Annotated in this window: 45 protein-coding genes and 1 pseudogene (1 of these 46 only partly in view); 18 read left to right on the top strand and 28 right to left on the bottom strand. The window is 72.5% G+C overall.

What is annotated here, in order from left to right; genetic code table 11:
* Window positions 1–185 precede the first annotated feature (185 nt).
* Window positions 186–1,010 (top strand): hypothetical protein, encoded by an 825-nt coding sequence (locus OG776_RS06360; protein ID WP_329319442.1) that lies wholly within the window; start codon window positions 186–188, stop codon window positions 1,008–1,010.
* Window positions 1,011–1,252: 242 nt separating this feature from the next.
* Window positions 1,253–3,094 carry an APC family permease gene (locus tag OG776_RS06355; RefSeq protein WP_148011632.1) on the top strand — a complete coding sequence of 614 codons (1,842 nt, stop codon included), beginning with the start codon at window positions 1,253–1,255 and terminating at the stop codon, window positions 3,092–3,094.
* 142 nt (window positions 3,095–3,236) lie between these two features.
* Here the strand turns inward: OG776_RS06355 and OG776_RS06350 are convergent, their stop codons facing one another.
* On the bottom strand, window positions 3,237–4,232 hold the full coding sequence (locus tag OG776_RS06350; protein WP_148011633.1) for a hypothetical protein: 996 nt from the start codon (window positions 4,230–4,232) through the stop codon (window positions 3,237–3,239).
* Between the two features lie 20 nt (window positions 4,233–4,252).
* Between OG776_RS06350 and OG776_RS06345 the strand changes: the two genes are divergently transcribed.
* The 5 genes from OG776_RS06345 (at window position 4,253) to OG776_RS06325 (ending at window position 11,381) form a co-directional block, all read left to right on the top strand.
* Window positions 4,253–5,470, top strand: coding sequence for a CapA family protein (locus tag OG776_RS06345; protein ID WP_261994756.1), 1,218 nt, complete (start codon window positions 4,253–4,255; stop codon window positions 5,468–5,470).
* Window positions 5,471–5,924: 454 nt separating this feature from the next.
* Complete coding sequence (locus OG776_RS06340; RefSeq protein ID WP_148011634.1) at window positions 5,925–8,183, top strand: HAMP domain-containing protein; 2,259 nt, start codon at window positions 5,925–5,927, stop codon at window positions 8,181–8,183.
* Window positions 8,184–8,189: 6 nt separating this feature from the next.
* Window positions 8,190–9,809 carry a poly-gamma-glutamate synthase PgsB gene (gene pgsB / locus OG776_RS06335; protein WP_148011635.1) on the top strand — a complete coding sequence of 540 codons (1,620 nt, stop codon included), beginning with the start codon at window positions 8,190–8,192 and terminating at the stop codon, window positions 9,807–9,809.
* Window positions 9,806–10,288, top strand: coding sequence for a poly-gamma-glutamate biosynthesis protein PgsC/CapC (locus OG776_RS06330; protein WP_148011636.1), 483 nt, complete (start codon window positions 9,806–9,808; stop codon window positions 10,286–10,288). Before pgsB ends, OG776_RS06330 begins: the two co-directional genes overlap by 4 nt.
* A 37-nt stretch (window positions 10,289–10,325) precedes the next feature.
* Window positions 10,326–11,381 carry an NlpC/P60 family protein gene (locus OG776_RS06325; RefSeq protein WP_148011637.1) on the top strand — a complete coding sequence of 352 codons (1,056 nt, stop codon included), beginning with the start codon at window positions 10,326–10,328 and terminating at the stop codon, window positions 11,379–11,381.
* A 97-nt stretch (window positions 11,382–11,478) separates the two neighbouring features.
* On the opposite strand, the gene OG776_RS06320 is transcribed toward OG776_RS06325, so the two are convergent.
* The 5 genes from OG776_RS06320 to OG776_RS06300 form a co-directional block, all read right to left on the bottom strand.
* Window positions 11,479–12,009, bottom strand: a complete 531-nt coding sequence (locus OG776_RS06320) for an HAD domain-containing protein (protein WP_148011690.1) — start codon at window positions 12,007–12,009, stop codon at window positions 11,479–11,481.
* A 107-nt stretch (window positions 12,010–12,116) separates the two neighbouring features.
* Window positions 12,117–12,536 carry an SRPBCC family protein gene (locus OG776_RS06315; RefSeq protein ID WP_329319434.1) on the bottom strand — a complete coding sequence of 140 codons (420 nt, stop codon included), beginning with the start codon at window positions 12,534–12,536 and terminating at the stop codon, window positions 12,117–12,119.
* A gap of 48 nt (window positions 12,537–12,584) precedes the next feature.
* The gene (locus OG776_RS06310; protein ID WP_148011691.1) at window positions 12,585–13,598 is read right to left on the bottom strand and encodes an aldo/keto reductase; all 1,014 of its coding nucleotides are present in this window, start codon (window positions 13,596–13,598) and stop codon (window positions 12,585–12,587) included.
* 570 nt (window positions 13,599–14,168) lie between these two features.
* The gene (locus OG776_RS06305) at window positions 14,169–15,551 is read right to left on the bottom strand and encodes an APC family permease (RefSeq protein WP_329319432.1); all 1,383 of its coding nucleotides are present in this window, start codon (window positions 15,549–15,551) and stop codon (window positions 14,169–14,171) included.
* On the bottom strand, window positions 15,548–16,486 hold the full coding sequence (locus tag OG776_RS06300; protein WP_148011640.1) for a carbon-nitrogen hydrolase family protein: 939 nt from the start codon (window positions 16,484–16,486) through the stop codon (window positions 15,548–15,550). Before OG776_RS06300 ends, OG776_RS06305 begins: the two co-directional genes overlap by 4 nt.
* 110 nt (window positions 16,487–16,596) lie before the next feature.
* Here OG776_RS06300 and OG776_RS06295 point away from each other — a divergent pair, with 110 nt between their 5' ends.
* Entirely contained in the window at window positions 16,597–17,220 is a 624-nt protein-coding gene (locus OG776_RS06295) for a TetR/AcrR family transcriptional regulator (protein WP_261994757.1), read from the top strand.
* On the opposite strand, the gene OG776_RS06290 is transcribed toward OG776_RS06295, so the two are convergent.
* From OG776_RS06290 to OG776_RS06280, 3 genes are all read right to left on the bottom strand, one after another.
* Window positions 17,205–17,705, bottom strand: coding sequence for a hypothetical protein (locus OG776_RS06290; RefSeq protein WP_148011641.1), 501 nt, complete (start codon window positions 17,703–17,705; stop codon window positions 17,205–17,207). The two genes, OG776_RS06295 and OG776_RS06290, sit on opposite strands and share 16 nt — an antisense overlap.
* A 103-nt stretch (window positions 17,706–17,808) precedes the next feature.
* A complete protein-coding gene (locus OG776_RS06285; protein WP_329319429.1) occupies window positions 17,809–18,579 on the bottom strand; it encodes an SDR family NAD(P)-dependent oxidoreductase in 771 nt (256 codons plus the stop codon).
* 449 nt (window positions 18,580–19,028) lie between these two features.
* Window positions 19,029–19,577, bottom strand: a complete 549-nt coding sequence (locus OG776_RS06280; RefSeq protein WP_148011643.1) for a hypothetical protein — start codon at window positions 19,575–19,577, stop codon at window positions 19,029–19,031.
* 475 nt (window positions 19,578–20,052) lie between these two features.
* On the opposite strand from OG776_RS06280, the gene OG776_RS06275 reads away from it, so the two are divergent.
* Window positions 20,053–20,697, top strand: coding sequence for a DUF4360 domain-containing protein (locus tag OG776_RS06275; protein ID WP_148011644.1), 645 nt, complete (start codon window positions 20,053–20,055; stop codon window positions 20,695–20,697).
* Between the two features lie 126 nt (window positions 20,698–20,823).
* Here the strand turns inward: OG776_RS06275 and OG776_RS06270 are convergent, their stop codons facing one another.
* The gene (locus OG776_RS06270) at window positions 20,824–21,030 is read right to left on the bottom strand and encodes a hypothetical protein (RefSeq protein WP_148011645.1); all 207 of its coding nucleotides are present in this window, start codon (window positions 21,028–21,030) and stop codon (window positions 20,824–20,826) included.
* A gap of 245 nt (window positions 21,031–21,275) precedes the next feature.
* Here OG776_RS06270 and OG776_RS06265 point away from each other — a divergent pair, with 245 nt between their 5' ends.
* The 4 genes from OG776_RS06265 (at window position 21,276) to OG776_RS06250 (ending at window position 25,127) form a co-directional block, all read left to right on the top strand.
* Window positions 21,276–21,512 carry a chaplin gene (locus OG776_RS06265; protein WP_148011646.1) on the top strand — a complete coding sequence of 79 codons (237 nt, stop codon included), beginning with the start codon at window positions 21,276–21,278 and terminating at the stop codon, window positions 21,510–21,512.
* A gap of 1,170 nt (window positions 21,513–22,682) precedes the next feature.
* The gene (locus OG776_RS06260) at window positions 22,683–23,561 is read left to right on the top strand and encodes a hypothetical protein (protein WP_329319424.1); all 879 of its coding nucleotides are present in this window, start codon (window positions 22,683–22,685) and stop codon (window positions 23,559–23,561) included.
* A 103-nt stretch (window positions 23,562–23,664) separates the two neighbouring features.
* A complete protein-coding gene (locus OG776_RS06255; RefSeq protein ID WP_148014402.1) occupies window positions 23,665–23,916 on the top strand; it encodes a hypothetical protein in 252 nt (83 codons plus the stop codon).
* Between the two features lie 11 nt (window positions 23,917–23,927).
* A complete protein-coding gene (locus OG776_RS06250; RefSeq protein WP_329319422.1) occupies window positions 23,928–25,127 on the top strand; it encodes an SPFH domain-containing protein in 1,200 nt (399 codons plus the stop codon).
* A gap of 245 nt (window positions 25,128–25,372) precedes the next feature.
* Here the strand turns inward: OG776_RS06250 and OG776_RS06245 are convergent, their stop codons facing one another.
* Complete coding sequence (locus OG776_RS06245; RefSeq protein ID WP_329319420.1) at window positions 25,373–25,612, bottom strand: hypothetical protein; 240 nt, start codon at window positions 25,610–25,612, stop codon at window positions 25,373–25,375.
* A gap of 378 nt (window positions 25,613–25,990) precedes the next feature.
* On the opposite strand from OG776_RS06245, the gene OG776_RS06240 reads away from it, so the two are divergent.
* Window positions 25,991–26,557, top strand: coding sequence for a histidine phosphatase family protein (locus OG776_RS06240; protein ID WP_329319418.1), 567 nt, complete (start codon window positions 25,991–25,993; stop codon window positions 26,555–26,557).
* On the opposite strand, the pseudogene OG776_RS06235 reads toward OG776_RS06240, so the two are convergent.
* The 13 genes and pseudogenes from OG776_RS06235 to OG776_RS06175 all read right to left on the bottom strand — a co-directional run.
* A pseudogene (locus OG776_RS06235) lies at window positions 26,554–27,030 on the bottom strand (GNAT family N-acetyltransferase); the annotation flags it as partial. The gene OG776_RS06240 and the pseudogene OG776_RS06235 sit on opposite strands and share 4 nt — an antisense overlap.
* Before the next feature lie 147 nt (window positions 27,031–27,177).
* On the bottom strand, window positions 27,178–28,800 hold the full coding sequence (locus tag OG776_RS06230; RefSeq protein WP_329319416.1) for an NADase-type glycan-binding domain-containing protein: 1,623 nt from the start codon (window positions 28,798–28,800) through the stop codon (window positions 27,178–27,180).
* Window positions 28,797–29,354, bottom strand: coding sequence for a phage tail protein (locus OG776_RS06225; RefSeq protein ID WP_148014398.1), 558 nt, complete (start codon window positions 29,352–29,354; stop codon window positions 28,797–28,799). The genes OG776_RS06230 and OG776_RS06225 overlap by 4 nt, the downstream gene beginning before the upstream one ends.
* A complete protein-coding gene (locus OG776_RS06220) occupies window positions 29,351–31,309 on the bottom strand; it encodes a putative baseplate assembly protein (protein ID WP_329319413.1) in 1,959 nt (652 codons plus the stop codon). Before OG776_RS06220 ends, OG776_RS06225 begins: the two co-directional genes overlap by 4 nt.
* Window positions 31,309–31,749: a GPW/gp25 family protein gene (locus OG776_RS06215; protein WP_148014396.1), complete on the bottom strand. Its 441-nt coding sequence runs from the start codon at window positions 31,747–31,749 to the stop codon at window positions 31,309–31,311. Before OG776_RS06215 ends, OG776_RS06220 begins: the two co-directional genes overlap by 1 nt.
* A gap of 40 nt (window positions 31,750–31,789) precedes the next feature.
* On the bottom strand, window positions 31,790–33,697 hold the full coding sequence (locus OG776_RS06210; RefSeq protein ID WP_148014395.1) for a VgrG-related protein: 1,908 nt from the start codon (window positions 33,695–33,697) through the stop codon (window positions 31,790–31,792).
* Entirely contained in the window at window positions 33,697–34,434 is a 738-nt protein-coding gene (locus OG776_RS06205; protein WP_148014394.1) for a CIS tube protein, read from the bottom strand. The genes OG776_RS06210 and OG776_RS06205 overlap by 1 nt, the downstream gene beginning before the upstream one ends.
* Window positions 34,435–34,493: 59 nt before the next feature.
* On the bottom strand, window positions 34,494–34,919 hold the full coding sequence (locus tag OG776_RS06200) for a phage tail protein (protein WP_148014393.1): 426 nt from the start codon (window positions 34,917–34,919) through the stop codon (window positions 34,494–34,496).
* 44 nt (window positions 34,920–34,963) lie between these two features.
* On the bottom strand, window positions 34,964–35,086 hold the full coding sequence (locus tag OG776_RS06195; protein ID WP_329319409.1) for a hypothetical protein: 123 nt from the start codon (window positions 35,084–35,086) through the stop codon (window positions 34,964–34,966).
* 3,549 nt (window positions 35,087–38,635) lie between these two features.
* Window positions 38,636–38,794 carry a DUF6760 family protein gene (locus OG776_RS06190; RefSeq protein WP_187286066.1) on the bottom strand — a complete coding sequence of 53 codons (159 nt, stop codon included), beginning with the start codon at window positions 38,792–38,794 and terminating at the stop codon, window positions 38,636–38,638.
* Window positions 38,791–39,288, bottom strand: coding sequence for a hypothetical protein (locus OG776_RS06185; RefSeq protein ID WP_329326374.1), 498 nt, complete (start codon window positions 39,286–39,288; stop codon window positions 38,791–38,793). The genes OG776_RS06190 and OG776_RS06185 overlap by 4 nt, the downstream gene beginning before the upstream one ends.
* Window positions 39,288–39,731, bottom strand: coding sequence for a phage tail protein (locus tag OG776_RS06180; RefSeq protein ID WP_148014391.1), 444 nt, complete (start codon window positions 39,729–39,731; stop codon window positions 39,288–39,290). The genes OG776_RS06185 and OG776_RS06180 overlap by 1 nt, the downstream gene beginning before the upstream one ends.
* Before the next feature lie 93 nt (window positions 39,732–39,824).
* Window positions 39,825–41,405, bottom strand: a complete 1,581-nt coding sequence (locus OG776_RS06175) for a phage tail sheath family protein (protein WP_329319406.1) — start codon at window positions 41,403–41,405, stop codon at window positions 39,825–39,827.
* A gap of 244 nt (window positions 41,406–41,649) precedes the next feature.
* On the opposite strand from OG776_RS06175, the gene OG776_RS06170 reads away from it, so the two are divergent.
* Together OG776_RS06170 and OG776_RS06165 are read left to right on the top strand one after the other, a co-directional pair.
* Window positions 41,650–43,293, top strand: coding sequence for an eCIS core domain-containing protein (locus OG776_RS06170; protein ID WP_443077213.1), 1,644 nt, complete (start codon window positions 41,650–41,652; stop codon window positions 43,291–43,293).
* Between the two features lie 139 nt (window positions 43,294–43,432).
* The gene (locus OG776_RS06165; protein ID WP_329319404.1) at window positions 43,433–44,836 is read left to right on the top strand and encodes a hydrolase; all 1,404 of its coding nucleotides are present in this window, start codon (window positions 43,433–43,435) and stop codon (window positions 44,834–44,836) included.
* 136 nt (window positions 44,837–44,972) lie between these two features.
* Here OG776_RS06165 and OG776_RS06160 read toward each other — a convergent pair whose 3' ends face one another.
* The 3 genes from OG776_RS06160 to OG776_RS06150 form a co-directional block, all read right to left on the bottom strand.
* Window positions 44,973–47,015 (bottom strand): ATP-binding protein, encoded by a 2,043-nt coding sequence (locus tag OG776_RS06160; RefSeq protein WP_148014388.1) that lies wholly within the window; start codon window positions 47,013–47,015, stop codon window positions 44,973–44,975.
* Entirely contained in the window at window positions 47,012–47,791 is a 780-nt protein-coding gene (locus tag OG776_RS06155) for a DUF4255 domain-containing protein (RefSeq protein WP_222723878.1), read from the bottom strand. The genes OG776_RS06160 and OG776_RS06155 overlap by 4 nt, the downstream gene beginning before the upstream one ends.
* A gap of 110 nt (window positions 47,792–47,901) precedes the next feature.
* On the bottom strand, window positions 47,902–48,564 hold the full coding sequence (locus tag OG776_RS06150; protein ID WP_148014387.1) for a helix-turn-helix transcriptional regulator: 663 nt from the start codon (window positions 48,562–48,564) through the stop codon (window positions 47,902–47,904).
* A gap of 191 nt (window positions 48,565–48,755) precedes the next feature.
* Between OG776_RS06150 and OG776_RS06145 the strand changes: the two genes are divergently transcribed.
* Window positions 48,756–51,584, top strand: coding sequence for an AAA family ATPase (locus OG776_RS06145; RefSeq protein ID WP_329319400.1), 2,829 nt, complete (start codon window positions 48,756–48,758; stop codon window positions 51,582–51,584).
* 86 nt (window positions 51,585–51,670) lie between these two features.
* Here the strand turns inward: OG776_RS06145 and OG776_RS06140 are convergent, their stop codons facing one another.
* Window positions 51,671–57,163, bottom strand: a complete 5,493-nt coding sequence (locus OG776_RS06140; RefSeq protein WP_329319398.1) for a hypothetical protein — start codon at window positions 57,161–57,163, stop codon at window positions 51,671–51,673.
* A gap of 417 nt (window positions 57,164–57,580) precedes the next feature.
* On the opposite strand from OG776_RS06140, the gene OG776_RS06135 reads away from it, so the two are divergent.
* A protein-coding gene (locus OG776_RS06135; protein WP_148014384.1) for an SH3 domain-containing protein crosses the window boundary here: on the top strand, window positions 57,581–57,671 show its 5' end (the start). The gene runs 254 nt beyond the window's last position; only the first 91 of its 345 coding nucleotides appear in the window; the start codon lies at window positions 57,581–57,583; its stop codon lies beyond the right edge, outside the window.

Genomic DNA, 57,671 nt, shown 5'->3' with positions numbered 1-57,671 from the left:
CCTCGATCCGCTCCGCGCCCGTCGTTAGGCTCGCGCCACCAGGCAGGTTCCGACCTTCACGGAGGGGCAGGACGGCGAGGATCAACCGCGAACGCCTCACCAGAACACTGACGTTCTGGCTGCGTCCCGTATTCGCCCTGCGCGTCGTCAGCCGCTTTCAGAAGATCGCCGGGTTCGACCGCTCGATGGCGCTGGCGTCCAGCGCCTTGACGACGCTGGTCCCGCTGTCCGTGCTCGTCGGCGCCGTACTGGGCCACTTCGTGCACTACGACGCCGCGGAACGGATCATCAAGCGCTACGGCCTCACCGGGGCCGGCGCCACGGCGGTACGGTCCCTCTTCTCCCCGGCCGAGGGCGCGACCGTCAGTGTCGGCGTCTTCGGGGTCGTGTTTCTGACGATCTCCGTGCTGAGCTTCGCGCGCGCCGCGCAGCGGCTCTTCGAACAGGCGTGGGAACTCAAGCCCCTCGGCGTGCGCAATACGCGTAACGGCCTGTGGTGGATCCTCAGCCTCGGCGGCTACGCGGCCGTCACCGGGTTGCTCTCCGCGGTCGACGTCGGGGGCCTGCTGGACCTGGCGGCCGCGGGGTGCGGGCTCCTGGTGACCGCCGCATTCCTGGTGTGGAGCGGGTGGATCCTGTCGGCGAAGCGGATCAGCCGGCCCGACCTGCTCCCTTTCGGTGTCACCGGGGCGGTCACGAGTGCCGCCTGTTCGGTGGGCGCGAGCGTCTACCTGCCGCGCCTGTTCAACTCGTACACCTCGCGCTACGGAGTGGTCGGCGCCGTCTTCGCGATGATCTCGGCCGTCTTCGCGGTCATGCTCGTCATCGTCGCGTCCTCGGCACTGGGACGCGAGGTGCGCGACGAACTCGAACGGATCCGTCAGGGTCACCGCCCCTCGGACCACGCGGTCCGCCAGGAATGGGACGGCGTCGTCGAACAGACCCGGTCCCGTTGGCGTGCCGTGCGGGAACAGGTCTCCCGTCGGCGGACCAAGGACGCGGACCACTGACGGAGTGATCACGGCCTACGAGCGAGCGTCCGGTCGGGGCCGGCCGCCCGCGAGCGTGGCCTTCCACCGCCGGGCACCGCCCTACCCGGGCGCCGCGCGCCGCGCATGGAACGCGTCAAGGCGGGCCGGTACGGCGCGAGGAACGCGCCAAGAGGGTGCGGGCACGGCCGCAGCAGGGCCCAACCTTGGTGGACCCGCGCGGCTCGCGTGGGGCTCACGCAGTACGAAGGAGCCGGCCACCCATGTCCGTTCTGACCACCGAGCCGGGTGCCACCCCGACGGGGGAGGAGCCGCCCGACGGCGGCGAGCGCCACCGGCTGACCGCCATCACCGGTCTGTCCGCCCTGTCACTGGACGCGATGGCCTCCGTGGCCTACGGCCCCGAGGCCATCGTCCTGGTGCTGGCCGCCGCGGGCGCGCACGGGCTCGGCTTCACCGTTCCGGTGACCCTCGCCATCGCCGCCCTGCTCGCCGTCCTGGTCGCTTCCTACCGGCAGGTCATCGCCGCGTTTCCGGACGGCGGCGGCTCCTACGCCGTCGCCAGGGTTCATCTGGGCGCGCGTACCAGCCTGGTGGCGGCCGCCTCGCTGGTGCTGGACTACGTACTGAACGTCGCGGTCGCCGTGACCGCCGGCGTCGCCGCCCTCACCTCGGCCTTCCCCGGGCTGTACGGCCAGCGGCTCTGGTGGTGCCTGCTGGTGCTCCTACTCATCACCGGGGTCAATCTGCGGGGCATCGTCGAGTCGGCCCGCGCCTTCATCGTGCCGACGGCCGTGTTCGTCGTCTCGATCCTCGTGCTGATCGGAGTCGGTCTGTTCCGGTCCGTGCCGGTGAGCACCGCCGCCGCGCAGGGGCATGCGTCGGTCCTCGCGGACAACGCGACGACGGTCGGGGCGCTGCTGCTGCTGAGGGCCTTCGCCTCCGGTTGTGCGGCGCTCACCGGGGTCGAGGCCATCGCCAACGCCGTCCCCTCCTTCCGCGCTCCGCGTGCCCGGCGGGCCCAGCGGGCCGAGGTCGCGCTGGGCGCCGTGCTCGGTGTGATGCTGATCGGCCTGTCCGTGCTGATCTCCCGTTTCCATCTTCAGCCGGTCGAGGGCGTCACCGTCCTCGCGCAGCTCGCGGACGCCTCCCTGGGCCACAACTGGGCTTTCTACGTGGTGCAGTTCGCCACCATGATCCTGCTGGCGCTCTCCGCGAACACCTCCTTCGGCGGGCTGCCCGTCCTGCTCAAACTGCTCGCCCGCGACAACTACCTGCCGCATGTCTTCGCGTTGAAGGCCGACCGGCAGGTCCATCGCCATGGAGTCCTCGCTCTCGCGGCGGTCTCCGCCGCGCTGCTGGTCTTCTCCGGTGGCGACACCAACACCCTCGTCCCGTTGTTCGCCATCGGTGTCTTCGTCGGCTTCACCATCGCCCAGGTCGGCATGGTCATCCACTGGTACGGCGAGCGGAGCAGGGGATGGCAGGGCAAGGCCGTCCTCAACGGCTTCGGCGGGCTCCTCACCGGGGTGGCGGCGATCGTCGTGACCGCGACGAAGTTCGCGGAGGGCGCCTGGCTGATCGTGATCGCGCTGCCGCTGCTGGTCGTGGCGTTCGAGGCGGTGCACCGCGCGTACGGGCGGATCGGCGAGCGGCTGGGCCTCGGCCGCATCCCCGAGCCGCCGCACCGCGAGCGTTCGGTCGTGATCGTCCCGGTCTCGTCCCTGTCCCGCCTCACTTCCGAGGCCCTCACCGCCGCCGCGTCACTCGGTGACGAGGTCCGGGCGGTGACCGTCTGCTACCCCGACCCCGAGGACCGCGCCCACCTGCACACGCTGGAACGCGACTGGGCCCGGTGGAGCCCCGGGGTGCCGCTGGTCCGGCTCGCCTCGGAGCGGCGCACCCTCGGCCGGCCGATCGCCGCGTACGTACGCGAGGTCACCGCGGCGGAGCCGGCCACCCGCGTCACCGTCCTGATCGCGGAGACCGAGCCGGAGCGGTTGTGGCAACGGCTGCTGCAGAACCAGCGCGGTGCCGTCGTCGCGCACGCGGTGCGGCGTGAGACCGACGCGGTCATCTGCCGGCTGCGGTTCCGGCTGCTCTGACGCAACGGCCTACCGACCGTGAACGACGGTTCATGAGTCATCCGCCCAGGCAGGGGAGCCGGGGGAAGCAGCGCCTTCCCCGGGCGCCCTCCTCCCCCTCCGACCGTTGTCGCCCGTCGTCCACGTCGGGATCCGGGCGGTGTCAGCCGGTGTGGACGGGATGCGTCGGGGCGGCGGCGCTCGCCCAGCGGTGGGTGATCTCGCTCATGGCGGTGGCCGCGCGCTCCGCGGCCGATGACTTCAAACGGACCTCGGGGGCCAACTCGACGTGCAGGAACGGTACGTCCGCGGTGTCGGCGGCCCGCCCCTCCATGTTCGTGCTGCCCTCCACCGGGCACTTCCGCGCCCACGCGCGGCACACATGGAAGCCGTGTGTGCCGAGGGCGTCGGCCAGCCTGCGGGCGTCCGAGCGTGCGGCCGATCCGGCGCCGGTGGAGGCGACCGCGTCGTAGCCGGGGGCGGTGGAGGAGGCGAAGCCGTGCAGTTGGAGTCCGGGCATGCCACGGCGGACCAGTTCGGCGCAGATGGCGTAGAAGACGGTGTCCCGGCGATGGGCCACGTCCGCGGAGTTCCCGGCTCCGGCTTTGCGGTGTGCTCCCGCGATCACCAGGACGCCGCCGGGGGAGTCCCGCAGGACCCGCACGCCCAACTGCTCGGTGCTCTCGTCGAAGACCGGGTGTGGGATCTGCACCGAGAAGCGCGGCGCGTGGTCCAGATCGATGTAGACCCGGCCCCAGCCCCGCGGCGTCACGGCTTCGTCGGTGCGGTCGGCCACTTCGGCGTAGCGGTGTCCGGAGACCCGGTCGAGGACCGTGCGTACGGTGAAGTCCCGTTCGGAGAGCAACCGTTCCGCTTGGGCGCGGTGGCCGTCGACGAGCAGGCCGACCCCTTGGGCGACGGCCGTACGGTCCGCCCGGCCGGGCCGTCGGTAGCCGCCGTCCGGAGCGAAGCGGCCGGTGTAGTCCGCGACCTCCTGGGCGAGGTTCACCGGCGGGGCGTCCTGGCCGGGACGGGCGTCGGAGGACCCTGATCCGCCCCCTCGGGTGGCGTGGATCACGGCGGTCAGTCCACCGGCGAGACCAGCGACGACCAGGAGAATTGTCGTGATCGTTATGATGCGCGAGCGATTGGCACTCATGGTCGTATCAAGATATCCCGGTGAACATACGCCGTAGCCGCACCCCGCTCAGCCTGCTGGCCCCGCTCTCCCTCGTCGCAGCCGTCACCGGCTGCGGGCTCGTCTCGGACGACGGAGGCGGCGGGCCCGCCGGCCGTTCCTTCACCGTGGCGGCGGCCGGCGACATCCTGATGCACCCCGCGCTGGTGGATCAGGCACGCAAGGACGCCAAGAGCACCGGCGAGGGCGTCGCCGGGCTGGACTTCGGGCCGATGATGGCCGGCATCAAGCCGCTGATCAGCAAGGCGGACCTGGGCATCTGCCACTTCGAGCCGGTGGTGGGCACCGTGAACGGCCCGTTCGAGGGCTTTCCGGACTTCCAGGTTCCCCCGCAGACCGCCAAGACGATCAAGGATCTCGGCTACGACACCTGTTCCACGGCCTCGAACCACACGCTCGACCACGGCTACGAGGGTGTCCGGCGCACCCTGGACGCGCTGGACGACGCCGGTCTGAAGCACACCGGCTCCTTCCGCACGCAGAAGGAGGCGCTCACCCCGCTGGTCATGGACGTGAGGGGGGTCAAGGTCGCGCAGATTTCGTTCGCGTACGGCTTCAACGAGCCGCACAAGTACCCCAAGGGCAAGCCCTGGGTCGCCAACGAGATGAGCCTGAAAGCGATCAAGGCAGCCGAGCGGCAGGCCCGCAAGGCCGGCGCCGAGGTGGTGATCCTCTCCATCCACTGGGGCCTGGAACACCACCCGGAGCCCTCGGGCCAGCAGCTCTCCTTCGCCCGGGAGATCGCCCGCCAGACCGGGATCAACCTGGTCATCGGGTGTCACGCGCACGTCGTGCAGCCCATGGAGAAGGTCGACGGCACCTGGGTCGCGTACGGCATGGGCAATCAGATCGCCCGGCACGAGGTGCCGACCGGACTCACCGAGGAGGGCGTGATCGCCTGGTTCACGTTCACCGAGCACGGCAAGGGCCACTGGGACGTCCAGCCGCGGTTCGAGCCGACGCTGCTGGAGATCCCGCCGGACGCCGAGAACGCCACGGACGGGGGCAAGACCGAGTACACCGAGGACGACGCTCGGGACTACCGCCTGCTGGACGTGCCGGCCGCGCTCCGCGACGACAAGGACCTCACCGACCGGCAGCGGGCCCGGCTGCGGCTCGCCTTCGAGCGGACCGAAGGCACCCTGTACAACCGCGGCGCGGCCGAGGACGGCCTGAAGCCGCTGAACGAGATGCCCTGACGGGGGCCTGAGGGTCGGGACGCGGATGCCCTGACCGGGCTCCGCGGCCCTGGGCGCGGATACCCCGACAGGACCCCGAGACCGTGGGCGTGGACGCATGGACGGGGGCCCCGAAGCCGTCTGTCCGGACGCCCTGCGAGTATGGCGCCGCGGGGCGTCCCAGGATGCCCCGAGGGCCGCCGTCACCAGGCAGGCAACCCAGTCGAGTGCCCGAATCTGACCGCCTAAACGCCGATGTTGCGCAGATCACAACGGTACGTGTGCAACTTCATGAGTTTCCAGGTGGTCAGAGTGCTGCGGACACACTCGCGTAACAGGTGTGTCCGTAGCGCACACACAACCGAAACGCCGTCCCCGCTCCCCGCGGGGACTGATCACCTGTACACCCTGAGAGGACCCTCCCTTGGCGTCACCGCCCCCGGCACGGCAGCACCGAGCCCGCCGCCGAGCCGACATGTCGCTGATCGGAGGCATCCGCCCGCCGATCGCGGTGCTGTCGGTGCTCCTGCTGTCACTCGCCGGTATCACCGCGCTCGTGCTGGGACGCGTCGACAACGCCGGGGTACCCAAAGCGGTGCTGACGTCGCAGCAGCACTTCGCGGAGGACGGCGCCATCGCGCTGCGTGCCTCCATCGACGAGTCCGTCACCGACCTCACCCGGTCCGCCGCGCTGTTCAGCGCCGGCGAGCCGGTCTCCGGTGACGCCGCCCTCGACAAACTCGGCAGCACTTACCAGAAGTGGACCGGCACCGCCATCGTCGAGATCCGCTCCGGCAAGCTGGTCGCCGCCCGGGGCGAGACCGTACCGCTGACCTCGGTGAACACCGCCGGTCTCGGCGACGAGGGCGGCCTCGCGCCCCGCATGGTCCGGCTGAAGAACGGCGAGACGCGCCTGCTGTCCCTCGCCCTGCTGTCCTGGCCGGGCAAACCGCAGTTGCTCCTGGTGGCCTCCAGCAACCTGACGTTCCCGGGCATCAGCCTCGGCCAGTTCCGGTCCATCGCCGTGGCCGACCAGAACGGCGCGATCCTCAGCAGCGACGGCATCGCCGAGCCGGAGCAGGTGCGCAACGGCACCGACCGCGCGGACATCAAGGCGTCCAACAAGCAGCTGAAGTCCTTCGCCCAGCTCGCCGCCCGCAAGGCCCGACAGGACCCGCGCAGCAGCAAGGAACCCGGCACGGGCGGCTACCAGGGCGTCAGCGGCAGCGTGGTCGGCGGACACGTCCTCAGTAACCGGTCCGTCGCCGGATACGCCACCCTGGCCGCGCCCGCGCCCGGGGAGACCACCACCGCCTCCGGCCTCGGCCTGTCCGTCGTCGCCATGGCCAAGGTCAGCGAGGACCCCACCCGCACCCAGTCCGTGGTGTTCGGCCTGCTGGCGGGCGGCGCGCTCCTGGTCGTCGGCGCCGTGGCCGTGGCCGTTCTGCTGGGTACCGTGCAGCGCCCGCTGATCCGGCTGTTCCTGGAATCCCGCCGGCTCACCCGCGGGGATCTGACCCGGCCCGTCAGCGTCCCCGGCTACGGCGAGGCGCGCCGCATCGGCAGCGCCCTGGAACGCCTGCGTCGCCAATTGCTCGGCGAGAGCGCCGACACGACCGGCGCCGCGGCACGCCCGCGCGGGCTGCGCCGGGTCGGCACCCGGGCCCTGCTGAGTGTCTGCGCCGTCCTGCTGCTGGCCTGGTCGGTACCGCTGATGCTGCTCGTCAACCGCGCCGACGGCAAGGCCGTCGTGCCCCAGCAGCTCGTGAGCGACCAGCGGGAACGCACCGACACCCTCAGCGACCGGGTACGCCGCGCGCTCAACGAGGGCAGCGCCGACCTGGACTCGGTCGCCTCCCTCATCGGCAACCGCACCGATCCCGAGACCATGGGCACGGTACTGGAACGCACCCTCGACGAGAACCGGCGCTACCGCTCCCTGTACGTCGTCGACTCCTCCGGCCAGATCCTGGCCCGCAAGGGCAACAGCCCCAAGGTGATCCGCTCCCACCGGGTCTCGGACACCTCGATCAGGCTGCTGGGCCAGGGCGGCAAGGAGCCCGTCGTGGTCGCCGACGCCGAGATCCCCGGACGGAACGGTGCCCGGCTCGTCGGTGAGTTCCGCGTCGAGTTCATCAACGCGCTGCTGACCCGGCCGGGACTGGGCGTGGTCCGTCTCGTCGACGACCACGGCAGGATCATCGCCGGCAACACCGGTTTCCTCGCCTTCCAGGCACTGCCCGACGACCACCTCAAGGACCTGGCGGCGGCCAGCGCCCAGCGGCTCGGCAAGAAGGCCCGCGCGAACGGCGTGCTCTACCGCGAGCACGGCGTGCAGATCGCCGCGGCCGCCCCGTTCGCCGGCAGCGGTCCCGCCGAGTCCCTCGGCTGGAGCGTGGTCAGCTGGCAGGCCGCCAACCGCCTCGCCATCCCCGAGTACGACAGCCAGAACCGGACCGTGCTCGCCGGACTGCTCGGCGCCGCCGCGGCCGCCGCCTGCCTGGGCTGGATGCACATCGTGGTGGTCCGGCCGCTGCGCTCACTGGCCCAGCGGGCCGAGGCGCTGGCCGACGGCGACCGCAAGACCGTGCTGTTCCCGCAGCACCACGACGAGGTCGGCGCGGTCACCCGTTCCTTCGAACTCATCCGGCAGAAGCTGCAGGACCTGAGCCGGCAGCAACCCCGCCGCACCCCGCCCCAGGCGTCCGCGCCGCAGCAGTACACAAGGAACTGATCGCCCGTGCTCTTCCTCTACTCCGTACTGCTGGTGTGCTGCACGATCATGCTCGTCGCGGGCATCGTGGAGCAGCGTCGGCACTACACCAACCTGGACCACATACCCACCCGGGTGTTGATCAACGGCATCCGCGGCAAGTCGTCCATCACCCGGCTCTGCGCCGGCGCGCTGCGCGGCGGCGGTCTGACCACCGTCGCCAAGACGACCGGCACCGCGGCCCGGTTCATCCACCCCGACGCCACCGAGGAGCCGGTCTACCGCAAGTTCGGCATCGCCAACGTCGTCGAGCAGATCGGCATCGTGCGGCGCGCCGCCGCCTACGAGCCGGACGCGCTCGTCATCGAGTGCATGGCCGTCATGCCGGCCCTGCAGGAGATCAACCAGTCCAAGCTGATCCGCTCCACGATCGGCGTGCTGTGCAACGTCCGTGAGGACCACCTCGCCGAGATGGGCCCCACCCTGGACGACGTGGCGCGTTCCCTGTGCCGGTCGATGCCGGAGGACGGCATCTGCGTCACGGCCGAGAAGGACCGCTTCCACATCCTCCAGGAGGAGGCCGACGCCCGGAACTGCGAACTCATCTACGCCGATCCGGAGATCGTCAGCGACGAGGAGCTGCGCGGCTTCAGCTGGTTCACCTTCAAGGAGAACGTGGCCATCGCGCTGAAGGTGGCCGAACTCCTCGGTGTCGAACGGGAGACGGCCCTGCAGGGCATGTACGAGGCGCCGCCGGACCCGGGTGTCCTCTCCGTCGAGCGCTACGTCACGCCCGAGGGGAAGAAGCTGCGCTTCGCCAACGTCTTCGCGGCCAACGACCCCGAGTCGACGCTGATGAACATCAACCAGCTGCTCGACCTCGGCGCCATCCACCGCCCGGTCAACGTGGTCATCAACTGCCGCCCCGACCGCGTCGAACGCAACGGGCAGATGGGCGAGATCATCCCCGACCTCGACCCCGAGCGCGTCTTCGTCATCGGCCACCCGGCCAAGTCCGCCATCGACGCCATCCCCGCGGAGTTCCGCTCACGCGCCGTCGACCTCGGCGGCGACAAGCGCGACGCGCAGGAGTTCATGGCCCGGATGCTGGAGCAGCTCGGCCCGGACTCCTCACTGGTCGCGATCGGCAACATCCACGGCCAGGGCGAGATCCTGCTGGAGCACCTCGCCGAACTCCCGCCGGACGACAGCCCCGACGAGGTCGTGGACGCCGCCCCGGCCGGCAAGGCCGAGACGGCGCCCGCCGTGGTCGAACACGTCGAGACCATGCAGCTGTACGTGCCCCGTATCGACCCCTACCAGCGGTACTCGGAGGCGTACGAGTCGCGCTACGGACAGCAGCCGCACGTCGCCCCGCAGGTTCCCGTGCAGCGCGACGCCGCACATCCGTACCCGGACCAGGAACAGCGGGCGAACCGCGCCGGACACGGCCGGCCCTACCCGGACGACGCCCGGACCCAGCAGCACCACGGTGCCCAGTCCGCTCCGCACGCGCCGCAGGCGCGCCCGGAAAGCGGTACCGCACCCGGACAGGCCGCGCCCCGCGGGCTGTTCGAACCCCGTATCCCCCCTCAGCCTTCCGCCGACGAGAGCCAGCAGTGGCACAGCCCAGGAGAGCAGCGTTGATCCCCTCCGTCCTCACCCCCGAGATCGCCGCGATCGGCATCGGCCTGGGCCTGATGTTCTCGTTGATGTGCTACCTGGCGACCAACCTGTCGCCGGGCGGCATGATCACTCCCGGCTGGCTCGCCCTCACCCTCATCGAGGACCTGCAGCGGGCCGCCCTGGTGGTCGGCGTGACCGTACTGACGTACCTCGCCACGCTGTTGATGCAGCGCTTCGTGATCCTCTACGGCAAGCGGCTCTTCGCGGCCGTGGTGCTCAGCGGCGTGCTCATCCAGGCGACCGTGATCATCGTGCTGCAGATGGAGTTCCCGCTGCTGTACGCCAACCAGACACTCGGGTTCATCGTTCCCGGCCTGGTCGGCTACCAGCTGGTCCGCCAGCCCAAGGGCGCGACGCTGTTGTCCGTCGGCTCGGTCACCCTCGCCACCTATGTGGTGCTGACCGCCGGCATCCTGCTCGGCGCCATGCCCTCCACCTGAGTCCGCTGTCCCCGACGCAATCCTGGAGCCCCTCACCATGCCGAAGCGCAAAGGCCGCCCCGTCGTCCACACGGCGACGGTGCTGGCGCTGCTCGCGGGCAGCGCGTACTTCACCTACGAACTACGCAAGGACGAACAGGCGAAGGTCCCGGCCGCCCAGACGGTCACCGACAACGCCCTGCAGAACTCGGGCAAGGCCACCGGCAAGCAGACCTGGGAGCGCCTGAACGACCCGGCGCGATCGGTGCTGCGCGACGGCAAGGGCGCGATCATCGCCACCTTCACCGACGGCGCCCGAACCGCCACCCTCAAGGGCCCGTCCCGCACGTTCACCGAACCGGCGAACACCAGCACCAAGGTGATCACCGACGACTGGGTCCGGCTCATGTCGGAGCCCTGGACCAAGGGCGCCGAGAACCAGCAGTGGTTCAAGGACTGGTTCAAGCAGAACTACGGAAGCCAGGAAGACGACATCTTCGCGATCGCCTTCCAATACGTGCAGGGCGTGCCGGTCAAGAAGGACTCCGCGGGCGTACCGTACGCGGGCGACGCGGTGTTCGGCCCGTACAAGGCGGACGGCGTGGACCGCCTGGAACAGAACGACTTCTACGACTACCTCGGCATCCCGTACACCTTCCGCAGCGGGACCACGATGAGCCCGCGCCAGGAGCGTTACCGCGCGCTGGACTGCTCGGGGTTCATGCGGATGGTGTGGGGCTACCGGTCCCGCTACCCGCTGATGGCCAGCGACACCCTCGGCGACGGACTGCCGCGTTCGGCCAACGGCATGGCCCGGTCCAAGACCGGCGTCGACATCATCAAGCTCCAGGGCCCGTCCCCCTGGTACACCCGCCCGAAGAACACCGACATGCTGCAGCCCGGGGACCTGCTGTTCTTCAAGATGGACCACCGCACCGCCGACCACATCGACCACGTCGCCCTCTACCTGGGGCTGGACACCGAGGGCCACAAGGTCTTCATCTCCAGCCGCAAGGAGCAGAACGGCCCCACGATCGGCGACGCGGGTGGTGTCTCCCGCATCGACGGCAACGGCTTCTACGCCAAGCTGTTCCGCAGCGCGAAGAGGCTGTGATTCCCGGCGTCCCCTTTCGACGGCTTGCCACCACCACGGTGGCAAGCCGTTCCGGTTTTCCGGGCGCCGCGGGCCCGGCCCCACGGCTGCTTCAGGTTCACCGGCCGGGGTGCTCCGTCTGCCGCAGCCACGAGTCGAGCGCCGCGTAGTCGCTGTCCACCAGTCCCTGGCGGGGATCGACACGGTGCAGGAGGGCGCGCCCCGGGTGATGGTCGGCGACCCAGGACCGATCGGTGTCGGTGACCTCGTCGTCGACCCAGGCGAACGGGCGTCCGGCGGCCCATGCGACCAGGGCGCGCGTCTTCCAGTGCAGTCCGGCGCGTTCGTCCTGGTCGTCGATGCCGGACGGCTCCGGCCAGACCACCACCGACAGCCGTGGCAGACCGATGCGAGGGGCGATGCACTCGTTGGCGTCCGCCATCCAGGTCGTCGCCCAGACCAGCTCGCACGGGAGCGCGGCCAGCCGGATCCCGTGCCCGGGATCGATCCGGTCGAGGAGTGGATTCGCGTCGGCATCGGGTGGTTCCTGAGCCGTCGTCCAGGTTGGATACGGCCCGGACACCGCCCCGAACGGGATGAGCGGCCCGTCGACATCGAGAAAGAGCAGCGGACGACCCACGGAACCCATCACGGGAGCACGATAACGGCGGATCCCGACGCCGGGGGTTCAGAGTCCGGAGTGGTGCCAGGACACGGCTTTCCGGCGTAACACGGTTCGGGCGGGGGCTGCTGGCCTCAGGCGCCGAGCGTCTTGGCCAGAGCGTCCAGGCCGTCGCGGTAGATGCCGGTGAAGAGGTCGACCACTTCCTCGTCCGTGGCCCCCACGGGGACGAAGCGGCCGGACCACTGGACCTCCGCGGCGTTCTCGTCGCCGCTGATCCCGTGGACCCGCACCGTCGCCAGGTAGTCGACGACGGGGAAGGGCGCCTGCAGGATGTGGTAGCTGTAGTAGCGCTGTTCCTCGTCGAACGACATCAGCCGCTCGACGATGACCTCCCCGTCGGGATTCTTCAGGTGCCGTACGCGACCGCCCTCCGTGAAGGTGCTATCGGGGATGTACGGCAGCCAGTCGGGCAGTGACCCGAACCCGCCGATGACTTCCCACACGCGTGCGGGAGAGGCCGGGACGACCCGGCTCACCGATGTGGACGCCATGTCGCTCCTCCAGAACTCGTTCGGACGCCGGTGGACGGGCGACCGGGCTCATGCCCCGTCCGGCAGGGGCGCCAGGGGGCTGACCAGGCCGGAGTCGCGCAGATCGGCCCAGAATCCGGCGGGCACCTTCTCGTTGAACGCGGCATGGTCCTCGATGGTGTGGGCGGGCCGGGTCGCGCCCGGGATCACCGCCTCGGCGACGGGGTGCGCGAGGGAGAAGTGGAGGGCGGCGGCCTTGACGCTCACGCCGTGGCTGTCGGTGAGTTCCTTCAGCCGTGCGACCTTCGCCACGATCGCGGGCGGAGCGGTGACGTACTCGAAGTGGGTGCCGCCGGCGAGGATGCCGGAGCTGTAGGGCCCTCCGACGACCATGCCGACGCCCTGCTCCTCCGCCATGGGCAACAGCCGTTGCAGGGCGTGCGCGTGGTCGAGCAGGGAGTACCGGCCGGCCAGCAGGAACCCGTCGGGCTGCGGCTCGTCCAGCGCCAGGGTGATTTCGATGGGTTCGGTGCGGTTGACGCCGAGTCCCCAGGCCTTGATGACACCCTGGTCCCGCAACGCGGTGAGCACGCGGAACGCACCCGTGCGAGCCTCCTCGAATTTCTCCAGCCACAGGTCGCCGTGGAAGTCCTGGGCGATGTCGTGCACCCACACGATGTCCAGGCGGTCGGTCCGCAGGCGCTTCAAGCTGTCTTCGATGGAGCGTTTCGTCGCGTCGGCCGTCCACACGTGAACCATCTTGTTCGGGCGACCGTGAGCGAAGAGGTTGCCCTTCTCGCCGAGATCACGTGCGGCCGGGTCCTCCTCCTCGTCCAGGATGACCCGGCCGACCTTGGTGCTGAGGACGTACTCGTCGCGCGGACGGCCGGAGAGCGCGTTCCCGAGACGGATCTCCGCCAGTCCGGAGCCGTAGAAGGGCGCGGTGTCGAAATAGCGCGTGCCCTGTTCCCAGGCGGCGTCGACCGTGGCCGCGGCCTCTTCCTCGGGAACCGAGCGGAACATGTTTCCGAGCGGTGCGCTGCCGAACCCTATGTGTGCCGGGAGGATCTGATCGAGTTTCACCACATGCCCTTCCTGACTGAACCACCGCCCCATGCCCAAGTGCCGTGCGGTCCGCGGCCGAAGCCCGATCGGACGCGACCTGGGTGGGACGCCTCGCCATCGCCTCGGGCGCGTCATGTGTGCGCTCGGGCGTGGCAGGTGTGCGAGCGGGGAGCCCGGGACTCGCCGTCCTCCGGGCACGGGCCGTCGCTCGCCCTCGTCGATGCACGGACCCGTGGCGAGCGGTGCGGCGCCGACCGCGCGCCCGTGACGGGCCGGTCGTGGAGGTGCGCTGACGAGACCGGCGCCGCTGCCGCGATCTCCCGGAAGAGTCCTCCCCCGGACAGCACCGCACGGCGTCCCCGCGGCGGCCAGGAGAATCGGCATCGAACCTGGTCGGAGACCCTCACATGCCTCCTGTCAGCCTAGGCGCGGACACACCTCACGCGCATCTCGAAGGCAGGGCGCGAACGCCGCGGTGAAGCATCCGCCGCGTGCCGCGCAGCAGTTGCCCGACCGCCGCACGCGGCTGTCGCTCGCGCGGGCGGGGGCTCCGTGACCGGAAACCCCCGCCCCGGCGTCATGCCGGTGTCACGCCGTTCGCACGCGGGAGCCCGTGGCCTCGGGCGGCGCGGACGTGTCGTCGGTGGACTGGAGCCGCAGTTCGGGGGCCGGCCGGCGGAAGCCCCGGGTGATCACCGCCAGCCAGACGATGCCGAGGATCAGCCAGCCGAGGCCGAGTCGCACGGCGGTTCCGCCGAGTTGGGTGATCAGGTAGACGTCCACCGCGGCACCGGCGGCGGGCAGGAGGACGTAGCGGACGCGTGAGTGCCGGGTTCCGGAACGCCACTGCCGCACGGCGTAGGCGATCACGCAGAGGTTGACGACGGCGAAGCCGAGGAACGCGCCGAAGTTGATGAAGGAGGTGGCGTCGGCGAGGGACAGGTTCAGCGCGAGCAGGCCGATCCCGCCGATGACCAGCACGTTGGTGACGGGGGTGAGCAGTTTCCGGTGCAGGCGCCCGAAGATCCGCCGCGGCAGGGCGCCGTCCCGGCCCATGACGAACATCAGGCGGCTGGTGCTGGCCTGGATGGCGACGCAGGAGGCGAACCCGCCGAGCATGCCGACGATGTTGGCGACGTCCGCGAAGGTGTGTCCGCCGACGGTGGTGGACACCAGGTAGCCGGCGGAGTTCTCGTCGGTGAAGGAGCCGCCGGGGTGCGCCCACTGCATGAGGAAGGAGATGGCGATGAAGATGCCGCCGCCGGTCAGCACGGTCAGGATGATGCTGCGCGGGATGGTGCGGCGCGGGTCACGCACCTCCTCGCTGAGCGTGCTCACCGCGTCGAAGCCGAGGAAGGCGTAGGCGGCCACCGCGGCGGCGGCCGTCACGGACGACAGGCTGGTCGCGTGGTTCCAGAAGGCGTGGCCCGCGGCGGGGGCGCCCCCGTGACCGAGGCCGTGGCGGGCGCACAGCACCGCGAGGACGACGAGGACGGTGGTCACGCCGACCAGCAGGATCCGGTTGACACGGTCGGCGGCCTTCAGGCCGACGACGTTGACGACGGTGGCCAGGACCACGTTGATGACGAGCCAGGCCCACTCAGGGACGGCCGGGAACTGGGCGTGGAGGTAGATGGCCTGGAGCAGCCAGGCGACCATCGGCAGGAACAGGTAGTCGAGCAGCAGCGCCCACCCGGCGAGAAAACCGATGCGCGCGTCGAGTTCCTTGCGGGCGTAGGTGTAGACGGACCCGGAGCTCGGGTGGACCTTGGCCATCTTCGCGTAGCTGAGTCCCGTGAGCAGCATCGCGCCCGTGGCGATCATGTACGCGGTGGGCGCGGCGCCCTTGCTGGTGGCGGCGATCACTCCGAAGATCGAGGTGACGACGGCGGGGGCCATGTAGGCCACGCCGAAGGCGACCACGGAGAGGAGCCCGAGGTCTCCACGCATACGGGCCGGCTGTTCTGTCACGGCATTCTCTCTTCCGTCCGGGGACCACCGGTCTCGGTGGGGTGGCTGGGCAGAGGGGCCGGGGCGGTGGCGCCGGTCCACGTCGCGGGGTCGATCCGCCCCTGGTAGAGCGGCAGTTCGAGCGGGCGGTCGTCGGCCCGGAACTGCTGCCAGGGCCGGTTGAGGGCGGCGGTTCCCAGACGCCGGACGTTGGTGACCTCGTCCAGGTCGATCACGTCGGTGAGGGTGGTGTCGCTGTCGCCCGCGGCTTCGGACCGGACGGTGCCCTGCGGGTCGACGAGCAGGGTCCGGCCGGTGCCCACGGGCGCCGCGCAGTTGACGCTGGCGACGAAGAGCTGGTTGACGATGGCGTTGGCGCGGGCCAGGACGAGTTCCTGGGACCGGTCGCTGCCGGAGGTCTGCACGAAGTTCAGCACCAGCTCGGCGCCCATCCAGGCGAGGTGGCGGGTGGTCTCGGGGAACCACGCGTCGTAGCAGATCGACAGCCCTACGCGACCGATGCCGTCCAGCTCGAAGACGGTGAACTCGGCGCCGGGGGAGACCGTCTCGTAGGGCCGCCAGGGGAAGATCTTCCGGTAGGCCGCGACCCGCTCGCCGCGCGGGGAGTACACGGGAGCGGTGTTGTGGATCCGTCCGTCCGGCGCACGCTCGTAGACGCTGCCCGGGGCGAGCCAGACGCCGAGGTCACCGGCGATCTCCGCGAGAGCGCGGTCCCGCGGGCCGCCCATGGGCTCGGCGAGGAGTTCCGGCAGCTCGGAGGGGGTGGGGTGCGCGGCTCCGGCGGCCGGCCCGCCCAGGTGGAGCTCGGGGTAGACGACCAGCGGCGTGGCGGGCAGCCCTGCCGTGCGCCTGCGTACGTCGGTGGCCAGGCCGTCCAGGTCGTCGGCGCCGCGCTGGGCGGCCTGGGCCAGGACGAGGGGGAGAGCGCGGGACATAGTTCACCAGGTCCGACTCGGGAATTCGTTAAATGAAATTTAATTAACGAACGGAGTCAGGTCAATGGCCGGCACCGGTCGTCTTCCGGGGGTGTGCGAGCATGTCAGCCATGGCCCGACCAAGAAACCAGGTGGAGCGCCGCGCCCAGCTGATCGACGCGACCGCCAGGACCGTGGTGGACCTCGGGGCCACAGCCACCAAGCTGCGGGATGTCGCGAAGGCCGCGGGCGTCACTCCCGCCTCGGTGCTCTACTACTACACCGACATCCATGAACTGTTCGCGGCCGTGTTCGAGCGCAGTGCGGCCACGTACTTCGTCAGTCGCGAGGACGCCATCGCGCGGGCTGAGGGCCCGGTGGAGCGGCTGCGGGCCTGCATCCGCACGGGCGTGCCGTGGCCCGGAGAGGCCGAGGAGAGCACCCGGCTGCTCTTCGAACTCTTTCCGGTGGCGTTGCGCAACGAGAGTGCCGCCCAACGGCAGCGCGCCTTCGTCGATCAGCAGAGCGAGCTCTACCGGCAGGTACTGGAACTGGGCCGGGAGAGCGGCGAGTTCACACTCTCCGGGGATGCGCGGATCCTCGGGCGCTCCTTCGTGGCGCTGGAGGACGGCTACGCGATGGACCTGCTGGTCGGCAGCGCGACCGCGCAGGAGATCGAGGGTCGCCTGCTCGACCACGCGGCGGCCGTCACGGGTCATCCGGCCTTCGGTCGAAGCGCTCAGTCGCGGCCTTGAGGGGCAGGCCGGGGGTGCGCCTTCGCGGTGGCGCGTGTCCGTAGTCCGTCCCGGAGGCGTACCCCGAGCACCAGCGACCCCGCCCCCAGGGCGAACGCGGCGGCCAGGCCGTTCAGCCAGGGGTAGTCGCCCTTGCCCGCGACCACGCTCCCGTCGTCCAGGACGCAGGTGAAGCCCAGCGGGAAATACGACGGTTCGTGCCCGGCGAGATGGTCGAGCTCGTCGGCGCTCAGGGACCGGCAGGGTTCGGCCGGGGACGAACTCGCCCCGGACTCCGCCGCGTTGGCGTACCAGTCGACGGAGCCGAGCCCGATCGAGTAGACGATCACGGCGGCCGCGGCCGCCATGGCCGCGCACCAGAGCGCCAAGTCCCTGGCCCAGTCCGGCCGGCGTCCCGGAAGGGCGACGGAGATCCCCTTCACCAGGACCGCGACGGTCCAGAGTGGCACGGCGAGGAGAGCGCCGTACATCAGCACGATGAACAAACTCCAGCCGCCTCCCGGACACCGCACGACCCGACGGCGACCTCGCCGTCCAGTGCGAGACGCGCGGCGGGACCGGTCGGTTCCCCGCCGTACGACCGGGGGGTCACACGCTGTAGCCGCCGTCCACCCCGAGGGCCTGCCCGGTGATGAAACCGGCGCGGTCCGAGGCCAGGAACGCCACCGCCTCGGCGATGTCCGTCGCCTCGCCGAAGCGGCGGAGCGGGATGTTGTGGCGGGTGATCCGCAGGGCCGTCTCGTCGAGCTCGCCGGAGGCGATCAGCCGGGCGGCGATGCCGTCGGTCAGCATGCCCGGGGCGACGCAGTTCACCCGGACTCCGTACCGGCCCTCCTCGGCCGCCAGCGCCCGCGCGACGGCCTCGACCGCCCCCTTCGTGCCCGAGGAGAGCCCGTCGCGGACCGGGAAACGGCGGGTGGCCACGGTGGTCACGGCGACGATGTTGCCCCGGCTCTCCCGCAGTCGTGGCAGCGCGGGATGGACGAGATGGAAGAAGGCCAGAGCGTCCGCCTCGAGCTGGGCACGGAACTGACGTGGTGTCACCTGGCTGAGGTGGACCATCGGCACGTGCGGGCCGGCCGCGTACACCACCGTGTGGAGGCCGCCGAAGGTGTCCGCGGCCTCGGAGACCGCCTCCGCGGTGGCCGTCTCGTCGGTCAGGTCGAGGGCCAGCGCGAGGACTTGGCGTCCGTGTTCGCGCACCTGGGTGACGAGCGCGTCGGCCCCGGCCCGGCCGGTGCGGTAGGTGAAGGCCACGTCGCTGCCGCGCTCGGCCAGCGTACGGACGACGGCCGCGCCGATCCCGCCGGTGCCGCCCGCGACGAACGCGGCGCCGGGCCTGCTGGAGAAGTCCGCCATGGTCCTCGCGATCCCTGGGAGTCGTGGACGCCGACCTGCCGCACCGCGTCGACTCGCAGGTCCCGGGGCGGGGTTCGCCGCGCGTCGCGTCGCCGGGTCGTCCGATGGCGCGCCGTGGGGCGGGAGTTGCCGGAGCGTGCGGTGCCCGCGCCCACCGTACCGGCCGCGAGGTCCCTGTTTCGGGCGGATGGTCCGACCCGGTTCAGGTCGTGGCCGCGAAGTCGCGTCGTGCGCCCGGAGGCCGGGCCGGGCGTCGCCGGGCGGACGAGACCTTGCGGACCCGGCCTAAGGGCTGTCCCGTCATCCCCGGCGGGCGCACGACGACAGCTACGGCACCTCGCCTCGTTGTCGGATCGCCCGAATACGCCCGGTATGAGGACGACCCTCCGCCTTGCGATGCACCGCATCTGACGCCGCGCGCTGATCCACCGGGGATGACGGGACAGCCCTTAGCGGTCAGCGGCCGGGTTTCCCTCGACCCACTGGATCAGCAGGTTGCGTACGTAGGGATTGCCCTCCTGCGCCGCGTGCGCCAGCCGCTCGGCGCTCGCGCGTGCCGCTCGCCAGGCCACCGGGGTGTCCTCGGTGTGTGCCGCGTCGGCGGCGGCGAGCGCGTCGGCCGCGAGGCCCCGGAGTTCCTCGCTGAGGTCGTCGTGCGCCGCGGCCCGGTAGGCCTCCAGGCGCAGTGCCGCCAGGTCGGGGACTCCAGCGGAGGGGGATGTGTGCGCGGGGGGCTGGGCGTAGCCGCTGACCGCTATCACCACGCAGAACGTCGCCACGTCCCGGCGGCTCTCCTGCTGCCCTCGTGCCACGGCGGGCCCGAGCCACGAGGAGGCCTTCCAGTGCGAGACCGAGGTGGCCGCGACGAGCGCCACGAACAGGGCGGCCACGGGGATCCAGCCGCCGAGGACGTAGCCGACCGGGCCGAGCACGACGAAGCAGGCTCCGCTGAGCATCCATATGCGCCGGCGGCCGATTCGCAGGTGTCGGGACTCCATGACGTTCAGTGTCGCAGGAGCGATGGCGCAGCCGTGCGGCGGCGGGGGGATTCGGGGAGAGTCCCAGGACATGTCCGCCGGAACCGTGGCCCGCGAGCGGCCGTGCGGCGCCGTACGCACCGCTCCGGTTGGACTTGCCGCGGTGTCTCGGGGATCCGGCGTCCTAGGACGGCGGTCACGGACGTGAACGGACATGCGTCGTGAACGGCGCGCGGTGTGAATGGCCGGAGATCGCCCTGACCCTCGGGCATCGGGCTACATACGATGCGGTCGATCCCGGACTTCACGGCTCCTTCACATTTCCGGGTCGCCCATGCACATGGTTTTGTCATGTCCATGGTTCAACTGTTCACGCTTGATCCAACGCACTGGTCTGCGACGGTGCCTCCCGTACGCGGAAGGCACCGCACCCCCCAATTCGCGGCGGCACACGATCCGTGCCGCCGGAAACGCCAACGCAACGGATGGGAGCACCATGGCTGGTGGGCTGCTTCTGGGTGGCGCGATAGCCGCCCTGTTCGCCACCGCACTGCCCGGACCCGACCCCTCCTCCGGGATCGTCGACCCGCCTCCGGACAAGATCGTCATCAAGGTGGCCACCGTGAACGGCTCCGGCTGCCCGCAGGGCACCGCCGCCGTCGCGGTGTCCCCCGACAACACTGCCTTCACCGTCACGTACAGTGACTACCTCGCGCAGGTGGGGGGCTCCTCCGAACCCACCGCGTTCCGCAAGAACTGCCAGCTCAATCTGATCGTCCACGTGCCGCAGGGCTTCACGTACGCCATCGCCAGCGCCGACTACCGCGGCTTCGCCTCGCTCCAGCGCGGCGCCAGCAGCACCGAGAAGGCCTCGTACTACTTCCAGGGCTCCTCGAACACGGCGTCCATCACCCACCCCTTCGGCGGCCCGTACAACGACAACTGGCAGGCCACCGACGTCACGGACTGGGCCCAACTGGTCTGGGCGCCCTGTGGTGTCCAGCGCAACTTCAACATCAACACCGAGCTGCGCGTCAACGCGGGCACGTCTGCGCCGGGCAGTACCAGCTTCATGACCATGGACTCCACGGACGGCGACATCAGCACCGTCTACCACCTGGCCTGGAGGGAGTGCCCCTGACCGTGTCCCGGGGCCGCCGATCCGGCGACCCCGGGTCTCCGCGGGTTCTTGACCGGCTCTGCCGCATCGGAGCCGGTCAAGTCGATGGCTGTCGTCGTGCGCCCGCCGGGGATACCGGGACAGCCCTCAGGGCAGCAGCTTGTCGAGGGCGGCGGGCCCCTCCTGCGCCAGCTTGCGTTCGGCCCAGGCGAGGCTCTCCGGGGTGATGTCCCGGCCCGCGGCGAGCACCAGGTCCTCCGCGCTCACCTCGCCGTCGGCGCCGGTGTGCAGCAGTGCGTCGGGGGTCGTCCTCTCGTCGGACGGCACGGGCGAATCCGATTGGCTCGTAGACATGATCTCTCCCTGTTCCACCTGACCTGTTCTCACGCTACGGGCAAACCGGACGCCCCGCGCGACGCGTCCGGTACGGGTGCCGCGCGTGCGCGGTGCCCGTCCTGGGCGGTCCGCCGGCGCCCGGTCGCGGGTCGGGAGACGGTTCACGGGGGCCGCCGACCCGTTCGGACGTACAACGATGTCGGTCGGCTGAAGCGCAGGTGATGGTGGAGGCACCGCACTCCTGCGACTGAACGGAGCTTGTAATGCGTATTCGTCTGATGGCTGCCGCCGGGCTGGCGAGCGTGGCCCTCGCCGCCACCGCCGGGACCGCCTCCGCCGCCGACCCGACCCCGGTCGGTGCCGCCGTGGGCAGCCCCGGTGTCCTGTCCGGCAACGTCATTCAGATCCCCGTCGACCTGGGCCTCAACCTGTGTGGCAACTCGCTCGACGTGGTGGGCCTGCTGAACCCGGCGTTCGGAAACGCCTGCGCGAACAACTGACCCGCCAGGGCCGCCGGGCAGGGAGCCTGCCCGGCGGTGCGCGTCCGGTCACCGGACTCCGCCCGGCCGCCGATTCTCTCTCTTCCCGGCCCCACCCCGCCTCGTCCCTCCCAGGCCCTCCCCGCCCCGCCGTTCGCGGAGCCCGCCGTCCTGCGGGCGCGACGGCCCACCCCGCACGGGCGCGGCCGCCCGCAGGAGGGCGCGGAGCCCGGAGTGCCCGTCCCTCCCCGCGCCGGACCGTATGCGCGCCATGGGCCGGTGAGTGCCCCGGAGACCGGTCGTCGCCTTCCTGTGTCGGCGCCGGAACCGACACCTGACCTGCCGACCGTGACCTCCGCGTCGGCTCCCGCCCGCCTCCGCGAGGGCGCCGACCGTGACGGTGCCGGCTCCGAGGTGCCGGCGCGGCCGGACCGCACGACGCCGGCGTCAATTCCGCCTGAAAGCGCGTCCGTTCGGGACCGGAACAACCGTGGTGGTGCGGCCCGCCGCGCGCCGTCACCAGCGCCGTCGGCGGACCGTTCGCCGGCGGCGCCGACGCGTGCGGCCGGAGTCATTCCGGGGAGATGCCCCTCCTGTACGAACCTTGCCCCGGACGCCCATGCGGTCCTTCCGGCCCTTCGTGGTGGCCGTCGGCCGAGAGCACGCCGCAGACATCGCTGACGCTCACCGGGGGGCGGTCGCGCACCTCGTCGCCCATGTACAGCCGACTGGTCCGCCGACGCATACGTGACCCGGATCGCCGTGCCGATCGGTCCGCCCTCCGCCTTCGCACCGGCGACGGTCGGGCCGACGACGGCCGCGCGGACGCGTGGCGCGGGCTCGGCACGCGCCACGGTCCGCCCGCCGCGCCTGGAACGTGCCTGATCGAAGCCGGCGGTGTGCCTGCCTGCCTACGTGGCTACGTGCCCGATTGCTTGTGCCGCTGTGCCGCTGTGCCGCTGTGTTTCTGGGCGGTCTTGGGACCGCCGTGCGCCGTGCCGTGGAGCCGTCGTGTGCCGTGTGGGGCGTGGCCGCCCGATGCCAGGCGGATGCCGGGGCAACTGCCGTGGTCCGGAGGGTGAGTGGACGGCCAATGATTCCGCAGGAGACCCGCATTGGCCTGTACATGCCCAATTTCACCGGCCAGACTGTGCGCCGAAACCAGCACCCCCCACCCGAGGAGCACCCCTCATGCGCCTGCCTTCCCGGCATCGTTGTCACGCCGTTCTGGCCGGTCTCGTCACCCTCGCCACAGCGGCCGCCCTCTCGGTCGCCGCCACCGCGCCCGCCGCGGCCGCGGACACCTGGACCGAGGTCGGCTCCGACCGTGCCGACCCGCTGACCGAGAGCCAGGGCCTGGCCTCGGTCGAGGTCCCGGCCGGCAGCCCCAACCGGTACACGGGGATCGGCACGATCCCGTTCGGTCTCACCGTCCGCGGCTGGAACCACGTCGGCGACCCCGACGCCTCGTACAACGGCTACTACATCGAGCCGTACCAGGCCGACTCCGGCAACGCCAAGATGTACCGGGTGCAGGCACCGGGCGGCGCCTGGTCGGAGTACGTCCACACGCTGAGTCCCGGGGAGGCGCTGAACAACTCCTTCGACACCATCTCGCCGAACGGCTCCTGGATGGTGTCCGGCGAGTGGGGCACGATGAACCGGCTGCTGGTCTTCCCGACCCCCGGGGTGAACCCCTCCACCTCCCCCTCCGCGAACCTCCCGCAGGCCTCCAGCATCAACCTCGACCACGCCGTGCGGGACGTCCAGGGCTGCGACTTCGTCACGTCGACACAGCTGCTGTGTGCCTCCGACGACCCGGAGGGTTCGCTCTTCGGCATCACCAAGCCGCTGTTGCAGATCGACCTGTCCGCCGAGACCGGCACCTCCGACGTGACCGGCCACGTCACGGCTCTGCGCCAGCTCCCGCTGCGCAGCTCCTGCTCGGGCGGCTTCGAGGCGGAGGGCATCGACTACGACCGGCGCACCGGCACCCTGCGGGTGATCGTGGTGTCGCCCGGCTTCTGCGTGCTCACCGACAGCAAGACCTACCGGTTCACCAGGAGCTGAGCACACCCCGGTCACGACACGGGGGACCGACCGGAGCGTATGCGTCCGACGCGGGGAGGTCTAAGGTCGGAAGGAGGACCAGAATGATTGGGGGCGGCGGGCAGTGGTGCAGGACGAGGCCGTGATCGGCTGTATCGGGGAGCTCCTCGTCGGCACACGGGGAACCGCCGGCCCCGGCGAGATCCTGGTGCGGGTGAGAGGCGGATCCGAGACCTTCCTCGCCTGGTCGCTGGAGCCCCTCCCGATCGGGGCGACCGTGCTCGTGATCGAATCCCGGGGATGCCGTGAGGTCGACGTCATCGAGTGGACCGATCCGTTGGACGCGTTGGGCGGGGACCCCGCCGACGCCGGTTAAGGAGAAGAGCGATGTTCGGTTACCGCGTTCCCGCACCCGACGAGGCGATGCTGATCTCGGGCGGCAGGCGGGGACTGGGGGGCGCGCCGTTCCGCGTGGTGACGGGGCACGGCAAGTTCGTGCTCCCGGTTTTCCGCAAGACCCGTTTTCTCACCCTGTCGATGTGCGAGGCCGAGGTCACCGAGACCTGTGTGACCAAGCAGGGCATCGCGCTGCACGTCCGCGCCGTGATCGCCTTCAAGGTCGGCAACGACCACGAGAGCATCATCAACGCGGGCCAGCGGTTCCTGTCCGACCAGGACCAGATGTCGGTACTGACCGGGCGGATCTTCGCGGGCCATCTGCGGGCCATCATCGGCTCGATGACGGTCGAGGAGATCGTCACCGAACGGCAGAAGCTCGCCGCGGAGGTCCTGGACACCTCCAAGATCGAGATGGCCAAGATCGGTCTGATCGTGGACTCGCTGCAGATCCAGTCGATCGACGACGGCGACACCGGTTACATCGAGGCCATGTCGGCGCCGCACAAGGCCGCCATCCAGCGCCAGGCGCAGATCGCCCAGGCCCAGGCCACCCAGGCGTCGGTCGAGGCGGAGCAGGTGGCCGCGCGCAACCAGGCCGAGTACGCCCGCCAGACCGCGATAGTGAAGGCGGAGTACTCGGCCGAGGTGGACCGCGCTCAGGCCCAGGCGGCCCAGGCCGGACCGCTGGCGCAGGCCCACGCGCAGCAGGAGGTGCTGCTGGCGCAGACCGAACTGGCGCAGAGGGCGGCCCAGTTGCGTCAGCAGCAACTGGTGGCCGAGATCGTGAAGCCCGCCGAGGCGGAGGCCGAGCGGATCAAGGTGCTCGCCATCGCCGACGCGGAGCGCATGAAGATCCAGGCCGAGGCCGCGGCCTCGCACGACCGGGTGGCGCTGGACCGGATGCTGATCGACCAGCTCCCGCTGATCGTGAAGGAGGCCGCGGGCGGTCTCGCGGGTGCCAACGTCAACGTCCTGAACGGCGCGGACGGCCTCGGTGAGATCGCCGCCGGCCTGGTCGCCCAGGGTCTGACGATCCTGGACTCGGTCCGTCAGAACCTGAACGGCAACAACTCCGACGGCCGTTCCGAGAAGTCGGAAGCGCTCCTGGAGCTGCCGGGTTACCTGCGGACGCCGGAGAAGGGTGCCGACGGGAACGAGTCGCAGGACGGTTCGTCGGCGAAGGGCTGATCCTGAAGTGCCGCTCCGGGACCATGACTTCGGCGGCGTCACCTCGCCGGCGGGACGCGCTCTCCGCGTCCCGCGCCGAGGACTGCCTGCCCGTGGCGCGGCTCCCGGAGCGTCCACTTCCGTCGGCTTCCGGGAGGCCGGCCGGCGTCGCCCGGCCCGCGGCGGTGGCCATGGGTGACCTGGGCGGCGGAACACCGCCCGCGCCGCGGAGGGCGGCGCGGGCCGGCGTGTGAGGTGGCGGGGCGTCAGCTGAGCCATCCGGTCGCGCTGTTGCCCGACGGGAGCGAGGGCGGGAGTGCGGGAGGCAGCGGGCGCGGGCTCGGGACCGACGTACCCGAGGGCCTCTGGAGGAGACCGCCCGATGAGGGATCCGTGTTGAGGATCCATTCGAGTTCGCGTTGGATCCTGCGGGCCTCATTGCGGACCTGAAGCGGTATGTCCCCGCGTTCGGAGATCAGTTGGGCGTAGATCGGTGCTTCGTGCACGGGTGACGCTTCTCCTCGTGTCTGGTGCCGTGCCTCTACGGTAAGGCCGCGGCGACTTCACGGGAGTCATCCTCCCAGTTCGGCCAGAACCGGAAGAACTCGACCACGGAGTGGCACGTTCAGGGGGACGGTCCCGGCCCGAGACGTGGCGAAGTGTCCCAAGTGGTGTGACCGCAAGGCGCACCGGGTTGTCGGTGGCTTTCCGGGGGTATGGCGGGCTTGGACGTCCGAGGACGTGCAGGCGCGGTGCCGGGAGGCCGCCGGCCGACGTCGTGAGCACGCGCATCCGCAGCGAGAAAGGCATCCGATGAGGAGGACACCCCCTCGCCGAAGCGGCATGACCCCGGCGATCAGGCGGGACACCCCGGGAGCTCCGCCATGGCAGTAGAGATCATCTACGAGACCCACTCCACCACCACGGACAATGAGGCGGGCACCGCCACCGGCTGGTTCCCGGGCCGGCTGTCGCAGCAAGGACGTCGGCAGGCCCGTGAACTCGGCGAACGGCGACGCACCGGCGACATCGCGGCGGTGTTCACCTCCGACCTGCAGCGCGCCGTGGAGACCGCCCGCATCGCCTTCCCCGACGGCCGACCCCCCATCCACCAGGACAGCCGACTGCGGGAGTGCAACTACGGTGAACTCAATGGCGGCCCGGTCCACCTCATCGCCGCCCAGCGGGTACGACGCATCGACGACCCCTTCCCCGGCGGCCAGAGCTACCGGCAGGTCGTCGCGGCCACCGACGCCTTCCTCCACGACCTGGCCCGGCACTGGGACGGCAGACGAATCCTGCTGATCGCCCACTCGGCGAACCGATGGGCACTCGACTGCCTGCTCACCGGCGCCCGGCTGCACGACCTGCTCCAAGATCCCCCCAGCTGGCGAGCAGGATGGAACTACACGCTGCCCGCCGACCGGCCCGCTCAGCCCGGTGAGCACTAGGAGGAGATCCCCCGCGTCAGCTTCCTCTCCCAGAACACCTCGTCGTGCCACCCGCCGTCGGCGTAGAAGTGGTCGTGGGCGATGCCCCACGAGCTGAATCCGTGCTTGCGCAGGACCGCCTGGGACGCGAGGTTCTCCAGTTGCGTGTGCGCTTCCAGCCGGTGCAGGTCCAGCTCGTCCTCGGCGATCCGCAGCGCCAGACCGACCGCACGGCTCGTGTGCCCGAGTCCCTGATGGGAGGAGGAGACCCAGTAGCCGAGAAAGCCCTTCTGGAACGGGCCGCGCAGGATCGAGCTGATGCTGACCTGCCCGATGACGGCACCGTCGCCGACCACGACACCGGGCCAGGCGAGCCCCTGGCCGTGGGAGGCCAGCAGGGATTCGACGACGGAAGCCAGCGCGCGTACGTCTGTCTGTCCCGGGACAGCAGGGCGGCGAGAGCGGGGCCGTCGGAGGGCTCGATCAAGCGGATCGACGTGGCGCTCACGGGTGTTCGGCCCTTCTGCCGACTGCGGCGGGGTGTCGGTCCGCGGAAGTCCTGCGGAGACGGCCCTTCACGATCGCGTCGACGATACGCCGTGCCGGCCCGGTGGCTGTCCCACCGGGCCGGGACCGCGGGGCTACGAGCCGTTGGAGTTCGACGGGCCGAAGAACTCGATCTCCGCTATGGAGACCTGCTTGGAGGCGGCGGCGCCGTAGGCCGAGCGAATGATGAAGCGGACCGCGGTGACGTCACCGGCGCGGAACTTGCGGCTCTGGCCGCCCGCGCCCTGGTCGAGGGTGAGGAAGCGGGAACGGGTCTTGCCGTCGGCCGTGGTGACGAGGGCCTCGACGCGGTGCGGAAGGGCCGACTGCGAGAGCTGGTCCGCGCGCGTGGAGACACCCGGCGTGATGACCAGGTCGAGGAGCCGGGTCGGCTGCGCGAAGCGGGCCTCCAGCCACTCGCCGTCCCCGGACTGCGAGACGCCCGGTCCCCACCAGGTGTTGTTGAGTTTGTCGAAGGCGAGCGCGGGGCCGTGGCCGGGGAAGGAACGGGACGCCTTGTAGCTGTCGGGGCCGATCGGGGCCCGCTTGGCGAAGTGGTCCTTCACGGCCTGTACCGCCGTACCGGTGTTCATGGCGGCGACCACCACCAGGGTGAGGACGACCGCTCCGACCACCCAGTTCATGACGCGGCCGAATCCGTGCCGCAGTCGGGGCCGGTCGCCGGCCCACGGGGGCTGTCCGTCACGGGAGTTGAGCACCCGTCGCCACCAGGGCAGCCGCCCGGGGGTCTGCCGCTCGCCGGCCATCGGCAGGGCGCACCGGCCGCAGAAGTGCCGGTCCGGCCGGTTGGGCGTGGCGCACCAGGGGCAGGGTGTACCCCCCTCCGTCCCGGGTTCGGCACCCGGGGCGCGGACTTGCGGGCGGTTCGCGACGGGCAGGCCCGGCAGCACGGGTGCGACCGACGACGCCGCCGGCCGCTCCTCGGGGTCGGCCACCGGAACCAGCAGCGACCTGGCGCGTTCGGCCGCGACGTCCCGGGAGACGTCGGGGGCCGCCGACGGCAGGGGCTCGGTGTCCGCGGCGGCGTCGTGCGTCGGGGCGTCCGAGGGTGCGTCGGGGAGCGTCGGGTGGGCGCGCGGGACGTCCTCGACGGTTGCGTCCGGGCCGCCGTGGACCGGGTTTGCCGCACCCCGTGGACCGGCCGTGACGTCTGGGCCCGCGTCGCTGTGGCCCACGGTCCCGCTGGTGCTGGTGCTGGTGCTGGTGCTGGTGCCGGTGCCGGTGCTTTCGGCGTCGGCCGCCCCGGCCCCGTCCGTGTGCCCGTCCGTGTCCGTGGAGTCCGGGCCGGCCGTGCCCGTCCGCCGCCGCGCGACTCCGGCGCCGGGGTCATGGGCGGTACGCGCCGTCGCCGTACCCGCGGCCGGTACGGCGAACCCGTCCCGCCCCGGCTCACCAGCGGTGGACCCGGCCGTCGAGCCGCCGGCCCCGGACGCGTCGGCGTCCGTGGACCGTTCGTCCCGGGCGTCCGCGGCCGGTGGTGCCCCGTCGACGGCGACGGCGCCGGGGCTCCGGGACCCGGCCGCCTCCCCAGCCCGCGAACCGACCGCCCGGGCACCGGCCGGCACGGCCGGGCTCCCGGCCCAGTCGAGCACCGCGCCACAGGCGTCGCAGAAGGACTGCCCGGGCTCCGCCCGCGTGCCGCATTCGGCACAGGCGGGGGCACGCCCGGGTTCGGTGCCTGGGGTCTGGGTGGTCATCTCTCGGAAGTCCTTTCGGCGGCGGTCACCTGGACCGTGTAGGGCATGTGGGCGGGACGGGCGGCCGCCACGAGGCTCTCCAGCCGGTACTCGTCCGCCGGCGTCGGATCGGGCAGCCGCAGGGTGACGTGCAGCCGGGGACGGCGGTCGCCGGGGACCGGGCCGAGCGGGCGGGGGTCCCAGGCGGCGGCGCCGCTCTCGGTGATCTCCGGCTCGGCGCCGAAGGCGAGCCGTACCGCTTCGGCCAGACCGCGACGGGTGCCGCGCACCCGGTGCAGATACGCGGCGGCCGCGACGGCCGCGCGCAGCCGGTCGTCCGGCTCGGAGCCGTCGAGCTCGGCACCGACCCAGGTGCCGAGCCAGCGGGCGAAGTCGGCGGGCGCGAGCGCCGGGTCGAAGTAACTGTGCAGACAGTCGAGGGCGAGCAGGATCGGCGCCACGACCTCGTCGAGGCCCGCGACGAACCGCAGCGCGAGGTCGTCGTCGGCGAAGACCGCGGGGAGCATGGCGCCGATCGGCGCCGAGGACTCCAGGCCGTCGACGGAGCCCCTCATGAACCGTCTCCGATGACGCGCACCCGGTGGTCGAACGAGAAGACCAGCGAGGGGGCTTCGAGGTCGATCCGGTCGGTGGGGTCGCCCCGCTTGCCCGTCAGGGGGTCGGCGGGGTGGAGTTGCACCGCGTCGACGAGTTCGACGCCGGGGACACGCTGCAGCACCGCGAAGACCTCACCCGACTGCACGGGGCGGCCGAAGGGCCAGCCGGTTCCGTTCGCGCCGCCGGTGAGCGGGTCGAGATGGCGGTAGAGGGCGTCGTGCGCCTGACGGCGCACCCGGTCGGTGTCGACCCCGCGGAAGGCGTGCACGGTGGCGACGACGGTGACGCCCTGGTAGAAGGGCGGCCCGACCGCGAGCCGGGTGCCGATCAGCCGCCGCTCGTCGAGATAGCGGGTGATGCGCCGCAACAGGCTGTCACCCGGCACGAGTTGCTCGAAGCGCAGCCGCCCGCCCGGGTCCGGCACCGCCTGCGGGACGACCAGCACACGGACCGCGTACGCGCCGTGCTCGCCCTCGTCGCCCTCCAGACAGGTGATCCGGGCGGTCTCGGGGGCGGCGCGCCGGGCGAGTTCCTCGTAGTCGCGCAGGGTCACGGCCCGCTCCTGGGCGCGCAGGGTGATCGGGGCCCGGGTCTTGGCCTCCGCGACGGTCTCGCCGTCGACACCGCCACGCGCGGCCTCCCGGTTGACGACCTCGGCGACGTACGGCACCGAACTGCGCAGCACCTGCACGGCGCCCCGGGCCACGTTGCCGGCCCGGCCGCCGCCGGTCCGGTATCGGCGCGCGCGGATCACGGCGCCCTTGGGCGCCACCGAGCCGAACTGGCGCAATGTGCCGTCGGGTTCGCGGACGGCGGGCCCGAAGGAGATCTCGCCGGTCGCCGCGTCCAGGGCGATGTGCCGGTCGCCGGGGCCGGACGCGGCGAAGTGCGGGACGACGTCCCAGTCGGTCCAGCCGTCCCGCTCGGCCGTCTGCAGCAGGACCGGCGGGGTGTCCCCGACGACGGGGAAGCGGGTGAGCCGCAGCCGCTGCCCCGGCAGCCCGGTGGACTCGCCGAGCGCCTCGTCGTGGACCGTCTCCGCGTGGATCGCCGAGGCGGTGCCGCCGAGGGTGAACGCCGCGGCGGCCTGGACGGTCGGCGAGGTGGTGTAGAAGGGCTGGTCGGGCAACGGGTCGGTGACGCGGCAGCGCAGCCAGCCCGCCTCCTGGCCGCCGGTGCGGGACAGGGTGTGCCCGCCGGGGACGTGCAGGACGACGTCGCCGGGCCGGTTCAGTCCGCCGGTGCCGTCCCGGTCGACCTCGCAGGCGGTCCAGCCGTCCTCGGACCAGGCCTCCCAGACCAGCGGTGGCTGGCGCGGGTCGACACCGACACCGTCGACGCGGCTGTCGAGCTCCAGGGCGACCGCGCAGTGCGGCACGGCCGTGGTGAGGCCGAACAGCACGCAGTCACCGGGGGCGGGCGCCTCCGCGAAGCACAGCACGTCCTTGCCCTCGGCGAGGTCGGCGGTCCTGTCGGTGACCGGAAGCCCGTGGTGCTGCACCACGAGATGACGCAACGCGGTGGGGACGACGGTCAGTTGACGCTCGGTCGCGAAGACGACCGCCTCCTCGCTCTCCGTGCGCAGTGTCGCCGCCTCGGTGCCGACCGGCAGCACGATCGGCTCCTCCTGCGGCGCGGACAGCCAGAACGTGACGTCGGTGCGGGCGGCCGAGGGCGGGAAGAGGGTGATGCCCACGAGATCCAGGAAGGCCAGGTGGTTCTTCTCCGGGACCCGGTTGAGCCGGTAGACGATCTGGTCGGCCATGTGGGCGACCGTCTCCACGAGGGTGACGCCCGGGTCCGACACGTTGTGGTCGGTCCACTCGGGGGCGCGCTGCTGGATGTAGCGCTTGGCGTCGTCGACGAACTGCTGGAAGCGGCGGTCGTCGAGATTCGGGGAAGGCAGTGCCATCAGCGGTCGCTTTCAAGGGAGTTGCCCGCGCCGGAGGCGTCGGGATCCTCGTGGGAGGGAATGACGTAGAACGGAAAGACCAGGCTGCGGGGGTTGTTGGTGCCCCGGATCGAGTAGCGCACGTCGATGAAGAGCACGCCCTGGTCCGCGCCGGCCGTCACCTCGACGTCGTTGACCTCGATCCGTGGCTCCCAGCGGTCCAGGGTGGTGTACACCTCGTGCTGGATGCGCCCCGCCGTCGCCTCGTTGACCGGGGAGAACACGAGGTCGTGGATGGCGCAGCCGAACTCGGGCCGCATCGGCCGCTCGCCCGGCGCGGTGGCCAGCACCAGCCGGATGGCCTCCTCGATCTCCCGCTCCCCGCTGACCAGCGCGATGCCCCCGGTGGGGCCGATGCGCATGGGGAACGCCCAGCCGGATCCGACGAACTGCTCGGCCATCAGTGGGACACCCGCCTGTTCCTGACGTTCTTCTCGGTCATCACGGCAGTGGATAGGGCTTGTTGTTGACCATCACCAGGCCCTGCAGCGGGATGGTGACGGCCCGGATCCCGACCGCGGCGACGGAGTTGACCTGGACGGTGCCGCCCGCGGTGAGCATCGCGGCACCGAGCGCCTTGAGGTTGAGGGCACCCATCGCGTCGACGGTGACCGCCCCGCCCAGGGACTTCAGGTTGACCAGCCCGCGGCCCTCGATGTCGAGCAGTCCACCGCTCTTGATCGTCAGCTTCCGGCGCGCGCTCAGGGTGAGGTCCGTGCCCGCCTCCACCGACACCGACCTGCTGCCCTTGATGGTGACGGAGCCCTTGCTGTCCACCGTGATCTCGGTCTTCGTACGGTCGAGGTTGATGGTCAGCTTGTCGTTGCCGGAGGCGATGCGGACACCCTGTCTGCGCGCCCCGGTCTGCTGGCTGAGCAGGTCGACGCGGTTGCCCCTGCGGTCGGACAGGGTGTGCCGGATCGCCTGCTTCCTGACCCCGTCGTGCAGCGGCACGTCACTGACGACGGTCGGGGTGTCCCTGCCGTTGTAGAGGCCGCCGACCACGAACGGGTGGTCCAGGGCGCCCCGGTCGAAGGCGACCAGCACCTCGTCACCGACGTCGTACGGGAACACCCCGCCACCGCCCTTGCCGCCGAGTTGCACGGTTCGCGTCCAGTCGCTCTCGTAGAGGTCGTCCAGCCAGGGGAACTGCAGCTTGACCCGGCCCTGCTTGAGCGGGTCCTGGACGTTCGTGACCAGGGCGTTGGCCACGCTCGGCAGCTTCGGCGTGCCGGCCGTGCCGCCACCGGAGGCCAGGCCGTACAGCGAGCGCCACTGCCTCCCGCTGACGGTCACCCAGGTCCGGTACGGCTCGTCGTTGCCGAACTCGTGCCGGACGGAGGTGACCGTGTACTGGCCCTCGAAGGGTTTGCCCACGTCGGTGAGGGCGATCGGCACGCCGGGGCGCAGCTTGGGGTTCCCCCAGACCACCACCTCCAGCTCCGCGAAGGACGAGGTGACGTCGTCGGCCAGGGACTCGGCGGCGAACTTGACCTCGGGCTGGCGGTCGTAGGGCGTGTCGGTCTCCACCAGTTTCGCGGTCCTGAACTTCTTCGCCGTGTCCTCGGGAGTGACGCCGATGGCGAAGCCGGCGTTGGCCGTGGCGGGAGCCGTCGCGACGAGCTTCTTCTTGGTCACCACGTCCCAGCCGCGGGCCTCGGTCTTGGCGACCTGGTCGGCGGAGGTCACCGCGGCCCGGCAGCGCAGCACGTCCACGCCGCCCTGGAGCACGAACGGGCTCTTCTCGCCGGGGGTGCTCGTGGAGGGCGCTCCGGACGCCGGGTCCGGCTCGGCGAACTGGAACCTCCCGCGGGAGTCCAGTGACATCACCATCTCGTTCTCGTCGGCGAGCCGGGCCAGGAAGTCCCAGTCGGTGACGTTGGCCTGGCTGATGAACTCGTACACGGTCCGGGTGGAGCCGACCTTGGGGCCGACCGGGACGCCGTTCAGGGCGACGAGTTTGCGCACGATGTCCGACGCGGTCTGGTTGCGGTAGGCCGCCACCCTGCGCCGGCGCAGCAGACGGTGCCCGAGGTCGTAACCGCGTACGACCGTGAAGGTCCCGGTGCCGTCGTAGTCGGTCTCCATGCCGGTGACCTCGCCGGTCAGCAGCGGGGACGAGGCGCCCTGGCCGTCGGCCACCGGCGCGAGGACCACCTCGGTGCCGCACCGGACGCCGAGATCGCCGAGCACCAGCCGGTCCGGGTCGCGGAAGGTGAGCCGGAACGCGCCGGGTACGCCTGCTCCGAGATCGACCCAGCAGCCGACCAGATCGGAGGCGATCTTGTCCGGGAGCGGGCTGCCGCCGACCGTGACGTGGACGACGCTGGAGTACGAGGCCTGCACCATCAGAGACCGACCTCCTCGGCGGCCGGGAGCACGAGCTCCGTACCGTTCGACAGCCGGGACGGATCGTCGATGCCGTTGGCCTCGGCGATCGCACGCCACGCGGACGCGTTCCCGTACTCCCGCCAGGCCAGTGACTGCAGCGAGTCGCCCGCCACGACCCGGTGCACACGCTGCGCCGTGAGCGCGCCCGACGTGGGGTTCTGGCCCTTGGTCCTGCTGGGGATCTCGTGCAGATGCACCTGACAGGTGGCCCGGATCGGCACGCCCGTCGTGCCGAAGAGCGAGTAACTCGCCTCCACGGAACCGACGTACGCCGTGAACCGCGCGGTCGAGAACGACCCCCACTGGAAGACCACCCACGGTGTGGACGGCTGCTTGGCGGCGATGCTCTTCGTCGTCACCTCGCAGCAGGAGAAGAGCGACTCGACCTTCTTCAGCACGGTGTTGCTGGTCGGGTCGTCGGAGGAGTCGAGGAAGATCTCGACGGTCAGCTCGCGCGGTTCGGGACCCATGAACTCAGGGAGGGAGCCGTCCCGCACGGCCGCGGTCGGAGTGGTCTTCCAGCGGGCGCGGCGGCTCAGGGAGAGCGTGGACGGATTGAAGTCGAAGTTGAACGTCTTGATCAACGCGCCCGGTGTCGTGCTGTGCCCGATGGGCGGCTCGTGGATGGCCAGCGTGGCGCGCACGAGACTCTTGCCCGCACCGCCCTTGCCGCCCTTTCCTGCCTTGCCTGCCATGTTCTTCGCCGTCCCTAGTCCCTGAAGTCCCCGAGTTCCCGACCGCTCCCCGTCCGTGCCTAGTCCGTGAAGCCGTGGTGGGTGATCTCCAGGACCTCCGTGGCCACACCCGGACTGGACGGATCGAGGGACGGCCCCTGCCAGCTCACCGGCAGCACGTCGATCAGCCCCCAGCGCGCCACCTCCGAACCGTCCGCGCGCAAGGCCGCGATCTGCGCGGTCGGCCGCTCGACCCCCGTCGTCACCGACGAGATCCAGGCCGCGACCTTGGCGGTGTCCGGGGTGAGCGGGCGGGTCAGCCGGATGTTGGAGAAGGTCACGCGGGACGGGAGCTGCCACACGAACCCGTTGTTGCCGCCTTCCTGGCGCTGCTCGATCTCCACCTGCGACGACAGTCCCTCACACCCGTTGAAGTAGCCGAGGCTCTCGCCGTCGATCGTCAGGGTGAAGAAGATGGTGGATCCCGGGTCGAGATCGGTGGGCATCGGAGGTGGGCCTTTCTCGGAACGGGCAGGCGGGTCGGGGGAGATCAGCGACGGGGATCGCGCAGCTTGCCGATCCGCTCGCGTTCGAGACGGAGTTCGGTCCGCAGCAGGCGGGTGATCGGACCGGCCAGCTTGTGCGTCAGCTCGTCGACCTGTCCCGGGGTCAACGCCCGGGGATCGAAGTCGACGGGGGTGTACGCGGGAGGAGCCTGCTGGCTGCCGGCAACCCGGTGTCCCGAGTGCGCGGAGGGGGGCGGGGGTTCACTCGCGGAGTACGCGGGTGGGGGGCCGGACGGAGGGGGAGGCGGTGGGGGCGCCGTCGGGTTGACGACCCGTTGTACGGGCGGGGGTGCCGCGGGTGTGACCGGCTTCGGGGCGACCGGCGCGGGGGGCGTCACCACGGCCCGCTGCACCGGGAGGGCGAGGGGCGGTGCGGCCGGAACCGCGTTGAGCGGCACGCCCGTTCGGGGCAAAGGAGGCGAAGGAGGCGAAGGAGTCGCTGGGGGCGTCGGGTGGATCGGGCGCGCTGAGCGCGCGGAGGCAGGCGAACTTGCCATACCGGATGGGCTGTTCGGGTTCGCCGGAGGCAGCGGTGCGGAGCGGTGGGCGCCGTGCTGGGCCGCGGCGATCGGCGCGCTCGGCGTCGACCGTGCCGACGGCCCGGCCGGGGCGTACGGCACCACGGATACGGGACGCCGGACGCTCGCCGGCAGGGTGGGTGTGCCCGGAGCGGTGAGGCGCTGCACGACCGGGTCGTCGCCGCGCCGTGTCCGACCGGTGACTTCCGCGGCGCCGCTGTCGCCCGTGGACACGGACGGTGAAGAGATCAGAGCCACCGCAGGCTGAACCTCGGGGGAGATCACGGTGGTTGCGCCGGTGGACGCCGTGGGACCCGGTGTGGCCGCGTTCGGTGACGGCTTTCCGCCGTGCCGTGTTCCGGAGAGCGGGCGAGACAGCACGCCCCCGGAAGCCTCGGACGCGGTGGCGGCCCGCTGTACGACGGGGGCACCGAGGCCGAGCCGTTGAACGGGTGTACCGGGCCGACGAGAACCGGCACCGGGACGGGAGACGGCGGGCTGGTGTGCCGCCGCACCCGAGGGAACGGGGACCGACGGGCCGGGCTGCAGGACCGGTGACTGCTTGTCAGTCGCGACCGATGCGGCGTCCGACGGCGTGACAGGGACGGCCTGTTGGGCACCCGGCGGCGGGCGGTCGCCGGACCCCGGGGAGCTGTCGTCGGCCGACCGTTGTACGGCGGGCAGGTCGGCGCCACCGGAACGGCCCGGGGCGGGCCGGGCGACAGGGTGCGGGCCGACCGGCGCGACGGACGGTACGCGGTCGGCCGGGACGGTACCGGAAGGACCCGTCGCGGGGACACGGAGGCCGGGCAAGGGGACGCCCGGAACAGACCTGGTCGGCGCACCCGTTGCCGGGCTACCCGCCGTGTGCGCCGCGGTCGTGCGTGGCGACGACGAGGTGATCGAAGGGGAGCCGGGAGCGGGCGCCGCTGCGGCAAGGCGTTGGACGACGGGGGCACCGGCCGTCACCGGGCCGGCCACCACCCCACCGGTGCCGGACGCGGGGGAGCGGCCGTCCGGACGCGGGCCGGTCACCGGGCGACCACCGGTCGGGTGCGCGGCCGGGGGAAGGGTGCCCGAGTCAGTCGGGCCGGGGTTCGCCGCGCCAACGACGGCGCGAGACACGGGAGTTCCGGCCGTCGACCAGCCCCGCGCCGAAGGATCACGGGTACGCGACCGGTCCGCGGGGGGAGCCGGCGCGGGAGTATGCGTGGCGAACCGCTGGACGACAGGAGCGCCGGGAGCCGCCGCGGCACCCGGTGCCGCAGGGGAGTCGATCCCCGCGGCGGCCGGACCACGGTCGCCGCCCGTTCCCCGTACCGGCACGGCCCGCCGGACCAGGGCTCCCACGGCACCGGACAGCCCGCCACGGGGTGTCGAAGGCGCTGATGACGACGGGCCGGGACGACGGATCACCGATGGGTCACCAGGTGCGCCCGCGCCCGCGTCCAAGCCGGTTCCGGTGCCGGTGCCGGTCGCCGGGACGCGCTGGACGGGCGGGGCCGCCGTCACGGCGTCGACGGGTGGCGGTACGGCCCCGGTGACGCCGTCGCGCGGGCCCGGCACGGCGCTCCCGGACCGTTCGGCACTCGGGGCGGGACGGCGGCCCAGGGAACCGCCGGTACGGGCAGGCCCCTCGGCGGGCGCGACGCGCCGCAGCGGAACGGCCGCGGGGGCGGTCCGGCGCTGGACCGCGGTGGCCGGGGGCACGGCGGGCAGGGCCGAGGTGAGGGCACGGGCGGGGGTGAGCGCACGTACCCGTGGGCGCGACGGCACGGCCGCCCCGGCGGACTGACCGGAATCCTTCCGTGCCGGGGGTTCGTGCGGGTCACGACGCGTTCCGGTGGTGCCGGACGAGGCCGGGGCCGTGGCGGAGGCGGCGCGCTGCACCGGCGGCCCCGCGGCCGGGGGCACGGACCGGGATTCCCCTCCGACGGACGGAGTGGCCGGGGACGTCCCGCCGACCGGCGCTCCCGATCGCTCCGCCGGGACTCCCGTTCCGCGCACGGCACCGGGGATTCCGGGACCGGGACCCACCCCGGGCGGGTCGAGCCGTACGGAAGGCGCCGTGGCCGGGGGTGGGGAGGACAGCGGCGCGCCCAGTGCGGAGCGCCGGCGGGGTCGGCCCGGGGCCGGGACGTCGGCGGACGGGTTCGGGGACGCCGTCGCCGGGGCCGGACCACCGGACCCGGTCGCACCGGGCACCATGGGCCCGGCACCGCCGGACGTACGGCGTTGGGCCGGCAGGCCGGGGTCCGTGGCATCGCCGCGGACCGGGGACCGCTGGACGGAGACGGAAGGGGCCGGCCCGGTGTTCGCCGCGGACCCGCCCGCGTGACCAGGAGACGCCACATCCGGTCCGGCGGGGGCGGCGGTCGGGCCGTGGGAAGCGGCCGGGGCGGCGCCGGTGGCGTCCGTGGCCGAGGAGAAGGCACGTGGAGCGGGGGAGCCGGACCCGGCCTCGCCGGTGACCGGCGGAGCGGGCGCCGTGGGTGCCGAAGGGCCGGCCGTGGTACGACGTGACGCGGACGGTGTCACCACCGGCAGCGCGCGCCGCTGTACCGCGGGTGCGGCCGACGCCCTGGTGAGCCCGGCCGGGGCCGCGGGTCGGGTGGCCGCGGACGGGACCGCTGTCACGCTCGGGCCGGTCGGCACGACCGGGACCCCCGCGCGCCCCGCGGGAACGGGGCCGGCCGTGTCCACCGGTGGCGCCACCGGCAGGGAGAGCGAGGGGAGTTCGAGGCCGGAGGCGGGCAGCGCGGACGTGGTCGCCGTGCCTCGCACCAGGCCGCCGGGCGCACCGTCCAGCACGGCGTGCGAGAGGGTGCCCGTGAAGGAGGGGTTCTGCCAGGTCGTCAGCCGGCCGCCGAACCCGGAGTCGGCGACGGAGCCAGGGCCGGCCAGGGCGCGCTGGATGGGCGGCATCGAGGACCAGGCGGCGGACCGCACCACCCGGTCTCCCGTTCCCCCGCCGGAATCGCTCGCCCCCGGGGACGCACTCGCCGCCGGGGCGACACCGGCGGACGGAGCCGTGCCGTCGCCCGTGACGGGACCGTCGGCCGGGCCGGTGACCGGCAGGCCGCCCGTCGTCCGGTCCCGTCCGCCGTTCCGCAGCCGGTCAAAGACGCCCACGCCGCGTCACCTCTCCCCGGAGCCGCGGTGGACGAGCGCCGCGATCTGCTCCGTGCAGCGGCGCCGGTCACGGTGTTCGAGGTCCAGGATGGTCTCCAGGCTCCAGTGGAAGTGGTAGGCGATGTACGCGATCTCCTCGTGGATACGGTCGGTCGCGTACGTCACGATTCCCCCAGGCGGCTCCCGCCGAGTTCGACCTCGAACGGCTCCTCGCAGTGCGGGCAGGTGACGGCGGCACGGGTGTGCCCCTCGGCGTTGACCTGGCGGTAGAAGTCCTGCAGGAACGCGAGGTCGGAGGCGAACATGTTCTCCACCACCCCGTCGTGGACCAGGGGCAGTGTGCCGAGCCGGGTGATGACCCGGCCGAGGAGCACCACGGACAGGTAGGCCGGGTTCTCCTGGACGCGCATGTCCCGGAGCGGGATCAACTCGTCCCGTGCGGTGGCGAGTCGCATCACGCCGAGGCGGTGCACGGTGCCGGAGTCGTCGACGTACCCGCGCGGCAGCTCGAACTCGAACTCGGTGCGCAGGGGTTCCGGTGACGCGGCCGGGGCCGGGGCCGGAGCAGCGGACTGCTCCGGCCCCGGCCGGGCTTCCGCCTCCGCCACCGGTTCGGCGACGGCCGCGGCCCCGGCGGCCCTGGGAGCCGTACGGCGCATTACTCGATGACCAGTTCTTCGAAGGTGATCGTGACGGTCTCGGTGAGCGCGGAGGCCTCGCCCGCCTTGACGGTGCTGGTGTCGATCTTGCTGCACCAGGCGTTGCGCATGTTGTACCGCTTGACCGGGTTGTTCTGATAGTCCATCACCATGATGGTGGCGTTCTTGCGCGCGGTGCTCATCTGACCGGCGACCGACTCGGTGATCCACTGGTTGAAGGCGGCCGACTGCGTCATGCCGCGCACCACCGTGCAGGTGCCGGCCTTCTTCACACCCGGCAGCTTCTTGGTGACCGGGATGCCTTGCGAGGAGACCTGCTGGTACTCGATGACGTCCTGCTCGATGCTGAGGCCGCTGACCTCCGCGAGGTACTCGACCATGACACCGTCGATCTGCAGGCCGAAATTGTGTGAGGTGAGGGCGTCACCGGGCTGGAGACTCATCTGATCTCTGTCCTTCTGAGGGTTCTGACACGTACGAAGTGCGGCCGGTGACCGCCGGGGCGGTCACCTCGACGCGGACCGCCGGCGCGCGGACTACTCCTCCAACTCGCCGTTCCCGCTGGAGAACTGGGCCAGCCGGAAGATCACGAACTCGGCGGGCTTCACGGGCGCGATGCCGATCTCGCAGATGACCCGGCCGAGGTCGACCGACTCCGGCGGGTTGGTCTCCTCGTCACACTTGACGTAGTAAGCCTCCTCCGGCCGTGAGCCGAAGAGAGCGCCGTTGCGCCACTCGTTGACCAGGAACGCGGACACGTTGCGCCGGATCCGGGCCCACAACGCGTGGTCGTTCGGCTCGAACACCACCCACTGGGTGCCGATCAGGATCGACTCCTCCAGGTAGTTGAAGTACCGGCGGATGTTGAGATAGCGCCAGGCCGGGTCGGAGGACATGGTGCGGGCACCCCAGACGCGGATGCCGCGGCCGGGGAAGGCACGGATGCAGTTGACGCCGATGGGGTTGAGCAGGTCCTGCTCGCCCCGGGTGATCTGCAGCTCCAGGTCCACCGCACCGCGGACGACCTCGTTGGCGGGGGCCTTGTGCACCCCGCGCTCGGAGTCGTTGCGGGCCCAGATGCCGGCGACGTGGCCGCTCGGCGGAATCGTCCTGGTCTGGCCCGTCGCCGGGTCGAACGCCTTGATCCAGGGGTAGTAGAGAGCCGCGTACTTGGAGTCGTAACCCGCCGTCTCCTGGCGCCAGACACGGATCTGACGGGCGTTGAGGCTCGGCGGCGGGTCGATGACGGCGACCCGGTCACCCATCAGCTCGCAGTGCGCGATCAGACCGAGCTGGACGGCCTTGACCGCCTCCAGGTCGATCGCGCCGCGCTGGTAGGCGGCCATCAGGTCGGGCACCGCGACCATCGAGACCTCGTCCACGGCCTCCAGGCCGCCGAAGCCGGTGCGGTCGGCCGAGTCGCCGAGGTACTGCGCCGGGCCGGGGTGACCGTCCCGCTCCTCGTCCCGCACGGCCGGTGCCGAGGGCGCGGGGGCGGCCAGCGCCACCGTCTGGTTGTCGGGGCGGACCAACTGCGCGGCGGGCGCGGCCTCCTGCACGGTGATGAGCTTCGAGCGCTCCTTCACCTGCGTGACCACGTAGGTGCGGCCGCCCTTCTTCGCGGTCACGTCGAAGGTCTCGACGGCCTTCTCGCCGTCCTTGACGATCAGCCTGAACCGCTCCGCGGGGCCCTCGCCGTCGGGGTCGGCGACCTCGACGCTGAGCGAGCCGCCCGCGACGGCGCTGACCGTGAACGTGCCGAGCTGCTGCGGTTCCCCGGGCATCAGCGCGGCCTGTGCCGCGGAACCCGCCACCGCGGCCGGAGCCGCCGCGTCGCCGTTCACGCCGCCCGGCACCCCGCCGACCCGCACGACATAGGCGGCGGAGCCACCGTTGTTGAAGAACCCGTAGACGGAGTGCGCGAGGTAGTACCCGTCGGTGAACTCACCGAAGGCCGCGACGTACTGCGTCCAGTTGGTCACCAGCGTCGGCTCGTTGAGCGGTCCCGACGGGGCGAGCCCGACGAAGGCCGCCACCGAGGTGCCCACCCCCTCGATCGGACGAGAGCCGCTGGCCACCTCCTCGACGTAGACGCCCGGCGACAGGTAGGACGGCATGCTCTGCTCTCCTCGGGGTACGAGATGGGACGTCATTCAGCCTCACGCGCGAAGCGCGTGCGCCGAAACGTCCTGCGGTACCTGCCCGGGGGCAGAGATGGTGCCCGCAGGGGCAGCCCGGCGTGCCGCCCGTACCGCCGCCCCTCGGCCCTGCCCCCGCCGTTGCCCCCGAGTACGTTCCCTCCGGGCCGCTCCGTCCGGTAGGCCTTGGAGGCTGCTGCACCCGCGTTCGAGGGGAGTCCCAGTGCACGCACAGGACAAGGACACCGACAAGACCCGTGGCCGGGCGGGTGCGGCCGGCCCGGCCGCACGGGCCGCCGCGCCGGGACCCGCCGGCCGGCTCCAGGTGCTGCAGCGCGCCGCGGGCAACGCGGCGGTGGCCCGCGCCGTCGAGGAGCAGCGCCACGAGCACGGCGCGGACTGCGGACACGGCCCGTCCGTGCAGCGCTCCGCGGTGCACGAGGTGCTGCGCTCTCCCGGGCGGCCGCTGGACGCACCGCTGCGGACGGAGATGGAAGGCCGTTACGGCGGTGAGGACTTCAGCGGCGTACGCGTCCACACCGACGCGGCGGCCCGGCAGGCGGCGGCCGCGATCGGCGCGAAGGCCTTCACCTCCGGTGCCGACGTGGTCTGGGACGGCCAGGACAAGCACGTCCTCGCCCACGAGCTGGACCACTACCGCCAGCAGAGCCGGGGTCCCGTCCCCGGCACCGACAACGGTTCCGGACTGATGGTGTCCGACACCGGGGACTGGGCCGAGGTCCAGGCCGAGGAGAACGCCCGGCGGGTGATGAGCGGGGCGCCCCCGGTGCAGCGCGCGGTCGCCGACGGCACGGGGACGACCGGCCCCGGGCAGGCGTCGGGGGCACCGGCGATCCAGCGCACCGTCTGGACCTACAACGCCAGCACCCGGACGCACGGCGTCACGGGCGGGCAGCAGGAGGGTGTCTGGCAGGACGAGGCGAATCCCCACCGCACCGCCACCTCGGCCCAGTTGGGCGCCCCCGGTGCCCATCACGGGGACACGTTCGACGACGCCACCGGACGTCACTTCGGCAGCGGCAACATCGCCTTCTCGCAGCGCGGCACCATCCCCGACACGCCCCAGGCGCACCGGGACGGCACCGCCTACAAGGAGCGCGAGGCCAACGTACGCAGAGCGCTGGTGGAGACCAAGCAGCGTCTCGCCACGGCCCTCACCATGGTGAGCGCGAGCGGCGCCCCCGGCGGACCGGTGCTCGACGCGCTCCGCTCCGGCTTCCCGGCCTTCCAACGGGCCACGCCCCAGGAGATCCAGCCGCTCCTGCCCCACGTCGCCGAGGTGCTCCGCCGCGTCCAGCGGGGGCTGGACGCGGCGGGCGCGCAGATAGCGCTGGCCGGCGAGACCTCCTGGTACGACCTCGGGGCGCTCGGATCCAACCAGGTCAACGTGGCCGGGTGGGTCGCCCCCACCGTCGGCGAACGCCTCAGTCCGCACGACATGAAGAGCGAGGAACTGCCGACCATGGACGCCGGGCGCGGCGGCCCGATCAACCTGCGCGCCCTCGGCGAGAACGTCTGGTACATCATCCACGAGGCCACGCACCGGTTCGCGGGCACGCTCGACTACCAGTACAGCCCCTACGAGCACGAACTCAACGAGGACCGGGCCGACACGGGAACGGCGCAGACGCTGGGATGGAGTCAGCAGGAGCTCGCCGACTACTCGGCGGACCGGCTGGGCAAGCGGGTCGCCCGGGACGCGGACCAGTACACCGGCAAGGACGAGTCGGCCCACCCCGCGAAGCAGCTGAACTGGTACGCGATGGGCCGCCGGGCCCTGATGAACGCCGACTCCTACGCGCAGTTCGTCCTCGTGGCGACCGGAGGGACGCTGCCCCGGCGCTGACCGGCGGCCGACTGGACTCCACCGGTGCCGCGGGCGGTTCGGGTCGTCCGGCAAGGGCAGCGGGCCGCGGTCCTTCGGGCACCCCACCGTGCCCCGACGCCTGCTGACGGGAGCGCGCCCGCGGTCATAGCGTCGACAGGTGAGCCTATGGACTTCGCTGGAGCCCGCCTCCAGCACTGTGGATCCCGGTGGCAGTACCAAGGTGCGGCTGCGTCTGCGCAATACCGGTGATGTGGTGGACGAGTACCGTTTCGAGCCGGTGGGTGAGGTGGCTCCGTGGACGTCGGTGGAGCCGCGGAGTCTGCGGCTGTTTCCGGGGACGACGGGGACGGTGGAGCTGACGTTCGCGCCGCCGCGCAGTCCTGACGCGAGCGCGGGTCCTCATCCGTACGCCGTGCGGATCACGCCGACCGAGCATCCTGAGGCGACGACGGTCCCTGAGGGCAACCTGACGATCACGCCTTTCACCGAGGTGCGGGCGGAGCTGGTGCCGCCGACGGTCAAGGGGCGGTTCAGGGGGCGTTCGAGGCTGGCGATCGACAACCTCGGCAATACGCGGTTGACGGCGTCGGTGGGTGGGGGCGATACCGGGGATCATCTGTCGTACGACATCCATCCGGGGAATGTGCAGATCGAACCGGGGCGGGCGGCGTTCGTCAAGGCGACGTTGAGGCCGCGGCAGATCATCTGGTTCGGGTCGAAGGAGCAGCGGCCTTACGCGCTGAGTGTGCAGCGGTCCGGGGTCAAGGCCCAGCCGGTGGAGGGGACGTATGTCCAGCGTGGTTTCCTGCCGCGCTGGCTGGCGACGTTCCTGGGGGTGTTCATGGCGCTCGCGATCACCTTCGTGATGCTGTGGCTGGCCTACAAGCCGCAGGTCCGCAGCGCCGCCACGGAGAAACTCCAGGAAGCCGGCGTCAGCACCCTGCCGCCCAGTCCCTCGCCGTCCCTGCCGCTCCCGCCGCCCTCGATCCCCGCCCAGGCCCCGACCCAGGAGGCCGCACCGACCCCGACCGGGAAGCCGGCCGGCGGAGGCGGCGGGGGCGGCGGTCAGGAGAAGAAGAAGGAGGAGACCAAGGCCCCCGTGGTGACGGCGGCGACCGCGGTCACCCGGCTCGCCGCCGACGACCCGGGCGTCCGGCACATCTGCTACCGGGCCTACGAGACGGGCGAGGGCTGGCAGAAGCCGGTCTGCGACGGCGCGCTGGCGGGCACGGTGGGACAGAACCGGCCGATCAAGTCCCTCAACCTCGCCGTGTCCGGCACCAAGGGCGTGAACGGCAACGAGTTCGTCCACGTCAAGGAGTGGCTGAACCCCTGGACGAGCGTGGCCGACGGCGTCGACCTGTATCTCGGATCCACCAAGGCCGACGACCCGTACATGCTGGCCTTCGGCATCAACGTGGGTGAGGGGACCATCTGCCAGAACGCCCACGTCCACGACCGGGCCTGGCTCGGCCTGCAGTGCAACAAGCCGCCCTCGTACATCTTCGGCGGCACCCTGGACCAGTCGCTCTGGCTCGAAGCCGTCAAGTTCACCGTGTGACGGGACGCGTCCGCCACCTGACGCGTCGGTGCCCGGCTGGTCCATGAGGAACCGGCCGGGCACCGTTACGTCTCGGCGCGGGCCGGGGGAGCGGGGCCGGGCCCGGTGTGCGGGACCGCGGTCCGTGGCGCGGGAGTCACCAGCTCCCCTCGCCCGGCACCAGCCGCCCCGCCTTGCGGTACTCGCGCCGCGCGCCCTCCAGCAGATCCGCCGTGGTGACCTCCGCGTCACGGCCCGCTGCCGTGTAGGCCGCGGTGACGACGGCGCTGCGGATCGAACCCCCCGCGAGCTCGAAGTCCCGGGCGACAGCCCGCGGGTCGATGCCGTCGGCACGCGGTACATGGGTCAGGGCGTGCCACCACAGGGCCAGCCGCTGGTCCGCGTCCGGGAACGGGAAGTCCACCACGAGGTCGAGCCGGCGGGTGAACGCCTCGTCGATGTTGGCGCGCAGGTTGGTGGTCAGCAGCGCGATGCCTTCGAAGGACTCGAGACGCTGGAGCAGATAGGAACTCTCCATGTTGGCGTACCGGTCGTGCGCGTCCTTGACCTCGGACCGCTTGCCGAACACCGAGTCCGCCTCGTCGAAGAGGAGGACGGCATCGGTGCGGTCGGCCTCGGTGAAGATGCGTTCCAGGTTTTTCTCGGTCTCGCCGACGTACTTGTCGACGACGGAGGAGAGCTGCACCACGTAGAGGTCGAGGCCGAGTTCGGCGGCGACGACCTCGGCGGACAGGGTCTTGCCGGTTCCCGAGTCGCCGGCGAACAGGCCGAGGACACCCCGGCCCCGTCCGCCGCCCGCGCTCAGCCGCCACTCGCCGAGGACACGGTCGCGGTGCCGGGCGCGCAGGGCCAGTTCACGCAGTTGCCCGAGCGGTCCGTCGGGCAGGACGAGGTCGTCCCAGCCGACGTCGGGACGGACCCGGCGGGCGTGCTGTTCGAGGCCCGAGGCCGACTGCTGCCGGGCGGCGAGGCGCAGATGGGCCGGGGTGAGCGGGCCGCCGTCGAACGCGGCGAGGTCCCGCGCGGCACGGGCGGCACGTACGATGCGGTCGCCGCCGAGCCGGTAGGGCGCGACGACCGGCGCGAGGTCGAAGCCGGTTCCGGCTCCGGGCGCGGTCTCCTCGCCGAGTGCCGTCGCCCACGCCTCCACGGCAGCTGACCGCAGCCGGGGCGCGTCGAGGACGAGCGGATCACGGTGATCGCACCAGTGCGGGTCGTAGGGTCGGCCGTCGCTGAACAGGACGGGCACGTCCTCCACCGCCAGGGCCCGCATCAGCGGCGCGGGGTCCTCCGGCAGCGGGGACACGACGATCGCGCAGTTCCGCAGCCGCGCCTCGCGCAGGAGTTCGGCGATCGGCTCCTGAGCGTCGGTGCCGCCGGGGGTGAGGTGGAGCGCCTCCCGTCCGGAGCGGCCCAGGGCGGCCGCGGCGCAGGCGAGACCGTCTCCGGCCCGGTGCTCGCGCAGGTACACGGGGAGCCGTCCCCGGGCCAGCCGGTCGGCGAGCCGGAGCAGGAAGTCCTCGTCGTACCGCTCGCCCCGCCCCGGCGCGCGCACTCCGCGGACCCGGCCACTCAGCGCCGCGTCGAGTGTCTCGTCCCCGAGCAGATGCGCCACCAGCCGGTCCGGAACACGCAACGACCGGCTGAGGAAAGGGCGTTCGGGCTCCTCGACCACCACGAGGCCCAGTGCGGACAGCGGTGCCGAAGGGTGGAAGCGCGCCCGGGAGGCGGCCTGATGGGCGGGAAGTCCGCACAGGTCGAGCGCGAGTCCCGTGGTGGCCCGGCGGCGGCCCACGTCGTCGTTGAGGTAGCCGTACAGCGGCTCGAAGGTGCGCTCCAGGTCCGGAGCGAGGGCGATGAGCAGGATGCGGACGTCGAGTTCGGTCAGTCCGAGACGTCCGGCGAGCAGGTCCAGGCGGTCGCCCCGTTCGGGGTTCCAGTCCTCGGACACCGGGTCCTGCCCGGCCGGTTCCAGCAGGTGCCGGACCGCTTCCTCGGACAGGTACAGGCCGCGCAGCGGATCGGTCGCGGTGGGGTCGGTGGCACTGCGCCGTTCCACCAGCAGGGCCACCCGCTCGCGCAGCAGGGACAGCCGGGAGAGGAGGGGGTCCGCCGGGTCCCCGTACGCTTCACCGGGCGTGGAGGAGGCGGCGACGGCCCCCGGGTCGTACGGACTCACTCGGGGCGCTTCTCTCCGTCGGGGCGACCGGTGGCGCCGTGATCCTCGGCGGGCCCGCTGCCGGACGGGACGGGGCGGGACGCCGTGCCGGACGAGGGGGTGCCGGACGAGGAAGCGGCGGACGAGGCCGGGCCGGCAACTGCCGGGGTCCGCGCCAAGTGCCGTGTCTGGTGGTGCCGTTCGGGCGATCCCTCCAGCGTGCCGTCCATGCCGCGCACGCGGACCGCGGCGCCCTCGGTGACCGGCGGGCCCGCGTCGTACTCCGGGTACGCGGGGAACGGCGCGGTCACCACCAGGTCCAGCGAGGGCTTCAGTTCGCCCCCGAGCGCGGACCAGATCTCGGCCAGGGACCTGGACTCGGTGTGCAGCCCCGCCACGGTCAGCGGCACGGACAGGCCCAGCGCGCCGAGCGCGCCCGGGAGTTGCTCGGGGGGCAGGACCTCGTGGGGGAGCAGGGTGGCCAGTACGGCGGACAGCAACCGGTGTTCGTCCTGCGGTTGTTTGGTCCAGGCCGTCACGAGATAGGACAGCCGGAACCAGCGGGGCGGCTGGCGGCGGCGCAGCACGACACCGCGCTCGTCGCGCACGGCCATGGCACCGCGTTCACGGCGTCTGACGTCCTCGCGGATGTCGTACAGATACGTGTTGACGGCGGGTCCGTTGCGCCGGGCCGCCCACTCGCGGGTCGGCGCGTCGAAGGAGACGTCGATACCGGACCCGGCGAGCGCACCGCTGCCGAGCAGTCGCTTGAGGACCTCGTCGACCTCGTGAATCACCGTCGTGCTCCCCCGCGCCGTGCTGTGTCGTGCTGTGCCGTGTGGTGCCGGGTTCTCGCCGCGCACCGCCCTGTCCCGTGCGACGGGCCGCGTGCGAGGGGCCGTCGGGCTCAGATGTAGCCTTCCCGGAGGGCGTAGGCCACGGCGTGTGCGCGATTGCGCAGATGGAGCCGGGTGGTCAGTCCGTGCATGACGTTCTTGACGGTCCGTTCGGAGTAGGAGAGTTTGCTCGCTATCTCTCCGGTGTCCAACCCCTCGGCGATGAGCCTCAGGACGTCGATCTCACGCGGTACCAGGCCGGCCAGCGGTGCTCCGGGCCGTCCGGCCGCGGTCCGCTGGAGCGAGCCCACCTGAGTGATGAGGCGTCCCAACAGGTCCGCGGGCAGGTCGCCGTCGCCCCGCGAGGCGGCGAGCACGGCCTGCACCAGGCGGTGTGCGCTGGCCTCGTGCCGCCAGACGATGGCGCCGACCCCGCACTCGATGACGTCCAGGAGCTCGGCCTCGCGGATCGTGCCCACGACCAGGACGGCGCGTGCGCCTTCGCTGCGCACCAGCCGGCGCAGCCGGGCGAGCGTCGTCTCGTCCGGGCTCTCGTTGACCAGGACGGCCACCGCGCCGGGGCCCGCCTCCGTGCCGTCGAGGAGGTCGATGACCGGGTGCCTGTCCAACTGGCTGCGGACACCGGCCTGGGAGATCGGATCGGGTGCCTGGACCACCACGGGGATGCGGTTTCCCGAGTCCACGGACCGGGATTCGGCCTGTCGGTGTGACACGTCTGCGTCAGTGGTCCGTAATGAACTGCGCAACCGTTTCTCCCAAATCCACGTACTCGTCGCCCCGTGTGCTGCCTGTGGCCGAAGGGCTTGTCCCAGACTTCTGGGCCTGGTGTGCCTCGCGCAATCGTGGACGACCACGAGACGTACCACGAGATCGATCATGAAGAAGTCCACGACAGGAGGCAGCGATGGGTGACGGACTCGAAACGCTGCGGGAACGCCGGGAGGCACTGGAGCTGGTGGCGGCCGAGGCGGACCGGGCACGTGCCGGGTCCGGCCGACTGGTGCTGCTCAGAGGCGCCACCGGAACGGGACGTACCGCCCTCCTGGCAGCGGTCGCCGGACAGGCGGCGGCCCGTGGCACCCGCGTACTGCGCGCCCGCTGCTCGCCCGACGGGGACACCGCCCCCTTCGCTCCGGTCCGTCAACTGCTGGCCTCCGGCGGCGCGTTCGAGAGCGGGGTCGAACCCTGCCCGGATCCCGCCGACACCCCGCACCGTTGGACCCGCGCGGAACACCTGTGGGACCAACTGCGCGCTTACGCCGTGGAGTCACCGGTGCTGGTGGCCGTCGACGACGTGCACTGCGCCGACGAATCCTCACGCCGCTGGTTCGTCGAGGCCGCCCGCCGGATCGACCGGCTCCCCGTCCTGCTCGTGGCCACCGAGCGGAGTCAGTACGACCTCGACCCGCCCCCGGCAGGTCTGGCGCACGCGCTCTCGCCCACCCTCGTCCGCACCCACACCCTCGCCCCGCTCGGCGCCGGCGCCGCCGTGCAACTGGTGCGCGCGGAGTTCGCCGACGCCCCGCCGTGCTGGGTGGACGACTGCGTACGGGCCGCCGCCGGCAGCCCGTTGCTGCTGCGGGCCCTGCTCGACGACCTCCGCGCGCGCGATCCCGACGGTGCCCGGCCCACCACCCTGCCCGAGTCCTGCGCGGCGCTCTACCCGGGCGCGTTCCCGGCCGCCGTGACCTGGTGGCTGGACAGCGCCGGACCGGCCACGGCGGGAGTGGCCCGCGCCCTCGCGACGCTCGATGACGACGCGCTGGAGGACGAACACCCCCGGGAGACGGCCGAACTGCTCGCCCGGATGGCGGGCGCGGACCCCGCCCGGGTGCCCGGCTGGCTCACCGCCATGACCCACCTCGGCCTGCTGCGTCCCGGAGCCCGGGGACGACCGGGGTACGCCCACCCCCTCTTACGCGACGCGGTGCTGAGCGGCTGGCCGAGCGCTCGGCGGGGAACCGCCCACCGTACGGCGGCCGAGGTGATGCTCCGCCGGGGCGATCGCGCCGAGACGGTCGCCGGCCAGCTCCTGCGGGCACCGGTCGTCGGAGCTCCCTGGGCCGCGACCACCCTCCTGGACGCCGCCGACCTGGCGGTGCGCGACGCCCGGCCCGACGACGCCGTGGCCTTCTTGCGCCGGGTGCTCGACGAACCCCTCACGGCGTCCCGCCGCACCACGGCACTCACCGAACTGGGCTCCCTGGAGTTCGCCGTCGCCCGCTCGTCCGCCGGGATCCCGCGGCTGACCGAGGCGACCCGGCTGCCGGGCATGCCCCAGGACCGGGTACGCGCGGCGGTGGCCCTCGGCACGGTACTGGCCCGGCGCGGCAAGGCACACGCGGCGATGGACGTGCTGCGCGGCCTCGACGAGCAACTGGCGGACCACCCCGACCTGATCCGGCTGCTGCAGACCGCTTCCGCGCTCCTCTCGGACCACGACCACGGAATCCGTGAGGAGGCCTACCGCTGGCTGTACGGCGCCGCCGAACGCTCCCCCGACCTGGTCGGCACGGCCGGCCGGGCGCTCCTCGTCCGCCATGACGCGACGGCCGGGCTGATCTCCGCCGCCACGGCCATGGAACGGATCCGCGCCCTGCTCGGCGAACCGGTCGACGCGCTCGCGGAGCCCTTCCTGCTGGGCACGGCGGCAGCCGTCGCGCAGTGGGCCGACGAACTGGAGGAGGCCGAGGCGCTGGTGCGCCGGGGGCTGGCCCGGCAGCGGCTCTCGCTGCTCCACCCGATGCACGACGCGCTGCTCAGCGTACGGGCGGACATCGCCGCGGCCCGCGGAAGGTACGCGGAGCTGCTCGATGGTCCCGAGGTCCGGCGGAGCGGCGAGCGGGCCCGCCGGGGTCCGTCCAACGCGCATGCCCACGCCCTGATGGCGCTCGTCGAGGCCGGCCGCGCCGAGGAGGCGTCCCGGCTCGCCGACGGCTTCGATCTCCGGGACGCCCACGACTCCTGGGAACTCAACCGGTTCCTGTACGCGCGAGGAGTCCTGCGGTCGGCGACGGGCGATCGGGCGGGTGCCCTCGACGACTTCCTGGAATGCGGGCGGCGGCAGACGGCGCGGGACGTGCTGAGCCCCGTGGTCACGCCCTGGCGCACGGCGGCCGCCGTCTGCCACACCGCGCTCGGCAGGCCGCAGGACGCACTCGCGCTGGCCCGGGAGGAGTTGCGGCTCGCCCAGGTGTGGGACACCCCGCGGCTGGTGGGCCGGGCCCTGTCCGGACTGGCGACCGCCACCGGGGGCCGACGCGGCCTCGAACTCGCCGACCGGTGCGTGCGCATGCTGCGGGACGCGGCCGTCGAGACCGAGCTGATCCCCGCCCTGATCGCGCAGGGGCGCCAGTACGTCGCGGCGGGGGACCGGGCGCGGGCCCGGGACGCCCTGCGCGAGGCGGCCGGACGGGCCGAACGGCTGGGCGCCGCGCGGCTGCGGGCGCGGGCCGAGGAGGCCCTGCCGGAGGGCCGTTCCCGCGGCGCGGCGACGGCGCTCACCGGATGGGAGGCCCTGACCGGCAGCGAACGCCGGATCGCCGCGCTGGCGGCCGGCGGCCGGACGAACGCCGAGATCGCCGCACTGCTGCACCTCGCCCGGCGCACCGTCGAGACCCATCTGACCAGTGCCTACCGCAAGCTCGGCATCCGTCGCAGGGCGGAGCTCACCGCCGTGATCAAAGGACGGGCCGCGGACCCCGGGCAACCGGCCGAGGTGCCGGGCGCCTGAGACGGCGGCCCCGCGGCCCGCACCGGGCCGGGCTGTTCGCGTCCCCCTCGGTGGGGCCGTTGCGTGTGACGGCGCGGCCCCACGGGTCAGGAGGAGGTGAGCCGTCCGTCCGGGTCGTGGAGCCGGCCCCGCAGGGCGGGGTCCCGGAGCAGGTGGCGCACCTGCGGCGCGGGCATCCGCACCACCACGGGGACCGGCAGGGTGAGATCCCGCACGGCGACGGACGGGGCGCCGGACCGCCCCCGGTCGCTCACCCGGGCCACCACCCGTACGTCCAGGGTGAACTGGACGAGCGTCGACTCGGCCTTCGGCTTGTGCAGAGGCATGGACCCGGAGCCGTGGGCGGCCGCTTCGATGGCACCGCCCGCGCGGTCGGCGTGGCCGAGGAACTGGTTCATCCGGAACTCGTCCGCGTTCAGCACCCCCGCGCCCCCCAGCCCCCGTACCGCCGTGCCGTGCTCCGTCGCCTGCTGATGGTCCGTGCCGGTGGGACGGGGAGCGTCCAGCGTGCTCTGCGCCACCGTCTCGAAGGTCATCTTGTCGCCCACCCCCAGCACCCGTCCGTCGTGCAGCCTGGCGTGCAGCGAGGTGCGCAGGTCCTGACCACGGGCGCCGGAGGCGTGGACGGGCGGCAGGTCGGCGCCGGCCGCCGTCAGCAGCGGCAGGGCGGAGATCAGCCACTCGGTGGAGACCGCCTCGCGCTGGGTGTACGCCGCCGCGTCTCCCGTCCGCCGGAAACGCTCACCCCCGTGCGCCGCCCGTACCGTGTCCTCGATCACCCGCCGGATCTCGGGCGCCCCGCGGAACCCGTTGACCTGTGCCTCCATCGGCAGGCTCACCCCGCGCGCGTGCCAGGCCCCCAGCCGGTCCGCCGCGGCGTCGTCCGGCCGCAGGAACGCCTGTCCCGTCCGGGCGCGCGGCACCGGCCGCAACCGGGACAGCGCTTCGAGGTCGTGCGCCAGGACACGGTGGACCAGCGACTGGCCGCCGAGCCTGGCGAGGCCCACCCGCCCCTTGGACGAGTGCAGTTCGAGGGTCGCCTCGATCGGGACACGCATCCTGACCGAACGTGCGGAGGCCTCGGCCACGGTCTTCACGCCCAGCCGACCGCGTCCGACGGCGGCGGACCTGGTCACGTCCGAGACACCGACACCGAGCCCGCCGGAGGCGCCGACGCTCCGGAGCGGGCCCCCGCCGCCCTCCGGTTTCCCCGCTCCGGCCACGACTCCTTCGAGGGTGCGTACGTCGCCGGCGTCGGCGCTGTGCGCCTTCTGCACGGCGGCCGAGGTGATGTACTCCATGTCGCGGCCGTCGGCCGCGTCGCCCTCGCCCGTGCCGGGCCGGGTGCGCCGTACGCGGAACACCGCCCAGTACGGCGTGCCGCGACCGTGGAACAGCTCCACGGGGACACCGCCGTCCATGGCCCCGGAGAGCAGTCCGGCGGATCCGTCCCGGTCCAGGACGCGGAGCAGCCGCTGCATGTTGTCGTTCGGATCGGCCAGTTGCAGCCGGGGGAGCAGGGCGTCCGCGAGACCCCGGTCGCGGCGCCCGACGTCGGTCCGCAGCCGTTCGAGCAGCGGGACGAAATCGGGCAGTTCCTCGATCATGCCGAAGCCGAGGGGCAGTTCCCGGGCCAGGGTGGGCGCGGTCGCCGCGGGCGTCGTCGATCCGTCCGCCCGGCGGTCGGTCCGGGACGAGCCGGCCGGCTCCGGACCGGTCCGGTCACCCGGTGCGGAGCGCCCGTCGACGGCCGAGGTCCCCGCGACGGCCGCGGAGCCGGGCGCGTCCACCGCGGGCGGGGGTTTCCGCGCGGCCGCCCCCGGCAGCCGCAGACCCGCGGCCCGTACCTGCTCCTCGGTGAGCCATACCGCCGCCGCGGCGGGCAGGGTCCGCTCGCCCTTCGCCACGTACGGGCCGCCTCCGGTGACCTTGACCTCGGCGACCATACGGACCACCAGGTCGCAGTGGACCAGGTGGAGGGGGCGGCTGCGCGGGGTGTGGGCGTTGCGCTCGACGCTGCCGCTCAGCGTCGTCGCCACGGCGCCGCCCCTGCTCACGCTCCGGCCCGCCGACACCCCCTCGCCGATCCGCCACTCGGCGCCGTTCTCCGCGCCGAGGAGCCCTCCCTGCACCGTGGTCGTGGTGCCGCGGCCCTCCTGTCCGCCGGCCTGGTGGCCGCCGAGGACGAACGTCTCGGTCCCCGGTCCGGTGCCCCGCGCCACGATCTCCGGGTTGACGAGGGCGAACCGGGTGCCCACCGCGCCGTCGAGGGCCGTGAGCCTCCGCGGGTGGCGCAGGCCCTTGACCACCCAGCCGGAGGAGACGGCCTGGCGCAGTGCCGAGGTGATCGCCTGCGGGCTGAAGCGCTCCTCGACCGCCAGCCGCGGTGCGAGCCCCTCCGTCTCCAGCGCCCGGTCCGCACGCGTCTCCCGGCCGCGGGCCGCGGCCCGCGCCAGCAACTGGAAGGCGAGCTCCCGGACCGGACCCCCGTCGCCCAGGGTTTCCACCAGCGCCCAGTCCCTGACCGACCGGCCCGCGATCGACCGGGGCGTCATCGTGGACAGGTCGCCGATGCCGGACGCGGTGAACTGCCGCTGGGGCGTCCCCGGTCCGGCCGTGCGGGTCCTGGTACGGGCCGTCAGCCGGTCCTTCGTCTCCGTGTCCAGGGTGAACGCGGTCGGCGTGAGCAGGCGGACGTCCTGTTCCGCCGACGCCAGCGCTTCCGTGTCCGCGCTGGACGCGAGGAGTTCGGCCCCGGGGACGTCCCGGCCCGGGGCACCTGGGGTGAGGGCGCGCCGGGCGGTCCGCTCGCGGGTGGTCAGGGTGACATCGACGTCGAGGCGCAGCGCTCCGCCGAAGGAACTGGTGCTTTCACCGCCGTTGGTCAGCACGTCGGTACGCGTCGCCGGGCCCGCCTGGTTGCGCCGGGAGCTCTGCCGGGTCCGCTCGCCGCGCACCGAGGCGGACAGCACTCCCGGAACGAGCCGGAACTGGCCGAGCGCGAGGCCCCCGACCGAGCGTGAACTGGAACGGCCGCTCTGGGAGGTGCTGCTGACCCCGGAGTGGCTGCGCACCAGCCAGTCCGCGGTGTCGCCCAGATGTCCCGTCTCGCGGAGCGCGCCGACGACCCGGACCTGCACGTCGTGCGCGTGCCACCGGCTCTTGCGCCGCATCCGCACACGGATCCCGGAGGAGAGCAACTGGTCCTTGTTCACCCGCAGGTTGGTCTCCGAGAGCACGGTGACGAGCTCGCGGTAGTTGCGGCGCTGCGCCTCGGCCTCCTCGCGGCTCACCTCCGCCGCGGGCCCCGGGCCGAAGGAGGGCAGATACCCCGCGAGCCGCGGATCGGTGGTGAAGAGGCGTTCTATGCCGGACAGCAGGGGCGCGGTGTCGAGTCGGCTGATCGTGACGCTCGATCCCATGGCCCCGAAGGGCAGATGACGTCGGGTGCCCCGGACCGCGTGCGAGCCGCCCGGCTCCGCTTCCGTCTCCGCCCCGGCCGGGCCGCCGGGGGCCGCGGTGTTCCCACCGCGCTTCCTCACCCCGGTGTGCCGGCCGGCCGGTGCGGTGTCCGTGGCGGCGGAGCCGGAGTCCACCCCGGTGTCGGCCCCGGCGGGCGCCGCGACCATCGGGCTCGCGGTGACACCGTCCGGCAACGGGAGCCCGAGCGCCTGGGCCTCGTCGGCCCGCAAGCCGACCCAGACGTCCATCGAGTGCTGCGCGCCGCGCGTTCCCGCGCGCACCCTCATCGCGGGGGAGAGCGGCCCGGTGCCCTCGGCACGGAACCGCACCCGGCCGAAGTAGAGCACCTTCTCACCCCGGACCTCGGCCCCCTGACGGCTCGTCACCGTCTGTTCGGCCACGGTGAACCGCGCCTTGCGTGCGGCCGCCGTGGGCATGACCGTCCCGCGCACCGCCGCCGCGCCGCCGAGGACGCCGAACCCGGCCGCCGGACCCGCGCCGAAGGCGCCGCCGCGCCCCTTGCCCGCCGAGTGGGACACCGTGTGCTGTGTCTGCTGGTGTGTACGCAGTTGCGTCCCGCCGATCGACCAGGCCGGTGCGAGGCCGGTGAGATCGGCCCGCATCCGGTAACTGCCGGTGGCGCTGCCGTCCTTGGCCACCAGGTCCTCGCCCATCACCCAGCCGGCCAGCAGCCGGGGCAGGTCCTCCAGCACGGTCGTGGTGGACGTGGCGTCGTGCAACCGGGCCCGCCCCGGCGCGCCCGGAGAGGTCAGCGAAGGGTGCAGCACGGAGCGGACGGTGTCGAACAGCCCGCCGCCGCCCGGTTCCGGCGCCGCCGCGTCGTCCAGCGCGACCGGGGCCAGGGAGTCCGCGAGCCGCACCCGGTTCGCCGACACGGCGTCCAGGGGCCGCAGCCGGTCCGGCGCGGGCGCCTCGGCGGTGACGGGCACCAGGTGTTCGGTGGGCACCCGCATCGTCAGCGCCCCGCCGCTGCCGAAGGTCTGCGCGGGCTCGCCCTGCCGCCTGATCCGGACGCCGTAACGCACCCGTCTCGGGATCTCGACCGAGCCCTTGTCGCTGCGCAGCACACGCGGTTCGGACACGGCCTTCTGCACCCGGGTGTCCCTGCTGGACAGGAACGGCTGCGCGTTCGCCGAAACGGCTCCGCCGGCCCACACACCGGGGACCACCGGCGCCAGCCCGAACGCCATGAAGTTGGCCCCCTGCGCGGCCGAGCGTCCCGAACTGTGGCTCACCGCACCCGAGGTGTCGTGCTGGGCGTCCACCTTGACGGCGGCCCCCTCGGCCTCGCGCGCCGCCTGTGCCGCCTGCCGGGGGTCGGTCCCGGCCCGGGGCGCGGAGGTGCCGTCGCCGTCGCGCCCGTCGTCGGCGCGGGCCCTGCCCTTGCCCTTGCCCGCGGAGGTCTCCGCCGCGGCCGGGAGGGCGGCCACGGCCCGGTCCTGGTCGGCCGCCGCGGCCCGTGCCCCCGCCGCCTCGGGTGGGACGAAGGTCTCGGGCAGGTCGGCACTGTCCCGGGACACGGTGACGGTGACGTCGTACCAGCCCTTCCCCTCGGGCCCTTCGACGGTGAAGGAGCGCCCCTGGCCGTAGAAGCTCTCGGGGCGACCGGCCAGTTCCTCGCGGATCTCGGCCACCGCCCCGTCGGAGCGGCCGACGACCGTGGCGAGAGTGGTGGAGACGAACTCGTGCCCGGTCAGCCGGTACGCCGTGGAGAGGCCGGCGGCCCGTAACTCCCGGAGGTAGGGCGGCAGTCCGAGGGGCACATGGGGTGCGGCCGGGGCGGTGGCGGCCGCCGGGGTGCCGGGCCGCCGCCGGCCGCCGCGGCCCGCGCGAGCGGCGGTGGCGCGCGGGGGAACGGTCCGCGTCTCCAGCCCGCTCTCGTCCTCCTCCTGGAGGGCCGGAAGCACCGTGGGCAGCTTGACGGCGGCCCCGCTCTCCGGGAGTTCCTCGACGGTGGCCGGCACGGCGGGCCCGGGGCGCGGAGCGAGCCCGGTCCCGGCCGGGCCCTCGACCGCCGGGGAGCGCCCGCGCAGCGCGCGGGCCGTCGCCGCGTTCCCGGCGGACCGCTGCAGGGCCGGCAGCACCTGAGGAGTCATGCCGGGGGCCGTCGCCGCGGACGCCGGCCGCACCGCCTGGATCCTGTTGGTCCCGCCTGCCGTGTCCGTACCTGCGGGCCCCCGGCCGCGGTCACCCGCCCCGCCGTCGCCGCCCGACGTCTGCCGCTGCCTACGCACAGTGAGCCGTCCCCGTCGCGGGGCGGCACACCCGGCCCCATCGGATCCATCCGCTCGGGAGCGTATCCACTGCGACGGCCGGCCAGGGAACAAGATCACGGACTCGGACGGATGGACGTCCAGCGACCACCGGGACGTCGACGGCAGTACATCCGAACGTCAACTCCGCTGCCCACGCGGTCACTTCGACGAGGGTGGAAAGCCGTTGCCGCCCGGTGGCCGCGGCGCCCACTGTGGCGGTGTCCGACAACGGACCATCACTCACAGGGGGAACCACTCATGCGCCGTATCACGGCCGCCGTCGCCACCTGCGTGGCGACGATCGCGCTCCTCGTCCCCGCGGGCCTGGCCGCCGCCGCGCCGGCCGCGC

The sequence above is a fragment of the Streptomyces sp. NBC_01689 genome, from assembly GCF_036250675.1.
Lineage (GTDB): Bacteria > Actinomycetota > Actinomycetes > Streptomycetales > Streptomycetaceae > Streptomyces.
This window is presented reverse-complemented; position numbering and strand designations above follow the sequence as displayed.

Bases quoted from the DNA above. Each gene is read 5' to 3' on its own strand.
- OG776_RS06250 (WP_329319422.1), top strand. From the start codon at position 23,928: ATGTTCGGTTACCGCGTTCCCGCACCCGACGAGGCGATGCTGATCTCG.
- OG776_RS06175 (WP_329319406.1), bottom strand. From the start codon at position 41,405: ATGCCGTCCTACCTGTCGCCGGGCGTCTACGTCGAGGAGGTGGCCAGC.
- OG776_RS06315 (WP_329319434.1), bottom strand. From the start codon at position 12,536: ATGGCGTCCACATCGGTGAGCCGGGTCGTCCCGGCCTCTCCCGCACGC.
- OG776_RS06200 (WP_148014393.1), bottom strand. From the start codon at position 34,919: ATGCCCACCGATCTCGACCCGGGATCCACCATCTTCTTCACCCTGACG.
- OG776_RS06270 (WP_148011645.1), bottom strand. From the start codon at position 21,030: ATGTCTACGAGCCAATCGGATTCGCCCGTGCCGTCCGACGAGAGGACG.
- OG776_RS06230 (WP_329319416.1), bottom strand. From the start codon at position 28,800: ATGACCACCCAGACCCCAGGCACCGAACCCGGGCGTGCCCCCGCCTGT.
- OG776_RS06210 (WP_148014395.1), bottom strand. From the start codon at position 33,697: ATGGTGCAGGCCTCGTACTCCAGCGTCGTCCACGTCACGGTCGGCGGC.
- OG776_RS06220 (WP_329319413.1), bottom strand. From the start codon at position 31,309: ATGGCACTGCCTTCCCCGAATCTCGACGACCGCCGCTTCCAGCAGTTC.
- OG776_RS06215 (WP_148014396.1), bottom strand. From the start codon at position 31,749: ATGGCCGAGCAGTTCGTCGGATCCGGCTGGGCGTTCCCCATGCGCATC.
- OG776_RS06325 (WP_148011637.1), top strand. From the start codon at position 10,326: ATGCCGAAGCGCAAAGGCCGCCCCGTCGTCCACACGGCGACGGTGCTG.
- OG776_RS06140 (WP_329319398.1), bottom strand. From the start codon at position 57,163: ATGACTCCTCAGGTGCTGCCGGCCCTGCAGCGGTCCGCCGGGAACGCG.
- OG776_RS06360 (WP_329319442.1), top strand. From the start codon at position 186: ATGGCGCTGGCGTCCAGCGCCTTGACGACGCTGGTCCCGCTGTCCGTG.
- OG776_RS06340 (WP_148011634.1), top strand. From the start codon at position 5,925: ATGTCGCTGATCGGAGGCATCCGCCCGCCGATCGCGGTGCTGTCGGTG.
- OG776_RS06240 (WP_329319418.1), top strand. From the start codon at position 25,991: ATGGCAGTAGAGATCATCTACGAGACCCACTCCACCACCACGGACAAT.
- OG776_RS06300 (WP_148011640.1), bottom strand. From the start codon at position 16,486: ATGTCCCGCGCTCTCCCCCTCGTCCTGGCCCAGGCCGCCCAGCGCGGC.
- OG776_RS06320 (WP_148011690.1), bottom strand. From the start codon at position 12,009: ATGGGTTCCGTGGGTCGTCCGCTGCTCTTTCTCGATGTCGACGGGCCG.
- OG776_RS06260 (WP_329319424.1), top strand. From the start codon at position 22,683: ATGCGCCTGCCTTCCCGGCATCGTTGTCACGCCGTTCTGGCCGGTCTC.
- OG776_RS06205 (WP_148014394.1), bottom strand. From the start codon at position 34,434: ATGGCAGGCAAGGCAGGAAAGGGCGGCAAGGGCGGTGCGGGCAAGAGT.
- OG776_RS06275 (WP_148011644.1), top strand. From the start codon at position 20,053: ATGGCTGGTGGGCTGCTTCTGGGTGGCGCGATAGCCGCCCTGTTCGCC.
- OG776_RS06185 (WP_329326374.1), bottom strand. From the start codon at position 39,288: ATGCGCCGTACGGCTCCCAGGGCCGCCGGGGCCGCGGCCGTCGCCGAA.
- OG776_RS06295 (WP_261994757.1), top strand. From the start codon at position 16,597: ATGGCCCGACCAAGAAACCAGGTGGAGCGCCGCGCCCAGCTGATCGAC.
- OG776_RS06350 (WP_148011633.1), bottom strand. From the start codon at position 4,232: ATGAGTGCCAATCGCTCGCGCATCATAACGATCACGACAATTCTCCTG.
- OG776_RS06355 (WP_148011632.1), top strand. From the start codon at position 1,253: ATGTCCGTTCTGACCACCGAGCCGGGTGCCACCCCGACGGGGGAGGAG.
- OG776_RS06265 (WP_148011646.1), top strand. From the start codon at position 21,276: ATGCGTATTCGTCTGATGGCTGCCGCCGGGCTGGCGAGCGTGGCCCTC.
- OG776_RS06225 (WP_148014398.1), bottom strand. From the start codon at position 29,354: ATGAGGGGCTCCGTCGACGGCCTGGAGTCCTCGGCGCCGATCGGCGCC.
- OG776_RS06285 (WP_329319429.1), bottom strand. From the start codon at position 18,579: ATGGCGGACTTCTCCAGCAGGCCCGGCGCCGCGTTCGTCGCGGGCGGC.
- OG776_RS06180 (WP_148014391.1), bottom strand. From the start codon at position 39,731: ATGAGTCTCCAGCCCGGTGACGCCCTCACCTCACACAATTTCGGCCTG.
- OG776_RS06145 (WP_329319400.1), top strand. From the start codon at position 48,756: ATGGGTGACGGACTCGAAACGCTGCGGGAACGCCGGGAGGCACTGGAG.
- OG776_RS06280 (WP_148011643.1), bottom strand. From the start codon at position 19,577: ATGGAGTCCCGACACCTGCGAATCGGCCGCCGGCGCATATGGATGCTC.